Here is a 57,142-nt window from a genome sequence, read left to right as displayed (position 1 = left end):
GACTACGCCACCCACATGGCGCGCACGCTCGACGTCGCCGGCCGCCCCTGGCTGGTCGAAGTAAGCATGAAGCCGCGCTCGTTCGCGGCCGACCACCTGGCCTCGCTGGCAATGCTGGCGGGCGGCATCCTGCTGACCCTGATGACGACGGCCTGGGTGCAGGCGTCCGGCGCTAGAGCCCGGCGCGTGCAGCAGCTGGTGAGGAAGCGCACGGCGGACCTGAAGCGCACCAACCGGCGCCTGGTCGAGGACATGGTCGCGCGCGAGCGCACCGAAAAGGCGCTGCAGCAGAGCGAGCAGCGCTTCCGCCAGCTGGTGTCGATGTCCTCGGACTGGTACTGGGAACAGGACAGCCAGTTCCGCTTCACGATGGTCACCGGCGGCTTCACCGAAAAAGCCGGCGTGATGGTCGACCATGTGCTGGGCAAGACGCGCTGGGAATACCTGCCGGCCCTGGGCGACACCGACTACGGCCGCGCGCACATCGAACTCGTGCGCGGCTACCAGCCCTTCGCCGATTTCGAATACCAGGTGCTGGACGACATCGGCCAGACCCGCTGGTTCCTGGTCAACGGCCAGCCCGTGTTTGACGAGGGCGGCCAGTTCGCCGGCTACCGCGGCACCGGCAGCGACATCACCGAACGCAAGCTCACCGAACAGCGCGTGCATCACGTGGCCCAGCACGATGCCCTGACCGGCCTGCCCAACCGCTCGCTGCTGCAGGATCGCCTGGGCCAGGCGGTGGCCTATGCGACGCGCTCGGGCAACCCGGTGTGGGTGATGCTGATCGACCTCGACCGCTTCAAGTTCGTCAACGACAGCATGGGCCACAAGGCCGGCGACGTGCTCCTGATGACGGTGGCGGCGCGCCTGCGCTCCTCGCTGCGCGACGCCGACACGGTGGCGCGCCTGTCGGGCGACGAATTCGTCGTGATCGTCTCGGAAAGCGGCGATCAGCAGCTCACGCCCGGCATCGTGGCGCGCGTGATGAACGCGGTTGCCCAGCCGGTCATGCTCGGCACCAAGGAATTCTTCGTCACCTGCAGTATCGGCGTGGCCGTGTATCCGAGCGAGAGCACCGACGCCGACACCCTGATCGAACATGCCGACATCGCCATGTACCGCGCCAAGAAACTGGGCCGCAACAACTTCCAGTTCTATACGCCGGCCATGAACGAGGAATCGCTGGAACGGGTGCGCATCGAGAGCGCGCTGCGCAATGCCGTCGAGCGCAACGAGTTCGTGCTGCATTACCAGCCCCAGCTCGACATGAAGACCGGCAAGGTGTGCGGCATGGAAGCGCTGATTCGCTGGCACTCGCCGGAACTGGGCATGGTGCCGCCGAGCCGCTTCATCAGCATCGCCGAGGAAACCGGCATGATCGTGGCGATCGGCGCCTGGGTGCTGCGCACCGCCTGCGCGCAGAACAAGGCCTGGCAGGACGCCGGCTTCGACAAGCTGCGCGTGGCCGTCAACCTGTCGGCGCGCCAGTTCGGCGCGGCCGACCTGATCGAGAACCTGGCCAGCGTGCTCGCGGAGACCGGGCTGGAACCGAAATACCTGGAGATCGAGCTCACCGAGAGCCTGTTCATGAGCGACATCACGCCGGCCGTCGAGCTGCTGCACAAGATCAAGGCGCTGGGCGTGAACCTGTCGATCGACGACTTCGGCACCGGCTATTCGAGCCTGTCTTACCTGTCGCGCTTCCCGATCGACGTGCTGAAGATCGACCGTTCGTTTGTCGCCGACATCACGCGCGACGCCAACGACGAGGCGATCGTCACTTCGATCATCGCGCTCGCGCACAACCTGAAGCTGGCGGTGATCGCCGAGGGCGTGGAGACGGGCGAGCAGCTCGACTACCTGCGCCGCCACGGCTGCGATGAAATGCAGGGCTACTATTTCAGCAAGCCGCTCCCGGCAGGGGAATTCGAGCAGTTACTGGTCGAGGGACGGGGCCTGGCGCCGGACGAGATCATCGCGCCGGAGGCCGCTGCAACGAACGCTTAAACACGATTTGAAGGATTATTCCTACAAGAATGTGGCATTTTGCATATCGTTGCTCTACAATAGTCGTGTCTCTATTGCAATTCTCAGGAACACGACGATGATGGAAGAAGTGCAAACGCGCCAAACGGCCAACCCGCGCGTGGTAAGAACCGACCTGCGTACGCGCGACCTGGTGAACCAGGCCGTGGCTTCGGTACCGACGCTGGGCCTGCAGCGCGCGGCCGAGTTTCTGGCGGCAATGAACGTGCCGGCGGAGATCGCCGTGCGCACGCTGGTGTACCCAACCCGCCGCCGCCGCGGGTGAGCACCTGACAAAACCCGCATAGCGGCGTTGCAGCGTCTTGCCGTACTAGCGTACTGTCTTCGACGCCGCGCCTCCCTCTGCGGGATTTCTCAGGCGTTCACGAACTTCGCAAAGATCAGGATTACTTCTTCGGTTCCTGTGCCTGGATATCGGCCAGCGACGCCAGGCCGCGCGCCGTGACCTCGAAGCCGCCTTCCTCGCGTGGTGCGATGTGCGACTTGCGGATCAGGAATTGCGCGACATCGCCGTCGATGGCCGCCTGCGGATCTTGCGCCAGGCTTGTCAAGGCCTCGATGCAGGCGCGCAGGAACAGCACCTGCTGGCCTTTTTCGGTCAGGTCGACCCGGCCGTCGCGGGCATAGGAAATCATCTTCAAGCCGGACAGGCGCTTCGCATTGCGCCCGACGCAGGCATTGACCCGGTCGGTGCGCGCACCGCGCCGGATGAATTCGAGCGCGTTGTACTCGTCTGTCGTCAGTTTTTCGTTCTTCATTACCGCTCATTCAATCTGCTGGGCCGCCATGGTAACCGCCGTGACGCGCGGCGGCAACCAATGAACGCGGCCAGCGGCCCGAGATTCGGCGCAGCTCAGCGCAAGGTGCGCAGTGCAATCCACAGCAAACCGGCGCCGACGATGGCGCCGACGGCGAGTATGCCCTGGAAGCGGCGCGATGCGAAGCCCCGGCTCCGGCCCAGGTAAATCTTGTTATGCAGCGAATTGCCCATCTGGTTCTCCATCGTTTTTGGTGTCGTCCGTGAACAGATATTATAAAAAAACCCATACTTTGAGAACGTTCGGCACCGAACATAATTGTAACTTTGTGTGTGATTCAGCAAGATCGCCACAGTGTCGTACTGCGCGCCGATGGCACGAAACGACTGTTAGGATTGTTCCAACATCGATTCAGGAGGAAGCACCATGAACCAATCGCGACAACCGGCCGATCCTGCTGCCAAAGGCGGGGCCATCCTGCACGAGGACGACATCGGCAGCGGCGAAAAAACGCCCGCGGAAAAGGAAACCGAAGAGATGATCAAGGAAATCCCGCCGCTCAAGGGCACCAATGGCAGCGAGGGCCAGCAATCGGGAAGCTGAGCACGGCGGCGAGGACACGCGCCATCGCTGGAAGGACAAACGCCACCTGAGCGTGGCGTTTTGTTGTGTACCGCAGCTAATCCGGGCTCAGGCGGCGCGGATCGGCGGCTCGGGAATGACCGGTTCCTCGACCGGGGCGTGCGCCGGATCGGGCACGTCGTCGGGAACAGGAATGGTCGGCGGCGCCTGGTCGGGTTCGGGCGTCGAATGCGCACGCAGCGCGCCGCGGCCAGCGTCCTGCGGATCGGTGGTCTTCATCGGCAAAATCTCTTCAAAAAATCAGGTCGGAAAACGGCGCGGCCGCGAGGGCACGCGCCGCACGGACATGGGCGGCGCACGCCAGGCGTGCGCCCGCGTCATCAGTGGTTCTGCTTCTGCTTGGCGCCGCCGCCGGCGCCTTCCCCGGTGCTGGCGCGCTCGCGCGACATGTGGTCGTGGCTGCTCTTGTCCTGCTTGCCGGCGCGCTGCTTGGCCAGATCTTCTTCCGACATGCGGTCGGACTGCTTGCTCTGCGTGTCGTTGGCTTTCGATTCATTCATGATGGTTCTCCCATGGTGGTTGAAAACATTGACGTTTTGCGCAGACTAGCATGGAAGAACCCGGAAAGTTTTCAATCGTGCGCATCCTGAAAACTTGCGTATAGTTCATGTTTTCAATCTCTTTTCCACTCATGAAAATCCGACGCCTGCTGCTGTCCGCGCTGTTGCCTACGTTCTTCTGTGCGCTCGTGTCGGCCGCCCCGATGAAACTCGACGACTACATGGCCCTGAGCGGCCCCGCCCCCACCGTGCGCCTGGCCTATGGCCCCGCACCTTCCCAATTCGCCGAGCTGTTCCTGCCGCAGGGCGCCGGCCCCTTCCCGGTCGCGGTGCTGGTGCACGGCGGCTGCTGGACGGAGCGCTTCGGCGGCATCAAGCAGCTGCGCAACATGGCCGGCGCCCTGCGCGAGCGCGGCATCGCGGTCTGGAACGTCGAGTACCGCCGCGTCGACGAAGCGGGCGGCGGCTATCCCGGCATGTACGAAGACATGCATGCCGCGCTCGACCTGCTGGCGTCGCAGGGCCGCGCCCAGGGACTCGACCTGGAGCGGGTGGTCGCGGTCGGCCACTCGGCCGGCGGCCAGCTGGTGCAATGGATCGCCGGACGCGCACGCATTCCCGCGAGCAGCCCGCTGCACCGCGCGCGCATGCTGCCGGTGCGCGCCGTGGTCAGCCTGGGCGGCCTGGCCGACCTGCGCCGCGAACGCGAACTGATCAAGACCAGCTGCGGGCGCGACACGCCCGAGCTGGCCGGCCTGCCGAGCGCCGCGCGGCCCGACGTCTACAGCGACACCAACGCCGCCGAGCTGATGCCCAACGGCAGCCACACCATCCTCGTCACCGGCGAACTCGACACCATTTCGCCGCCGCGCGTGGCCCATGATTACGCGGCACTGGCGCACAAGGCCGGCGACGGCGCCGAGGTGCTGATCCTGCCGGGCGCCAGCCATTACGACGAAGTCGCCGCGAGCTCGGCGTCCTGGCCGCTGGTACTGGGTGCGATCGAACGGGCCTTGGCCCATACTGCGAAAGGGACGTCTACACCCGCCGCTTCGCCAGCGGCGCGCTGACGACGAGATCCGACGTGGCCACGGCCACGCAGGGCAGCAGGTAGTTGTCGCGTTTTTCCTCGATCGACAGGCCCGGCCATTCGACGAGATAGCGCACGGTGCCGGACTGCAGCCGGCACAGGCAGGTGCGGCAGGTGCCGTTGCGGCAGGAACTGGGCAGATCCAGGCCGGCCGCCTCGGCCGCCTGCAGCACCGTGCCGGCGCCCGCGGGAAAGCGCGCGCCGAGAGGGGCGAGGGTGATGGTGGGGACAGGAGGTTCGTCGTGCATGCGGCGATTGTAGCGTCGATGCTAGCGCCCGAGCCTGAGTTCGTTCGCGCACAGACCGCTGAGTGTGGCACGCCTACGCTGAGGTTTCCCTTAGTAAGTATTGCAGGTGCCATATGAAAAAAATCGTCGCTCCCCTCTTCCTCGCCGTGCTCGCTGGCGCCCTTCCCTTTGCCGCCAGTGCGGCCCAGCCGGCGCAGCCGGCCGCGCCCCAGCAAGCCGCCGCGCCGGGAGCACCCGTGCAGCCGGGCCAGCCAGGCGCCGCCGATCCGGCCGCGCAGGAGCGCGCCGAGTTCGAACGCCTGCTGCGCGCCCAGGTACTGCTCGACCGCCTGCATTTTTCACCAGGTGAAATCGATGGCGCCTACGGCTCCAACATGCGCCAGGCCTTGAGCGCTTTCCAGAAGTCGCGCAACCTCGAGGCAACCGGCAAGCTCGACGACGCCACCTGGAACGCACTGAACCAGGATACGACCCCGACGCTCACCAACTACGTGATCGCCAACGAGGACGTGGCCGGCCCCTTCCAGCCGATTCCCGAAGACATGATGGAAAAGGCCAAGCTGCCCAAGCTCGGCTACGCCAGCCCGGCCGAAGGCCTGGGCGAAAAATTCCACGCCAGCCCCGACCTGATCGCCCGCCTGAACCCGGGCAAGAACCTGGCGCGCGCCGGCGAACAGATCGTCGTGCCGAGCGTGCACGGCGGCCCGGCCCTGCCCCAGGCGGCCAAGGTCGTCGTCAGCGACGGCCGCAAGGTGCTGATGCTGTTCGACGCATCCGAGCGCATGATCGCCCAGTACCCGGCTTCGACCGGGAGCGACAACGACCCGCTGCCGATCGGCACCTGGAAGATCGAAGGCGTGCACCCGAACCCGACCTATTACTACAACCCGAAACTGTTCTGGGATGCGGAACCGGGCGACAAGAAGGCAAAGATCGCACCGGGCCCGAACAATCCGGTCGGCGTGGCCTGGATCGACCTGTCCAAGCCGCACTACGGCATCCACGGAACGCCGGTGCCGAAGTTCATCGGCAAGACCGAATCGCACGGCTGCATCCGCCTGACCAACTGGAGCGCCGCGGAAGTGGCGGCGGTGGTCGCGGCGGGAACGCAGGTCGTGCTGCAGGAGTAATCAACCTAGTCATCGAGGAGGGGTTTGCACATGAGATCGCTGGTCATGTTCTTGCTGGGCGTCGTGGTCGGCGCCGGTGGATTGTTCGTCGGGCTGCGCGAGTTCGCCGACGCGCCCAATCCGATCATTACGGACGGTGGCGCCGCAGTTGGAGCTCCAGTATCGGCACCGCCGCGCGAGGTGCCCGCCGGCGCCGCGCCGACTGCAGCCCCTCCTGGCGGCGCCCAGGGCGACCGGGTCGTGCAAACGGATCTGCACGAAGCCAGCCTGCCGATCCGCCCCGCCCCGCAATCAACCACGGCGACGAGCGCCACGCCGGCACTGACGGCTGGCGGCAGCATGCCCGCCAAGCTGCTGGTGCCGGTCGAGGGCGTGCCCTACGCCCAGCTGACCGACACCTTCGACCAGCCGCGCGGCCAGGAGCGGCACCACGAGGCGCTCGACATCATGGCGCCGAAAGGCACGCCGGTGCGCGCCGCGGCCGACGGCAAGGTCGTCAAGCTGTTCGACAGCAAACCCGGCGGCCTGACCCTCTACCAGTTCGATCCCGCCGAGCAGCACGCCTATTACTACGCCCACCTCGACCGCTATGCCGACGGCGTCAAGGAAGGCATGCAGGTCAAGCGCGGCGACCTGCTCGGCTATGTCGGCGTGACCGGCAATGCCGACCCGAACGCGCCGCACCTGCACTTCGCCGTCGTCGCCCTGACGCCCGAGAAGCAGTGGTGGAAAGGGACGCCGGTCAATCCGTATCCGCTGCTGGGCGATTGAGCAACGGCGTCACGGGGCGGCGCTGGCCATCGCCGGCTCCGCCGGCTCCGCCGGCGGCGCCTCGGTGACGGTCTCATCGACGTCCGCCCCCACATTGATCGCCGCATACGCCCGCTGCACCGCAATCGCTTCACGGCTGCCGGCGCCATACAATTCCTGCGCCGCCTCGACCATCTTGGCGCGCGCATCGGCGTAATTGGTGCTGGACGTGAACTTCGTCGTGTTCGCCTTGAACCAGATCTTGAAGGCCTTGTCGATGCCGATGCCGGTCATCGCCGCCGGCGATTTCACCAGGTATTTGCTGTAGTAGTCGCCCGTCTTGTCTTCCTTTGACCCCTGCGACAGGAAGTAGAACATGCGGTTGTTCGGGCCGCTGCTGTAATGCACGTCGAGGCGGCGCAGCGCTGTGCTCCAGGCGTCCGGGCTGCTGCCGTCCTTGCTGGGGCGGTACATCCAGCGCAGCGGCGTGTTGTCGCGGCTGATCTCGGTGCCCAGCATCCAGTCGTTGCCGGTCGAAGGAATCGCCTCGACCTTGCCGCCGGCGCGCGCATAGGCTTCCACCACCTCGCCGCCGATGTCCGAACTCGATTCATTGAGGCCGCCCGACTCGCCCGAGTACACGAGATCGGAGGTGGCGGCGGTCACCCCGTGGCCCATCTCGTGGCCGATCACGTCGATCGAGCCGAGGCTGTTGAAGCTCGAGCCGTCGCCGATGAACATGCAGCGGCAGGTGTCGCTGTAGTAGGCGTTGTCGTAGGCGGTGTTCACGTGGACGGCGATGTAGGTCGACGTGTTCTTGCCGTCGAGCGACTGCCAGCCGAGCACGTTCTTCAGGGCGTCATAGGTATTCATCAGGCCCCACATGGCGTTCACGGCGGCGGTCTGGCCGTTCGCGTCCGTCGTGCTGCCGCCGCGGATATACTGCTTGCCGTCGCCCCAGGTGTTGCTGCTGTGGGTGTACATGTTGCCGGCCTTGCTGCCGCCGTCGGCGTTCGTGATCGCCATCGCGCCATAGGTGCCGCCGGTGCCGCGCTCGGGGTCGAGCATGCGGTACAGGCCGTCGCTGAAGGTGGTGCTGATCGGCACCTCGCCGTTGTACTGGCTCTTGCCGACGCCGATCACCGTTTGCAGCGCGCTCCAGCGGTCGAGGATGCGGCCATCCCTGGCGCTGACGACCGTGTCGTAGTAGTGCGGATGGGCGCCGCGCAGCATGCGCGTGCGCACCAGGTAGGCCAGTTCGTAGCGGTCGACGACTTCCTGCATGTCCAGGGCGTTCAGTTCGCCTTCGAGCTTGCCTGCCGCACCGGGTACGCGCTCCATTTTCATGACCGGATAGATCAGCAGCTCGGCCGTCGGCGGCGCCACGTGGGTGGCATCCTGGCCGGCGGCGGCCAGGGTCGCACCGACGGCCGCGTCGATGGCGGCCCTGGATGGCGTCAGCGGCCTGACGCTGAAGTCGCGCGTCGTTGCGCCCAGGCGGTTGGCGGCGCCGCGCCCGAGGTGCAGGCGGCGGTCGGAGGCCGATTCGGAGACGATGGCGCCCGCCGCGTCGACCACCACCACCGACTCCGAACCGAAGACGCGCAGGCCTTTATAGGTGTGGGCGGCGCGCACCACCTGCGTGCCCTGCACGCCCGGATGCTGCTGGGCGACGGCGAAGCCATGGTTGTTGTCGAGGCCAAGCGTGGCGCGCGCCCCGCTCAGCTTGGCGACGAGCGCGGCGGTGGCTGCCACGGACTGCACTTTTGGGGCGCTCATCAGTGGGGTTGGAACCGCGGCCACAGTGGAGCTGGCGATCAGGACGCCCAGAGGCGCCAACAGCAGGCGGGAAGGAAGCTTCATCATGTCTCCAGTTGAAGTTTCCCGGCCGTAAAATTCGGCCGGACATCAAGGGAGTGTGGACGAGCCTCAAGAAATGGACTTGCTTAAACGCAAGAAGCCCCGCACGCTGCGCAGGCGCGCAACGGCGGGGCCGTTCAGCCGGGGGCGATCAAACGAGCACCCCGCTGATTCGCTCAGTAGCGGCTGTCGTAGCGGTCATTCGGATAACGATCCGGGTAACGATCCGACTCGCGATCCGAGTCGCGATCCTTCAGCAGGAAGTAAGCGGCCGCGCCGACGGCGCCGGCGATGGCCACTTTCTTGGCCAGGCCCGCCTTGTTGTGCTGCCATTCCGACTTGATGCCCATCTCGCCCAGGATATTCGGCACATGGCCTTGGGCCAGATCCTCGACGATACCTTCGACCACGTTGATGCGGTCGGCGCCGAGCAGGATCAGCCAGTGGCGGATGTCGTTCTCGGAGAACTTGAAGGCGGCGCGCCGCAGCAGGCCCGACAGGCCCGACGGCGGCTGCACCGTGCCGTGCAGCTGGGTGATGCCGGGACGCTCGTTCGAGACCAGCACCTCGACGCGCTGCTCCTGGGCCTGCGGCTCGGGCATGTTGGCCGGGGTGTAGCGCGGCGGGGTGCGCTCCATCGGCACGGCGGGACGGTTCTTGTGGTCGAGGTCGGCGCCCCAGCCCTTGATGTGCCCCATTTCCTCGCGGGTCTTGCGGTGCTGGCGCAGTTGCGGCTGCACCGGATGGTGCTCGTGGCCGGCATGATCATGGTCGTGATCGTGCTGGTGCTCGTTGTCGTGGCCGATATGGACGGTCATGTCGCGGTTATCCATGCGTGTGCCTCCTTATTTCGAAACGCTGGCCGCCACGGCGCGCACTTCGTGGGCGCGCGGCGGGATCAGGATCGGCTTGATGCAGTTGTCGAGTTTGCTCGAGAAGATGTGGTAAGCATCGGCCACCTCTTCCAGCGGGATGCGGTGGGTGATGATCTGCTTCGGATCGATGTGACCGGCGCGGATGTGCTCGATCAGGCGCGGCAGGTGGCGCTTGACGCTGGCCTGGTTCATGCGCATCGTGATGCCCTTGTTGAGCGCGTTGCCGATCGGGACGGCGTTGAAGGTCGGGCCGTAGACGCCGACGATCGAGACGTTGCCGCCCTTCCTCACCGAGTTGATGCACCAGTGCAGCACGGTGGCCGCGCCGGCCTGCATCTTCATCAGGCGCCCGGTGACGGTCTGGGCCACGCTGCCGGCCGCGTCGCCGCCGACGGCGTCGATGCAGACGTCCGCGCCCAGCCAGTCGGTCATCTTCTTGATGTGCAGCGCCATGTCGCCGACGTCCTTGAAGTTGACCACCTCGCACTGCGCGTAGTTCTTGACGAATTCGAGGCGGTAGTCGACCTCGTCGACCACGATCACGCGGCCCGCGCCGAACAGCCAGGCCGACTTGGCGGCGAAGATACCGACCGGGCCGGCGCCGAACACGACGACGGTGTCGCCTTCCTTGATGTCGCCCATCTCGGCGGCCTGGTAGCCGGTCGGCAGCGCGTCGGTCAGCAGCACGGCGTCGTCGTCGACGATGTCGTCCGGGATCTTGATCGGGCCGACGTCGGCCATCGGCACGCGCACATATTCGGCCTGGCCGCCGTCATAGCCGCCCGCCGTGTGCGAATAGCCGTAGATGGCGCCGACGGCCGTTGCCTGGGCGTTGGTGTTGTGGCAGTTACCGTAAAGTTCTTTCTGGCAGAAGAAACAGGAGCCGCAGAAGATGTTGAAGGGCACCAGCACGCGGTCGCCCACCTTCAGGGTTTCCACCTGGGAGCCGACTTCCTCGATGATGCCGATGAACTCGTGGCCGAAGGTATGGCCGACCCGGGTATCCGGCACCATGCCGTGATACAGGTGCAGGTCGGAACCGCAGATGCACGAGCGCGTTACGCGCACGATGGCATCGCCCGGATGTTCGATCACGGGATCCGACTTGTGGGTGGCGCGGACACGGTAAGGCCCCCGATAGTTCATTGCCAGCATAAATTCCTCCTCGAAAGTTTGCGGTGCTCATCCTTGGTAAAACCTTGATGATGAGCGCGTAGAACCTAAACTTATGTCAAAACGCTATCGAATGCGATATGCGCACGGAAAGGAACCCATGTTTTTTAGCGCTTTTTAGCACCATGTTCGGGTTCCGTTCGCAGCAGGAAACGAGAAGTTCCTGTTGGCAGCGCAATGATGGCTGCCAGCCTTAAAGCTGGCGCGCCTCGAAGGTATTGCATTGCTGGATATCGCCGCCCTCGAAGCCGCGCTTGAACCAGCGTACCCGCTGCGCCGAACTGCCGTGCGTGAACGAATCCGGCACCACTGTGCCGCGCGACTGGCGCTGCAGGGCATCGTCGCCGATCGCCGAGGCCGTGGCCAGCGCGCTTTCGATATCGCCCTGCTCGAGGAAGGCTTCCTTCTGCTGGGTGCGGTTGGCCCAGACGCCGGCGAAACAGTCGGCCTGCAATTCCAGGCGCACGGACAGCGCATTCGCCTCGGTCTCCGAAGCTTGCGCCTGGGCCCGGTTGACCTGATCCGACACGCCGACCAGCTTCTGCACGTGGTGGCCGACTTCGTGGGCGATCACATAGGCTTGCGCGAACTCGCCGCCGACCTTGAAGCGCTCTTCCATCAGGCGGAAGAAACTCAGGTCGATGTACACCTTCTGGTCGGCCGGGCAGTAGAACGGGCCGGTGGCCGCGTTGCCGGCGCCGCAGGCCGTTTGCGTGCGGCCTTCGAACAACTGCAGCGTCGGCGCCCGGTAGGTGCCGCCCTGGGACGCGAAGATCGGCGTCCAGGCGTCCTCGGTATAGGCCAGCACGGTGCGCACGAAGCGCGACTCGCGGTCGTCCGCCTGGGGTGCGTTCGGATTGCGCGGCTGCTGCACCTGGGGCGCCGGCCCGCCGCCGCCCATCATCCCGATCACCGTGCCGGGGTCGACGCCGAAGAAGAGCGAGGCGACGAGGGCGATCGCCACCGTCCCCAGGCCGATCCCGCGGCCGCCGATCGAAAAACCTCCACCGCCGCCACCGCCGCCGCGGTTGTCTTCGACGTTACTGCTCTCGCGGTCGCCTTCCCATTTCATCGCGGCCTCCGCAGGTTGGACGAGTTCGAGCTTTCGCGGGCATCCTTGAGACGGAATTCGTCGTCCGCCCCCAGGCCGGCGCGGGCTTCGTCGTGAAGGATGCGTTCACGCCGTTCGCGTTCGACCTCGCGGTCGACGCGCACGTGTTCCTGATCCGGAAGTAATGGCTTCATGCTGATCCTTGTGCTGTGGTTGCGCTGGCACCGTTGCCAACTTGAACGTGGATGCAGTATGGACGCGGCGTTTCGAACGGTATGTTCGGGCATTCACATAAGGGCCAACCCTGTCCGCTCGCCCGCTTTGTACGCCAGCGTACGGAAGAGCAGCCTGGCTGCGCGCATGCTGCCCTTATGAGCGCCAATCACATCGATACCGACGCCCTGCTCGCGCTGGGACAGGCCCTGCTGCGCGCAGGCTACCAATTCACGACCGTCACCCCGGCCACCCACCGCCGCGTCAACGGCCGCCCTGAAAACGCCTGGGCGCGCGACCTGCGCGGCGTGTTCGGCTGGAGCCGGCCGTTCCGCGCCGACGCCATCGCGCCCGAGATCGTCGACCTGATGCGGCGCGCCGGCGTGCTCGACGAACGCGAAGACAGGCTGTGCGCGCGCGTACGCGCCTCGACCATCGGCACGCGCCTGTATTTTCATTCGGCCTTCCCGACTCATGAGGAGGACGCGGTCTTCTTCGGGCCCGACACCTATCGCTATGTCGCAGCCCTGAAGCGCGAGATGGACACGCTGGCGCCGCCGCGCCGCGCCGTCGACATCGGCGCCGGCGGGGGGCCGGGCGCGATCGAGGTGGCGGCGCGCTTTCCCGACGCCGAGACGATCGCCGCCGACATCAACGAGCGCGCCCTGCTGCTCGCCGGCGTCAACGCACGCCTGGCCGGCACCGCGAACGTCAGCGCGCGCCACAGCGACCTGTTGAAGGATCTCGACGGCGAATTCGACCTCGTGCTGTCGAACCCGCCCTTCATCCTCGACCCCGACAAGCTGCGCTACCGTCACGGCGGCGACATGCGCGGCGCGGGCTTGTCCTTGCAGATCGTCGAGGCGGCGCTCGAACGCTTGCGTCCGGGCGGCACACTGCTGCTCTACACGGGCATCGCGATCGTCGACGGGTGCGACGAATTCCTTGCGGCGATACGGCCACGCCTGGAGGCGGCCTGCAGTCAGTGGCGGTACGAAGAGCTCGATCCCGACATCTTCGGCGGACAGCTCGACTGCGAAGGCTATGAAGAGGTCGACCGGATCGCGGCGGTGTGGCTGCGCGCGACCAAACGTTCTTAGAGCTGGGCGAGCCTGGGCGCGACTTCGTACAGGCTGGCCGCTTCGCAGCTCGGCCTCGCCTGCGAATCGTTCACCAGGCGGCCGGGATTGAACCAGCAGCTGTCGATGCCGAAGCGGTTGGCGCCGAGGATGTCGGCGTCGAGCCGGTCGCCGACGATGACCGTCTCCCCTTTCGCGAAGCGGCGCGCCATGCGCGTGCTGTAGTCGAAGAAGCGGCTGTCCGGCTTGGCGTGGCCGCAGGCCTCCGAGGTGGCGACAAACGAGACGTATTGGCCCAGGCCTGAAGCGGCGATGCGCTGGTGCTGGATGCTGTCGACGCCATTGGTGATGATGCCGATCTCGCCGATCGCGGCCAGGGTCTCGCACAGCCGGCGCGCCCCATCGATCAGCACCACGCTCTCCGACAGGGACTCGAGGTAGAGCGCGCTCGCCGCTTCAGGATCGAGCGCGAGGCCGTTCTGCTGAAAGGTCTGGCGGAAGCGTTCCACCTTCAATACGTCCTTGCTCACCATTCCCTCCTCGAAGCGGCGCCACAGCGCCAGGTTGATGGCCTGGTACTGCAGGAAGATACCGTCGATGTCTTCTTTCAGGCCGAGCCCCTGCATGGTGCGGACGAAGGAAAGCCGTTCTGAGGCCTTGAAGTCGAGCAGGGTGTCGTCGAGGTCGAAAAGGAATAAGCGGTGTTTCACGGGGTCGTTTAACGCTGAGTGAGCGGCTGCATGTTAGCACGGCTCTGCGCGCCGCATCGGCCGCCCGCCTGGCCGGCGAAATGGCTCCCTGCGGGAGCAGAGTACGGCGGGTGGGATTCGCCCACGTGCCGCGGGCCGCCCTCGCGCTTGCAAGCGCGAGTCTTCGAATCTTCCGCCTTGGCGACACACGGGAAGCGCGAAGGCGCTTCCCTCTTCTGCGCCACCAAATAAAAAAGGACTCCCGAGGGAGTCCTTTTTTATTTATTGGCGGGAACCCACGGTACGATTTAACGTACGCCTGATTTCGAGTCAGGTACATTCGACCACTCTGCCACCTCTCCTAAATCGGTGTTGCGGTCGCTGCAAGAGGCTCGCATTATAGCGAGCGATCCGATGGTGCGCAAGGGAATGATGTAGGGTGGGCATGCCCACGCGTACGTGCCGATGCGTCACGCACCATTTGCCAACATCTCCATGCTCGCATTTCGTGGTGCTTATGTGCTGTGCGGCGCACGAGGGCTCGTACGCGTGGGCATGCCCACCCTACGGTGCACAACCGTCTCGAAATGAAAAAGGGCTCCCGTTTGGGAGCGAACCCACGGTACGATTTAACGTACGCCTGATTTCGAGTCAGGTACATTCGACCACTCTGCCACCTCTCCTAAATCGGTGTTGCGGTCGCTGCAAGAGACCAACATTATAGCCAGCCTCCGGGCAAAACGGAAGAGCTATTTGCGGTGTGCGCTCAGGCCGCTGGCAACAAGCGCTCCAGCCCGCCCATATACCCGCGCAGCACTTCCGGAATCACCACGCTGCCGTCAAGCTGCTGGTAGTTCTCCAGCACCGCCACCAGCGTGCGGCCCACCGCCAGGCCGGAGCCGTTCAGGGTGTGCAGCAGTTCCGGCTTACCCTGGGCGTTGCGGAAGCGGGCGCCCATGCGGCGGGCCTGGAAGGCTTCGCAATTCGACAGCGAGGAGATCTCGCGGTAGGTGTTCTGGGCCGGCAGCCAGACTTCCAGGTCGTAGGTCTTGGCAGCGCCGAAGCCCATGTCGCCGGTGCAGAGCGACATCACGCGGTACGGCAGGCCGAGCGACTGCAGGATGGTCTCGGCGTGGCCGACCATCTCTTCCAGCGCCGCGTACGACTGCTCCGGATGCACGACCTGCACCATCTCGACCTTGTCGAACTGGTGCTGGCGGATCATGCCGCGGGTGTCGCGGCCGTAGCTGCCGGCTTCCGAGCGGAAGCATGGGGTGTGCGCCGTCATCTTCAGCGGCAGCGTATCGAGCGGCACGATCTCGTCGCGCACGATGTTGGTCAGCGAGACTTCCGACGTCGGGATCAGGTAGAAGGTTTCGCCCTCGCCTTCCGCGCCGCCCTTCTTCACCGAGAACAGGTCTTCCTCGAACTTCGGCAATTGGCCGGTGCCGCGCAGCGAATCGGCATTCACCATGTAGGGCGTGTAGCACTCGGTATAGCCGTGCTTGTCGGTGTGGGTGTCGAGCATGTACTGGGCCAGCGCGCGGTGCAGGCGCGCGATGCCGCCCTTCATGACCGAGAAGCGCGAGCCGGTCAGCTTGGTCGCGGTATCGAAGTCCAGGCCCAGCTTTTCGCCGATGTCGACGTGATCCTTGACCTCGAAGTCGAACGACGGCGGCGTGCCGATCTTGCGCACTTCGACGTTGCCGGTTTCGTCGACGCCCTGTGGCACCGATTCGTGCGGCAGGTTCGGGATCGCGGCCATGAAGTCGGCCATCTTTCGCTGCACCTCGCCCAGGGCCGCCTCATTGGCTTTCAGCTCATCGCCCAGGCCCGCCACTTCCGCCATCACGCCGGCCGTGTCCTCGCCCTTGCCCTTGAGGATGCCGATCTGCTTCGACAGCGAGTTGCGCTTGCCCTGCAGTTCTTCGGTGCGGGTCTGCAGCGCCTTGCGCTCGGCTTCGATCGCATTGAAGCCAGCCACGTCGAGCTGGAACTTGCGCGCGGCCAGGCGGGCGGCGACGGTGTCGATGTCTTTGCGGAGGAGTTGGATGTCTATCATTGTCGGGCTATCGTAGTAGGGGTCGGGACAGCGGACTGTCGCGCAGTTTGTCTAATCTGCAATTGTACCAAGGAGGCAGCGTTTCTTGAGGCGCGGATTATGAGGTTCCCGCATCCTCGTCCAGTTGGCGCAGGAAGGCCAGTTTTTCCGCCACTTTCGCCTCCACCCCGCGCGGCACCGGCTGGTACCAGCGCGGTTCCGGCATGCCCTCGGGCAGGTAGGTTTCGCCGGCCGCATAGGCGTTCGGCTCGTCGTGGGCGTAGCGGTATTCGTGGCCGTAGCCGAGTTCCTTCATCAGCTTGGTCGGCGCGTTACGCAAGTGCACCGGCACTTCGCGCGACTTGTCCTTGCGGACAAAGGCCATGGCCGCATTGAAGGCGTTGTAGCCGGCATTGCTCTTGGCCGCAACCGCCAGGTAGACGACGGCCTGGCCGAGGGCCAGCTCGCCTTCCGGGGAGCCGAGACGCTCGTAGGTGGTCGCGGCGTCGTTGGCGATCTGCAGCGCGCGCGGGTCGGCCAGGCCGATGTCTTCCCAGGCCATGCGCACGATCCGGCGCGACAGGTATTTGGCATCCGCCCCGCCATCGAGCATGCGGCACAGCCAGTACAGGGCCGCGTCCGGATGCGAGCCGCGCACCGACTTGTGCAGGGCCGAGATCTGGTCGTAGAAATTGTCGCCGCCCTTGTCGAAGCGGCGCGAATTCAGGGTCAGCGCGTTGTCGACGAACTCGCCGGTGATCGTCGTGATGCCGCTCGTCTCGGCCGAAGTCTTGGTCTGCTCGAGCAGATTCAGGAAGCGGCGCGCGTCGCCGTCGGCATAGCCGATCAGGGTGGAAATCGCGATCTCGTCGAACTTCAGGTGCGCCAGCACGCGCTGCTGCGCGCGCGCCAGCAATTGGCGCATCTCGTCGTCGCTCAGGGCTTTCAGCACATACACCTGCGAGCGCGACAGCAGCGCCGAGTTGACCTCGAACGAGGGGTTCTCGGTGGTGGCGCCGATCAGCGTGACCAGTCCCGACTCGACGAAGGGCAGCAAGGCGTCCTGCTGCGATTTGTTAAAGCGGTGGATCTCGTCGATGAACAGGATCGTGTGCTTGCCGCGCGCCAGGTACTGCTCGGCCTGTTCGACCGAGGCGCGGATGTCCTTCACGCCCGACAGCACGGCCGACAAGGCGATGAACTCGCAGTCGAAGGCATAGGCCGTCAGGCGCGCCAGCGTGGTCTTGCCGACGCCGGGCGGCCCCCACAGGATCATCGAGTGCGGCTTGCCCGATTTGAAGACCAGGTTCAGCGGCTTGCCCGGGCCGAGCAGGTGGCTCTGGCCGATGACTTCGTCGATGGTGCGCGGGCGCAGGGCTTCGGCCAGCGGGGCGGCCGGTTCGTTCTTGAACAGGTCATCCATGGCGGCCTCCGGCAACGCATGGGATCGGGACGATGAGCAAAAAGTTATGCATGCGGCTAGTGTAGCCGATGCGCCCGTGCCCCGCGAATGCACACGCGGCCCGTCACAAACAATTGTTTTAACCTTATAAACAAATGTTTACTGGTTGTTGACCTCGGCGCCCTTCGGCATCTCGAACTTGAACTGCTGCGCGCCCAGCGCCGGGTTGCGCTGGAAGCTGGTGAACTTCAGCACCGAGGTCTGGCCGAAGGTGTCCTTCAGTTCCATCGCTTCGGGCGTGCCGTTCTTCAGGCCGATGCTGATCTGTTCGAAGGTCGTGTCCTTCGCCTTCGGGACGGCGTTCAGCCATTCGAGGCCGTCGCGGGTGCCCGCTTCCGAAAGGGTGAAGTTCTTTTCCAGGTCGTTGCTGCCGAACAGGATGGCGGCCGGCGAAGAGCCGAGGGCGTTGCCGAGCTTCTTGACGGTGACCTGGTTCAGATCCTTGTCGTAGATGTAGAGCGAGTCGCCGTCGGCCTGCAGCAGCTGGTCGTAGGGCTTGGTGTAGTTCCAGATGAACTTGCCGGGACGGGCGAAGACGAAGCTGCCGCTGGAAACCGGGGAGATCTTGCCGGTCTGGGACTTGCGTTGCTGTTGCTGGGTGAATTCGCCCTTGGCCGACTTGGTGGTGGCGACGAAGGATTTGAACTGGTCGAGGGCGGTCGCGTGGGCGGTGCCGGACAGGGCCAGGGTCAGGGTAGCGATCAGGGCGATTTTGTTCTTAGCGATCATTGGGATCCTTTTCAGTGTGCGGTGTGCATGCGCACGTAACGCGTGGGCTCAGGAGCCCACCCTACGTTACGCGGCGGAATCGGTCGGTGCGGAAGCCAACAACCGCACCGAAAACCATTTACTCCGCCTGGGTGGCCGGCACGAGGATGTCGCGGTTGCCGTTGCTTTGCATCGGCGAGACGACGCCGCTTTGCTCCATCTGTTCGAGCAGGCGCGCGGCGCGGTTGTAGCCGATGCGCAGGTGGCGCTGCACGAGCGAGATCGAGGCGCGGCGGTTCTTCAGCACCACGGCCACGGCCTGGTCGTACATGGCGTCGGACTCGCCGCCGCATTCGCCTGCCGTTTCGCCGCCGGCGCTGGCGCCACCCTCTTCCAGCGTGCCGCCTTCCAGGATGCCTTCAATGTAATTCGGCTCGCCCAGCGACTGAAGATGTTTTACAACTCGATGCACTTCGTCGTCCGAGACAAACGCGCCGTGCACGCGCACCGGCAGGCCGGTACCCGGCGGCATGTAGAGCATGTCGCCCATGCCCAGCAGCGCCTCTGCGCCCATCTGGTCGAGAATGGTGCGCGAGTCGATCTTCGAGCTCACCTGGAACGCGATGCGGGTCGGGATGTTCGCCTTGATCAGGCCCGTAATCACGTCCACCGACGGACGCTGGGTCGCCAGGATCAAGTGGATGCCGGCCGCACGCGCCTTTTGCGCGATGCGGGCGATCAGCTCTTCCACCTTTTTACCGACCACCATCATCAGGTCGGCCAATTCATCGATGATGATGACGATCGTCGGCAGCTTTTCCAGCGGCTCGGGATTGTCCGGCATGATCGAGAACGGATTCGGGATGTGCTCCTCGCGCTTGGCGGCATCGAGGATCTTGGCGTTGTAGCCGGCCAGGTTACGCACGCCGAGCTTCGACATCAGCTTGTAGCGGCGCTCCATCTCGTTCACCGCCCAGTTCAGCGCGTGGCCGGCCTGGCGCATGTCGGTCACGACCGGCGCCAGTAGGTGCGGAATGCCTTCGTAGACCGACATCTCCAGCATCTTCGGATCGATCAGGATCAGGCGCACGTCCGCCGGATCGGATTTGTAGAGCAGCGACAGGATCGTCGCGTTGATGCCGACCGACTTACCGGAACCGGTGGTACCCGCCACCAGCAGGTGCGGCATCTTGGCCAGATCGGCCACCACCGGCTTGCCGGCGATGTCCTTGCCCAGCGCGACCGTCAGGTTCGAGGGGCTGTCGTTATAGACTTTCGAGCCGACGATCTCCGTCAGACGCACGATCTGGCGCTTCGGGTTCGGCAGTTCCAGCGCCATGTAATTCTTGCCGGGGATGGTTTCCACGACACGGATCGAGGTCAGCGACAGCGAACGCGCCAGGTCGCGCGCCAGGTTGACGATCTGGCTGCCCTTCACGCCGGTGGCCGGCTCGATTTCGTAGCGGGTGACGACCGGGCCCGGGAAGGCGGCCACGACTTTCGCTTCGACGCCGAAGTCGGACAACTTCTTCTCGATCAGACGGCTGGTGAATTCGAGGGTGTCGACGGCCACGGTTTCCTGCACCGGCGGCGGTTCGTCCAGCAGCGACAGCGGCGGCAGCGGCGAGTCGCCCGGCAGGTCGCGGAAGAGCGGCGTCTGCTGCTCCTTGACGGCGCGCTCGCCCTTCGGCACCGACATCATCTGCGGTTCGACCCGGATCGGGGCAGGTTCGGCAGGCACAGTCTGGGCGGCGGTGGCGATGGACGTGCCTGGCGCCGGCGCGGCCAGCGAAGGCGCGACGCGCACCGGCGCCGGCACGTGGGCAGGTATCGAAGCGGGCTCATCGCCGTCATCGAACTGCGGCTCGGCGCGCGCCGGCGTCCGCAGCGGCGGCGCCGGCTTGTCGAGGTGCTTGGCCCGTTCGCTCACGACGGCTTCGTCGCGCTGCACGGCCGCGGCTTCGCCCTGGCGCCGGTCTTCGCGGTCTTCCACGCGCAGGCGGAACCAGTCCATGGTGCGCTCGAACAGTTCGCCGATGCGCTCGGCCACGGCCAGCCAGGAGACCTGGAAGAACAGCGAAAAGCCCAGGCCGAACAGCAGCAGGAGCAGCAGGGTCGCGCCGGTGAAACCGAAAGCGACCTGCGAGGAGTGGCCCAGCAGCTGGCCCAGCACGCCGCCCGGGGCGCGCGGCAGTTCCACATCCCAGGACCACATGCGCAGGTACTCGAGGCCGACGCTGCCGGCGAACATCAGGGCGAAGCCGATCCAGCGGACGATGAATTCGTCCTGGTGTTCCGGTTCCGCGGGCGTCGGCAGCTTGTTGGTCAGGCGGCGCCAGCCGCGCCAGACGGCGCGCAGGAAGAGCGCGCCCCACCACCAGGCGGAAAAGCCGAAGATATACAGCAGCAGGTCAGCCAGCCAGGCGCCGGCCTTGCCGCCCAGGTTGGTAATCACGGGCACCACGTTTTCGTGCGACCAGCCCGGATCGGCCTTGTTGTAGCTCAGCAGAATCAGCACGAAGTACAGGAACACGACGGCCATGGCGATCCAGCGCGCCTCCAGCAGGAGACGGGCGAGACGGCGCGGCATCGGCGATCGCGGGGACGGATGACGGGGTGGAATCGGGGGTTGGGCGGGACTCTTCTTGCTCATGCTGCTGGATGCTGATCTGTTCGCTTTGGCGGAATCCAGCCATTCTAAGGCATATATTGCCGGACGGCCCGTCATTCATGCTCGTGCGCATCATCGTCTATAATCCATGCTGCATCTGGGTGGCTTGATTTGTGTTCCCTTCGCCCCCAGTTTCCCATTTCTTACCCTCACTACCTTGCACCCCATGACCACTAAGAAACACGCCAAAGTCCTGATCCTCGGTTCCGGTCCCGCCGGCTACAGCGCCGCCGTCTACGCCGCGCGCGCCAACTTGAGCCCGATGCTGGTCACCGGCGTCGAACAGGGCGGCCAGCTGATGACGACGACCGATGTCGAGAACTGGCCGGGCGATCCGCTGGGCGTGCAGGGCCCGGAACTGATGGCGCGCCTGCTGCAGCACGCCGAGCGCTTCAATACCGAGATCGTGTTCGACCACATCCACACGACCTACCTGAACGAAAAGCCGATCCGCCTGGTCGGCGACTCGCACGAATTCACCTGCGACGCCCTGATCATCGCCACCGGCGCCTCGGCCCAGTACCTCGGCCTGGAATCGGAACAGGCCTTCATGGGCCGCGGCGTCTCGGCCTGCGCCACCTGCGACGGCTTCTTCTACCGTAACCAGGAAGTGGCGGTCATCGGCGGCGGCAATACCGCGGTCGAAGAAGCCCTGTACCTGGCCGGCATCGCCTCGAAAGTCACGCTGATCCACCGCCGCGACAAGTTCCGCGCCGAGCCGATCCTGGTCGACCGCCTGATGCACAAGGTCAAGGAAGGCAAGATCGTGCTCGAACTGAACCACACGCTGGACGAGGTCGTGGGCGACAACAGCGGCGTGACCGGCCTGAAACTGCGCTCGACGTCGGGCGAGGCGACCAAGGAACTGACCGTGCACGGCCTGTTCGTGGCGATCGGCCACAAGCCGAACACGATGATCTTCGAAGGCCAGCTCGAGATGCACAACGGCTATATCAAGACCCGCAGCGGCACCGAGGGCATGGCCACCGCCACCAGCGTGCCGGGCGTGTTCGCGGCCGGCGACGTGCAGGATCACATCTACCGCCAGGCGATCACCAGCTCGGGCACCGGCTGCATGGCCGCGCTCGACGCCCAGCGCTACCTGGAAGCCCTGGAAGACGACCAGAAATAAAGGAAGCAGAAACACGATGGCGGGCATGAAGGACTTTGCCGATCTGAAGGGCTTGCGCGACCAGCTCCAGGAAGACGCACGCGTGCGCGCCATCGAAGCGGCCGAACGCGAGAAACGCGAGCGCATCGCGCGCGAGCGGGCGATCGAGTTCCGTAGCGCCATGGACGGCGTCAAGAAGATGCCCGAGTCGAACCGCTACGTCTACCGCCCGGTGCAGGAAGCGCTGCTGCGCGAGCAGCCGCAGCGCCGCGTCCTGTCGCAAGAAGAGGATGACGCCCTGGTGCTGCAGCAGTCGCTGTCCGACATGTTCGACGTCGACGGCCTGCTCGACGACGATCCGACCCTCAGCTACGCCAAGGACGGCGTCGGGCCCGACGTCGTCAAGAAGCTGCGCAAGCGCCACTGGCCCGTGCAGGACGAGCTCGACCTGCACGGCATGACGCGCGATATCGCGCGCGGCCAGGTCGGCGATTTCGTGCGGCGTTCGGTACGGCGCGGGGTGCGCTGCGTGCGCATCATCCACGGCGTCGGCTATGGCTCGCCCAACGGCGAACCGGTACTGCGCTCGGTCGTGCACAGCTGGCTGGTGCAGCTGGACGAGGTCGTCGCATTCTGCGTGGCCAACCGTGCCGATGGCGGCCATGGCGCCCTGGTCGTGCTGCTGAAACCCGCGCTCGACCGGTAATCTGTTGTTGACAACCAACTAGCGCGCCGTAAATGCAAGGGTGCGTTGTAGAATTCGGCGTGGCTGCGTGCCGTGGTTACTTTCATAAGGACATTCTTTGAATCCAGTTCCGGCCGAGCCGATGCCCGCCCCCAGCCAGGTCGACCTGGCATCCTGCGCCGATGAGCCGATTCATACCCCCGGATCGATCCAGCCGCACGGCTTCCTGCTCTTCATGGACGGTGAAGGCCGGCTTGAAGGCTGGAGCACGAACGCGCCCGCCTCCCTCCTTCCCGTCCTGCAGCTGGGCCGCCCCTATGCCGAACTGCCGCTCCCGGCCGCCAGTCTCGAGCTGATCGCCGAGTGCGCCGGCGCGCTGACCGAGGGCGAATGCCCGCCCGCGATGGCGGCGGTGGCACTCGACGGCCGCGACTATGACGCGATCGTGCACGCCACTGCCGGACGCATCGTCGCCGAATTCGAAACGCGCATGGTGCCGGCCGACGAGGTCGCGCTGTTCGCGGTCAAGGCGCACAGCTCGATCGAGCGTGTGCGGCGCCAGCGCAGCATCGACGCGCTGCTGGAGTCCGCCGTGCGCCAGGTACGCGAGTTCACCGGTTTCGACCGCGTCATGGCCTACCGTTTCCGTCCGGACGACAGCGGCGACGTCGTCGCCGAAGCGCGGCGCGAGGATCTGCCGGCCTTTCGCGGCCAACGCTATCCGGCCGGCGACATCCCGGCCCAGGCGCGCCGCCTGTATGTATTGAACACCCTGCGCATGATCGCCGACATCGGCTACGCGCCGGTGCCGCTGCTGGGCGCGCGCGGCGCGCCGGCGCTGGACATGAGTTTCGGCGTGCTGCGCAGCGTCTCGCCGATCCACGTCGAATACCTGCAGAACATGGGTGTGCAGGCCTCGATGAGCGTCTCGATCGTGATCAACGGGCGCCTCTGGGGCCTGCTCGCCTGCCACCACATGACGCCGAAGGCCGTGCCCTATGCGATCCGCATGGCGGCCGACGTGCTGGCCCAGGTGCTGGCCTCGACGGTGCAGAGCATCGAGGCGCGCCTGGATGCCGAACTGGTCGAACGCGCCGCGCGCGTGCGCACCGACCTGGTCGAATCGCTGCTGGTCGACGAGGAGCCGCTCGACGCCCTGGCCCGCCACGCCGACGCCCTGCTCGAGGCCACCGGCGCCCAGGCCATGGTCTGCCTGCACAACGGCAAGGTGTTGCAGCATGGGCCGATCGAGCGCGACGTCGCCGAAACCATCGCCCATGCGCTGCCGGCCGACGCCACCGAGATGCTGGTGCGCCAGGACGTGAAGGAGTGGCCGCAGGAGAGCCAGCCTCTGCTCGGCAAATGGGTCGGCCTGCTCGGCCTGCCCTTCGATCCGCCCGGCGGCGGCTGGTGCCTGCTGCTGCGTACCGAACAGATCGAGCACGTGTCCTGGGCCGGACGCCCGGAAAAGTCGATCGGCTACGGCCCGCTGGGCGCGCGCCTGACCCCGCGCGGCTCCTTCGATGCCTGGCACGAAACCGTGCTGGGCCTGGCGCATCCGTGGGAGCCGGCGGTGCTGGCCAATGCGCGCCTGATGCTGTCGGAACTGCTGCGCGCCTCGAACGCGCGCCGTGCCCAGACCGAGTCCACCCGCGCCCAGTTGCTGGCCATGCTCGGCCACGACCTGCGCGACCCGCTCAATTCGATCAACATGGCCGGCACCCTGCTCGAACGCGGCAGCGGCGGCGGCAACCAGCCGACCCTGGGCAAGCGCATCCAGTCCTCGAGCAACCGCATGCAGCGCCTGATCGGGCAAGTGCTCGACATGAGCCGCATCGACGGCGGCCTGGGCCTGGGCATGCTGCTCGAACCGCTCGACCTGGGCGTGCTGGTCGACGACATGGTCGACGAGATGCGTCTGGCCTATCCGACCATCCGCTACGAGTATGTCAATCCCGGCGTCACCATGGTGCGCGCCGATGCCGGGCGCATGTCGCAGGTGTTGTCGAACTTGCTGAGCAACGCGCGCCACCACGGCCAGGTCGGCCATCCGATCCGTGTCGCACTGAAGTCCGAGCCGGGCTGGGCCACGCTGGAAGTGGCCAACAACGGCGCCCCGATCGCCGAGGACCTGGCCGCCAACCTGTTCAACCCGTTCAAGCGCAGTTCGCTGCACAACCCGCTCAACCGCAGCGGCATGGGGCTGGGACTGTATATCGTCGCTACCATCGTGCGCGAGCACGAGGGCGAGATCGCGTATCGGCATGAAGGTGGGCAGGTGGTGTTCAGCGTACGCCTGCCGCTGGCGGAGATGGAGCGGGCCGGCCCGACCTGATTCGCGTAGGGTGGACTCGAGAGCCCACCCTACAATACGCACCAATCGCCACTGGACTCTGCGGCATGTTAGGCTAGCAACATGCCAACTGAATAGTCCGCTGCATGACCCTCATCAAGTTCATCGAAATCATGGCGATCCTGGTCGGCGCGTTTTCCGGCTTCATCGAAGCGCGCCGCAAGCGCATGGATCTGGTGGGGGTGTTCACGGTCGCCTTCATCGCTGCCTTCGGCGGCGGCACCCTGCGCGACATCCTGCTGGATCGCCGGCCGCTGTTCTGGGTCACCCACCAGGAATACGCGATCGCCATCTTCGTGCTGGCACTGATCGCCTCTCCCCTTATCCGCACCCTGCGCCACATCGTTTCCGAACGCCTGATCGTGATCGCCGACGCCGTCGGCCTGGGCCTGTTCTCGATCGCCGGCACCTCGGCGGCGCTGGACGCCAACATGCCGCTGTTTATCGCCTCGATGATGGGCGTGATCACGGGGATCTTCGGCGGCGTGCTGCGCGACATCGTCTGCAACGAAGTGCCGATGGTGTTCAGGGATGGCAAGCCCTACGCGCTGTGCGCCTTCCTCGGGAACTGGATGTTCCTGCTGCTGGGGCTGTACACGAATGCGTCGCACGATTTCGCGTTGTGGACGAGCGCCCTGTCCATCAGTGTGATGCGGCTCGCGTCATGGAAGTTCGACATTCAGATGGGCCGTTAAATGTCCGATCGGCCCGAAGGCTCGATGTAGGGTGGACGGCTCTGCCGTCCACGCTGTGATCGTTGGCAGCGAGATCAACCGGCACCATATCGGAGCCCCTGCCTATCACCGCGTGGACGGGAGACCCGTCCACCCTACGGTCGGCGTCCCCTTTGTTCGTGATTACACCGCGTCTGCGCCGGTCTCGCCGGTACGGATGCGAATCACCTGCTGCACGTCCTGCACGAAAATCTTGCCGTCGCCGATCTTGCCGGTGCGGGCGGCCTTGATGATGGCGTCGACCACCTGATCCACGATGGCGTCGTCGACCACGACTTCGATCTTCACCTTCGGCAGGAAGTCGACCACGTATTCGGCGCCGCGATACAGCTCGGTATGGCCCTTCTGGCGGCCGAAGCCCTTCACTTCGGTGACCGTCAGGCCGGTCACGTTGACGTCGGCCAGCGCCTCGCGCACTTCGTCGAGTTTGAAAGGCTTGATCACGCAGGTAATCTGTTTCATGTCTGCTCCTGTCTTGAATGGTTGATTGTTATTGTGTGTCCGGGATGTTGGCCAGGTCGTCGAGCCAGACCGTCGCTTCCGAATCGCTCGGGGCGCGCCAGTCGCCGCGCGGCGAGAGCGAGCCGCCGTTGCCGACCTTCGGGCCGTTCGGCACGCAGCTGCGCTTGAACTGGCTGGTCTTGAAGAAGCGCCAGAGGAAGATCGCCAAGACCCGCTTGATCGCGGCCAGGTCGTATTCGTTGCGCGCGCCATGCTCGTCCGGCCAGCGGCCCTCGTTCTTCGCGCGCCAGGCCGAATACGAGAGGAAGGCGACCTTCGAGGGCGTGAAGCCGTAGCGCAGGATGTAGTACAGGTTGAAGTCCTGCAGCTCGTAGGGGCCGATCACGTTTTCGGTGATCTGCGCGGGCTTGTCGTCGCCCTCCTTGCCGGGCACGAGCTCGGGGCTGATCTCGGTGTTCAGGACGTTGAGCAGCACCTCGCCGCCGCCCTTGACCACCGCGCCGGTCTCGGCCACCCAGCGCACCAGGTGCGCGATCAGGGTCTTGGGCACGCTGGCGTTCACGTTGTAGTGCGACATGTGGTCGCCCACGCCATAGGTGCACCAGCCCAGCGCCAGCTCGGACAAGTCGCCGGTGCCGATCACGATGGCGTTCAGGTGGTTCGCGAGACGGAACAGGTGATTGGTGCGCTCGCCCGCCTGCACGTTCTCGAAGGTGACGTCGTACTGCTCCTTCCCTTCCGCGAACGGATGGTTCAGATCTTTTAGCATCTGCAGGCAGCTCGGGCGGATGTCGATCTCGCGCGCCGTGCAGCCGACCACCTCCATCAGCGCATGCGCCTGCTGCAGCGTGCGCCCGCTGGTGGCAAAGCCGGGCATGGTATAGGCCAGGATGTTGGTGCGCGGCAGGCCGAGGCGATCCATGGCGGCGGCGCAGACCAGCAGCGCGTGGGTCGAGTCGAGCCCGCCCGACACGCCGATCACCACCTTCTGGATGCCGCTCGAAGACAGGCGTTGGATCAGGGCCTGCACCTGGATGTTGTAGACCTCGGTGCAGCGCTCGTCGCGCAGGGCGCGGTCGGCCGGCACGTAAGGAAAACGTTCGATCTCGCGGCTCAAAGGCAGCGTCGCCTCGAACGGCAGCGCGAGTTTCACACGCTGGACGCGGAAGCGGGCAACTTCGTCCGCATGGCGCCGCGCCGACTGGGCGAAGGTGGTGGCGCGCATGCGTTCCTGCGACAGGCGCTCCAGATCGACGTCGGCGTAGATGATGTGCGACTCGTCGAGGAAGCGCGCCGACTCGGCCAGCATCTCGCCCTTCTCGTAGATGATGGACTGGCCGTCCCAGGCCATGTCGGTGGTCGATTCGCCGCGGCCGGCCGAGGTGTACAGATAGGCTGCCATGCAGCGCGCCGACTGCTGGCTGACGAGCTGGTGGCGGTAGGTGCTCTTGCCGACCAGGACGTTCGAAGCCGACAAATTCACCAGCACGGTGGCGCCGGCCATGGCCGCAAAGGAGGATGGCGGCACCGGCACCCAGACGTCTTCGCAGATCTCGACGTGGAAGCGCAGCAGCGGCAGGTTCTCCACCTCGAACACCTGATCCGGGCCGAAGGGCACGATCTCGCCGAACAGCTCGACGCAATCGACGGCGGCGCTTTCGGCGGCCGAGAACTGGCGCGATTCGTAGAACTCGCCATAATTAGGCAGGAAGCTCTTGGGCACCAGGCCGAGCACGCGCCCGTTCGCGACCACGGCCGCACAATTGAACAGCTGGTGATTGACCCGCAGGGGCAGGCCCACTACCATCGCCAGAGGCAGGGTGCTCGATGCCTCAACGATCGCGCGCAGGCCGTCCTCGCAAGCGTCGAGCAAGGCCTTCTGGTGGAACAGGTCGTCGCAGCTGTAGGCGGACAGGCCCAGCTCCGGAAAGGCGACCAGGGCCGCGCCCTCGGCCGCCGCCTGGCGCGCCAGCGTGAGGGTCTGCTCGACGTTGTACGCCGGGTCGGCGATGCGGCAGCGGGGAATGGCCACCGCCACGCGCGCGAATCCGTGGGAATACAGATTGAAGAATCGGTTGTTCATTCTGATGTCTTTCGCAGGCGGGAAGTGCGGAGCGCCAGCTTGCCGCGCCGGTCTCCGGAACCACTTCTTTTAGGTGTAAAGGCAATTTTGAATTATCGCACGCATATCGTTTCATCCTTGTCCGAGATCGGGCAATCCGCCTGGGATGGCTTGCTGGCACAGCAGGAAGAAGCCAACCCGTTTCTTTCCTACGCCTTCCTGCACGCCCTGCACGAATCCGGCAGCGCCGCGCCCGAGACCGGCTGGCAGCCGCAGTACATCGCGCTCTACGACGGCGACACGTTCGCCGCCGCCCTGCCCCTGTACGTGAAAGGCCATTCCTACGGCGAATACGTGTTCGACTGGGCCTGGGCCGACGCTTACCAGCGCCACGGACTCGCGTACTACCCGAAGCTGCTGGCGGCGATCCCGTTCACGCCGGTGGCGGGCCCGCGTCTCCTGGCCGTCGACGAGGCGGCGCGCGCGGCCTTGATCGACGTGCTGCAGGCGACCCAGCGCGCCACCGAGGTGTCCTCGACCCACATCCTGTTCCCGCCCGAGGCGCACGCGCGCCAGCTGCAGGAGGCCGGCTTCCTGCTGCGCAGCGGCGTGCAGTTCCATTGGCTGAACCCCGGCTATGCCAGCTTCGACGAGTTCCTGGCCACGCTGGAGCAGAAGAAGCGCAAGAACATCCGCGCCGAGCGGCGCAAGGTGCGGGAAGCCGGCGTCGTCATGCGCCGCGTGCGCGGCGCCGACGTCACGGACGCCGACTGGAAGCTGTTCAACCGCTGCTACCGCCACACCTATGCCGCGCATTATTCGACGCCCTACCTGAACCTGGATTTCTTCCGCCGCATCGGCCGCACCATGCCCGAGAACATCCTGCTCGTGATCGCCGAGCGCGACGGCCGCCCGATCGCCGCCTCGCTCGTGATCCATACGGCCGACACGCTCTACGGCCGCTACTGGGGCGAACTGGAACACGTACCCTGCCTGCATTTCGAGGCGGCTTACTACCAGCCGCTCGAGTTCTGCATCGAACAGGGCATCAAGACCTTCGAGGGCGGCGCCCAGGGTGAACACAAGATGGCGCGCGGCTTCCTGCCGACCCGCACCTTCTCGGCGCACTGGCTGGCGCATCCCTCGTTCGCCGACGCGATCGAACGCTTCCTCGAACGCGAGGCGGGTGGGATCGACGAGTACATGAGCGAATTGAACGAGCGGAATCCGTTCAAGGGGTGAGTCTTGGGGGTCGTAGGGTGGGCTCTCCGAAGAAAAGCCGTCATGGCGGCTATTGGCCTCCATGACCCCACGCGGTACAGGGTTGGATCGGGGTTACGGCAAGCGATGCCGTGGTGGTATGCAAACGCACGAACGCGTGGGCATGCCCACCCTACGTCAGGAGCACCAGCGCTGCGCCGATTCCCGCTGCCGGCAACACATAGCGACCGTAAGGAACCCCGCGAATCGGCGCCAGCTCGCAATCCCACCGGAACCCGATCCGCAGGTACATCCGCAGCGCAGATTCCATCACGGGACTCGTATGCAGCCCCACGGTAGGCGCCCCCGCGTCGCGCGCACTCTCCAGGCAGGCTGCGACCAGCCGCCGCCCGACACCGTGCCCGCGCGCGGCGGGATCGACCACCAGCATCCGGATCACCGACCATGCATCGGGAAAGATCGCGCTGCGCGGCCGCCCCGGCCCCACATGCACTACCGCGCCCAGGATCGCGCCGCCGGATTCGGCCACGAACAGATCCCCGCCCGCGGCCAGCTCCGCCATCCGCCCGATGCCCTCGATGAAGCTCGGCCAGTCTTCATACTGTCCTTCGTACTGGGCAAAAGCGGCGCGCGCGACGGCGTTGACCCGATCCGCATCGGCCGGCATGAAAGGCCTGACCACGACCGCGCTCATACGAACAGCGAAGGCTGGCTGTCGGCGTAATCGCGCAGCAGGTTCCACACCACTTTCACGCGGCGCAGGCGATACAGATCGGTGGGCGCGGCCAGCCAGAACGAGCGCTCGGCGAAGAAGCCGGGCAGCACCGGCACCAGGCTGCCGTCCGGCGGGATCGCATACGGCGGCGCCATCATCAGGCCCATGCCGAGTGCGGCGGCTTCGATCTGCGCCGTCATGCCGGAGCAGCACAGGCGCCGGCGCGGCGTGAAACCGAGTTCGTCGAGATAGGACAGCTCGCGGCTGGCCAGGCGATCCTGCACGTAGTCGACGAAATAGTGCTGCGACAGATCCGACAGGTGGCGGATCGGCGGATGGCGCGCGAGATAGCCTGGCGAGGCGTACAGGTAGAAGCGGAACGAGGCCAGGCGCGTGACCATGTAGCGGCCGGTGGTCGGCGGGTCGAGCATCACGCCCAGATCCGCTTCGCGGTTGGCCAGGTTGGCAAAGCTCGGCAGCGCCAGCAGGTCGATTGTCAGGTCGGGGTTCGCATCGAGCAGGCCGACCAGCAGCGGCGCCACCACTTTCACCCCGAACACCTCCGGCACCCCCAGGCGCACCACGCCGTGCGCCGCCACTTCCGCCCCGCCCAGCTGCTCGGCCGCGGCCAGGGCCGCGCCTTCCATCGCTTCGGCATGGGGCAGCAGCGCCAGGCCCATCTCGGTGAGCTCGTAGCCTTCGCGCGAGCGGTCGAACAAGGTGGTGCCGAGTTCCTTTTCCAGGCGGTCGATGCGGCGCGCCACCGTCGTGTGCTCGACGTCGAGCCGGCGCGAGGCGCCCGAGAGCGTGCCCGCGCGCGCCAGTTCGAGGAAGAATCGCAGGTCGGTCCACTCGGGCAGGGTATTCATCGGCGCACTGTTCGTTATCGATACAGCGTATTGTGCACCAGTGCACATTCCTCCCGCAATCAATTCCCATATGCATGCTTCAGGGCGCCAAAATTGTGCACTTGCAGCATTCCTCCTGCATACACCATGCCCCCTTACAGTGCAGCGGCCTGTGCAATTACGCACAAGGGGTGGGCGCGTTGTTATCTTTTCAGCCAGACAGAAGCGGAGCACACTGTTTTGCGTGCGATTCCAAGCATGCCCCTAGAGCCTAACCCAGCAGAAGGAGTCGCTGCCGGGATAGGTTCTTTCCAAAAATTAGGAGACAACGATGCACCTGACAACACAAAAAAAGAAACTGGTCACCCATTGCGCCGCCGCCCTGCTGGCCCTGTCCAGCGGTGCCATGGGCGCCGCCCATGCCCAGCAATCCTCGGGCGCGCCCGCCCTTGACGGCGAGAGCGCATCCGACGTCCAGAAAGTCGTCGTCACCGCGCGCCGCCGCGAGGAAACCCTGCAGGACGTGCCGGTGTCCGTCACCGCGTTTTCCGCCGACCAGCTCTCCAAGCAGGGCGTGCCCGACGTGACCGCCCTCGCCCTGGCGCTGCCGAACACCACCCTGAAAGCCTCGCGCGCCACCAACTCGACGCTGACCGCCTTCATCCGCGGCGTCGGCCAGGCCGACCCGCTGGCAGGCTTCGAATCGGGCGTCGGCATCTACATCGACGACATCTACCTGGCCCGTCCGCAAGCCGCCGTGGCCGACATCTACGACGTCGAGCGCATCGAGGTGCTGCGCGGCCCGCAGGGCACCCTGTACGGCCGCAACACCATCGGCGGCGCCGTCAAGTACGTCACCCGGAAACTCGGGCCGAAGACCGACATCCGCCTGCGCGGCACGGTCGGCAACTACGGCCAGAAGGACGCCGTGGTCACCCTCGGCACCCCGGTCTCCGACACCCTGCGCATCGGCGCCACCGCCGCCCGCTTCAAGCGCGACGGCTTCGGCAAGAACCTCTACACCGGCGCCGAGAACTACGACAAGGACGTGCACGCGCTGCGCCTGTCGGCCGAATTCACGCCGACGCCCGATCTCTTCATCCGCGTCGCCGCCGACGGCACGCAAGACGATTCGAGCCCGAAGAACGGCCACCGCCTGACCGTCGGCCGCACCAGCGGCGCGCCGATCCTCGGTAACGAATTCGACACCCGCGCCAGCCTGACCCGCGCCCAGGGCCACGAGCAGGAAGTCACCGCGCACGGCGTCTCGGCGCTGATCGAATACCGCCTCAACGACCAGTTCTCGTTCAAGTCGATCACGGCCAGCCGCAAGGACAAGTCCTGGGCGCCGATCGACTTCGACGCCCTGCCGGTCGTCGACATGGAAGTGCCGGCCCTGTACAAGAACGAGCAGTTCAGCCAGGAATTCAACGCAACCTATACGGGCGACCGTATCCAGGGCGTGGCCGGCGTGTACTACATCGACGCCCAGGCCTACAACAAGTTCGACACCATCCTGGCCGGCGCATTCCCGTCCTCGACCTTCACCAGCGGCGACGTCGGCACCAAGGCCTGGGCCGCCTACATCGACGGCAGCTACAACTTCACCGATGCCCTGAGCCTGTCGCTGGGCGGCCGCTACACGGTCGACAAGCGCAGCGCCGACATCTACCGCCAGATCTTCCTCGGCCTGAACGGCTCGCCGGGACTGGGCAACCCGAACGCCATCCCGTTCCGCGTCGACACCGACATGCGCGGCCTGGAGCGCGAAGACAAGAAGTTCACCCCGCGCGTGGCCGTCAACTACAAGTTCAACGCCGACCACAACGTCTACGCGTCGTACTCGGAAGGCTTCAAGGGCGGCGGCTTCGATCCGCGCATTAACATCGCCGGCTTGCGCCTGCCGGTGGCGGAAGCGCGCCGCGGCTACAGCCCGGAAACCATCGAGACGGTCGAACTCGGCCTGAAGTCGGCCTTCAACGGTGGGCGCATCACGACCAACACCGCCCTGTTCTTCAGCGACTACCAGGACGTGCAGATTCCGGGTTCGGTGGCGATCGACACCAACGGCGACGGCCGCGACGACAGCTTCGCCGGCGTGACCACGAATGCCGGCAAGGCCAAGATCCGCGGCTTCGAGTTCGAAGCGGTGGCCAACCTGACGCGCGACTTCACCCTGGCCGGCATGTACAGCTACATCGACGCCGAGTACCGCGAATACATCATCAACAACGTGAACGTCGCCAGCCAGCGCGTGTTCCAGAACACACCGCGCAACTCGGGCAACCTGCGCGCCAACTACGACATCGCGCTGCCGCTCATGGGCCACAACGGCAAGATCTCGCTGATCGGCAGCGTCTCGTACAAGGGCGCCACCAACCAGTTCGAAACCGTGTCCCTGCTCGACCAGGATTCGTACAAACTGTACGATGCCAGCATCATCTGGACGCGCGCCGACGGCAAGATCCGCGCCGGCATCCACGGCAAGAACCTGAGCGACGAGCGCTACAAGACGGCCGGCTACCTGTTCCCGACCCTGGGCAACGAGGGCACGCTGACCGCCTTCTACGGCAATCCGCGCACGGTGTCGGCGACGGTCGAGTACCGCTTCTGATCCGTCGGGCGTAAGGAGCAGCAGTAGCCATTCCTCCACGCCGCCGCAAGCGGCGTGGACGGGCCCTCCTTCGCCCGCCATCCCCTCACAAGAACAACAGGATCTGCCAGCGTGTCCACCTTCACACCCATCAGCTACCAGAGCACCGACGGCCTGGACTTGTATGCGCGCGACTACGCGGCCCAGGTGCCGGCGGATGCGGCGGCACTGCCGGCCCGCTTGCCAGTCATTTGCCTGCACGGCCTGACACGCAATTCGGGCGACTTCGACGAGCTGGCGCCGCGCATCGCCGCCCTCGGACGGCGCGTCCTGGCGCTCGACGTGCGCGGCCGCGGCCACTCGGCGCGCGATCCGGATCCGGCGAACTACAACCCGGTCGTCTACGCCGGCGACGTCGTCAAGCTGCTGCACGATCTGGGCATCGCGCGCGCCGTCTTCATCGGCACCTCGATGGGCGGCCTGATCACCATGACCCTGGCAGTGCGCCACATCGAACTCATCGCAGGCGCCGTCATCAACGACGTCGGCCCGGTGCTCTCCGTCAAGGGCCTGGCGCGCATCGCCGGCTACGCGGGACGCTGCAGCACGCTCGCCTCCTGGGAGGATGCCGCCGCCTATCTGAAGGAGATCAACGCCTGCGCCTTTCCCGACGCCCCCAATGAAGAATGGGGCAAGTGGGCGCGGCGCGCTTTCGCCCCCGACGCATCGGGCCAGCTGGCAGTGCGCTACGACCCCAGTATTGCGATAGCATTGCAGACAGGTAAACTGCGCCCGACCTCGCTGGCCGGACGCCTCGCCTTCAAGCGGCTCGCGCACAAGCGCCCGACGCTGCTGGTGCGCGGCGCCCTGTCGGATCTGGTCGAACCCGAACAGGCGGCGTGGATGCGGCGCGCCGCGCCCACGATGCAGTACACCGAAGTGCCGAACGTCGGCCACGCGCCGATGCTCACCGAACCCGAAGCCTGGGAAGCGATCCGCCAGTTCCTGATGTCGCTACCCTGAATCGGCTTCCTTAAAATAAGTTACAGGAGACTCCATGCACCATCTCGTCAAGCCCCTCAGCGCCGCGGTTCTGCTTGCCTTTGCCGCCACCGCCGCGCCCCATGCCCTGGCCGCCGACCTGAAGATCGCGCTCATCGCCGGCAAGACCGGCCCGCTCGAAGCCTATGCCAAGGAAACCGAGACCGGCTTTATGATGGGGCTGGAATACCTCACCGGCGGCAAGATGGAAATCGCCGGCCGCAAGCTGAAAGTCATCGTCAAGGACGACCAGAGCAAGCCCGATCTCGGCCGCACCCTGCTGGCCGAAGCCTATGGCGACGACAAGGTCGACATCGCCGTCGGCACCTCCTCCTCGGGTTCGGCGATCGCCATGCTGCCGGTGGCGAAGGAATACAAGAAGGTGCTGATCGTCGAGCCGGCCGTGGCCGATGCCATCACCGGCGACAAGTGGAACAAGTACATCTTCCGCACCGCGCGCAGCTCGATGCAGGACGCCCTGGCCGCGGCCAGCACCCTGAAAGGCGGCAGCGTCGGCTTCCTGACCCAGGACTATGCCTTCGGCCGCGACGCCATCAAGGCCGGCAAGGAAGCCCTGGCGGCGACCGGCAGCAAGGCCAAGGTGGTGCACGAAGAATACGCGCCGATGACCACCACCGATTTCACCGCCTCGACCCAGCGCCTGTTCGACGCGCTGAAGGACAAGCCGCAGCCGCGCGTGCTGCAGATCGTCTGGGCCGGCCCCAACCCGATGAACAAGATCGCCGACATGAAGCCGGAGCGCCACGGCATCATGCTGGCGCCGGGCGGGAACATCCTGCCGGTGATGAAGACCTGGAAGAACTACGCCGGCACCGAAGGCACCATCTACTATTACTACGCCTTCCCGAAGAACAAGATGAACGACTGGCTGGTGGCCGAACATACCAAGCGCTTCAAGGCCCCGCCCGACATGTTCACGGCCGGCGGTTTCGCCGCGGCCAGCGCTGTCTTCACCGCGCTCTCGAAAGTCCCCAGCGGGAATTCCGAGCAGCTGGTCGCCGCCATGGAAGGCATGAAGTTCGACACGCCGAAAGGTCCGATGAGCTTCCGCAAGGAAGACCACCAGGCGCTGCAGTCGATGTACCACTTCCGCATCAAGAAGAACCAGACCAACGAATGGGATCTGCTGGAGCTGGTGCGCGAAATCCCGACCGCCGAGCTGCCGCTGCCGGTCAAGAACAAGCGCTGACATGGTCGTAATGAACAACGCCCAGACAAACGCACGGCAGCCGTCCTTGTCGACGCGCGACCTGACCATCCGCTTCGGCGGGCACGTCGCGGTGAATGCGGTGACGGCCGATTTTTATCCGGGCACGCTGACCGTGATCGTCGGCCCGAACGGGGCCGGCAAGACGACCTACTTCAACCTGGTCTCGGGCCAGCTGCCGGCGACCTCCGGCAGCGTGCTGATGAAAGGCGCCGACGTCACCCGCCATGGCGCCGCGCGCCGCACCCGGCTCGGCATCGGGCGCGCCTTCCAGCTCACGAACCTGTTCCCGAACCTGACCGTGATGGAAAACGTGCGCCTGGCCGTGCAGAGCCGCGCCGGCGTCGGCCTGAACATGTTTTCGGTCTGGTTCGGCCACAAGGCCCTGATCGAGCGCGCCGAGCATTACCTGGAACGCGTGGCGATGCTGGCCAAGCGCGACATGATCGTCGGCGCCCTCTCGCACGGCGACCAGCGCAAGCTGGAAGTGGCGATCCTGCTCGCGCTGGAACCGGCCATCCTGATGTTCGACGAACCGACCGCCGGCATGAGCGTGGACGAGGTGCCGGTCGTGCTCGACCTGATCCACGCGGTCAAGCGCGAGGCCAACAAGACCGTGCTGCTGGTCGAGCACAAGATGGACGTGGTGCGCCAGCTGGCCGACCGTATCATCGTGCTGCACAACGGCATCCTGGTCGCCGACGGTAATCCCGGCGAAGTCATGCAATCGAAGATCGTACAGGAAGCCTATCTTGGAACACCGGAAGCCGAACATGCCTGAAGCCTTGCTCACTCTGTCGGGGGTGCATACCCACATCGGTCAGTACCACATCCTGCAAGGCGTGGATCTGGTGGTACCGCGCGGCGGCCTGTCGGTGCTCCTCGGCCGCAACGGCGCCGGCAAGACCACGACCCTGCGCACCATCATGGGCCTGTGGCAGGCCAGCGCCGGCAGCATCGTCTTCGACGGCCACGACATCACCAAGATGGCCACGCCCGACATCGCGCGCCTGGGCATCGCCTATGTCCCGGAAAGCATGGCCGTCTTCTCCAAGCTGACGGTGCGCGAGAACCTGCACCTGGCGGCGCGCAACGGGCCGATGGATCAGGCGCGGGTCGAGTGGATCTTCGGCTTCTTCCCGGCCCTGAAGAAATTCTGGAACTACCCGGCCGGTAACCTCTCGGGCGGCCAGAAGCAGATGGTGGCGATCGCACGCGCGATCGTCGAGCCGAGAAAACTGCTGCTGGTCGACGAGCCGACCAAGGGCCTGGCCCCGGCCATCGTGCAAAGCCTGATCGCGGCCTTCCGCGAACTGAAGGAACACGAGACCACGATCCTGCTGGTCGAGCAGAATTTCAACTTCGTGCGTTCGCTTGGCGACACCGTCAGCGTGATGGACGACGGCCGCGTGGCCCATGCCGGCACCATGGCGGCGCTGGCCAACGACGACGAGCTGCAGCAGCGCCTGCTGGGCCTGTCGCTCGACTCCCACCAATAGGATTCATGATGAGTGCAACCCTTCCCCACACGAGCGCCGGGTCGAATGCCGAGCTCAAGGCGGACACGCCGCTGCCGAACGCGCCGCGCGACATCGCGCCGCTCCTGCTGATTCCCGTGCTGGCCCTGGTGATGCTGCCCCTGATCGGCAGCTTCCCGACCTGGGTCACGCTGACCGTCGCCGGCCTCGCCATGGGCATGATGATCTTCATTATGGCCAGCGGCCTGACCCTGGTCTTCGGCCTGATGGACGTGCTCAACTTCGGCCACGGCGCCTTCGTCTCGGTGGGCGCCTTTACCGCCACCCTGGTGCTGCTGCCGATGCGCTGGGCGATGGAGGCCGACTCGCTGCTGCTCAACCTCGGCGTGCTGGGCCTGGCGGTGACGGTGGCGATGGTGGTGACGGCCCTCCTCGGCTGGGCCTTCGAGCGCGTCATCATCATGCCGGTGTATGGCCAGCACCTGAAGCAGATCCTGATCACCATGGGCGGCATGATCGTGGCCGAACAGCTGATCAACGTGATCTGGGGCGCGGAAACCATCCCGCTGCCGCTGCCCACGTCGCTGCGCGGGGCCATCTTCCTGGGCGACGCCGCCATCGAAAAATACCGCCTGCTGGCGGTGGTGGTCGGCCTGGTCGTGTTCGCGCTGCTGTTCCTGACCCTGAACCGCACCAAGATCGGCTTGCTCATCCGCGCCGGCGTGGAAAACCGCGACATGGTCGAGAGCCTGGGCTACCGCATCCGGCGCCTGTTCGTGGCCGTGTTCGCAGCCGGTTCGGCGCTGGCCGGCCTGGGCGGCGTGATGTGGGGCCTGTACAAGGAAACCCTGTCGGCCGCGATGGGGGGCGAGACCATCGTCATGATCTTCATCGTCATCATCATCGGCGGCCTCGGTTCCGTCGGCGGCTGCTTCATCGGCTCGATCCTGATGGCGCTGGTGGCCAATTACGCCGGCTTCCTGACGCCGAAATTCGCGCTGGTCTCGAACATCGCCCTGATGATCGCGGTGCTGATGTGGCGTCCGGCCGGTCTTTACTCCAACGCACGGGGCTGATCCATGAACCGACTCCTATCCGGCGACCTGCCGCGCAGCCGCATGCTCAGCCTCGTGCTGCTGCTGGTCTTCCTGGGACTGGCGCTGGCGCCCTTCCTCACCAGTGGCGCGCGCCCGCTCAACACGGCGGCCACGATCTGCGTCTACATCGTGCTGGTGGCCTCCTACGACCTGCTGCTCGGTTATACCGGCATCGTCTCGTTTGCGCACACGATGTTCTACGGGATCGGCGCCTACGGCATCGGCCTGGGGCTGGCTTCCGTCGACGAGCCGACCTGGTCGGCGGCGCTGACGGGCCTGGGCCTGGCGCTGCTGCTGGCGCTCGGTTTGGCGCTCGTGGTCGGCCTGTTCGCCCTGCGCGTACGCGCCATCTTCTACGCCATGATCACGCTGGCGGTCGCTTCTTCCTTCGCCGTGCTGGCCTCGCAATTGTCGGACTTCACCGGCGGCGAGGACGGCAAGACCTTCAGCGTGCCCGAGGTGCTCTCGCCCGGCTTCACGCTGATGGAGAACGAGGTGTTCGGCCGCGCCATCGACGGCAAGCTGCTGACCTACTACCTGGTGTTCTTCGGCTGCCTGCTGCTCTTCCTGTTCCTGCTGCGCCTGGTGAATTCGCCCTTCGGCCGGGTGCTGCAGGCAATCCGCGAGAACGAGTTCCGCGCCGAGGCGCTGGGCTACCGCACGGTGGTCTACCGCATCTGGGCCAACTGCCTGGCGGCGCTGGTGGCCGCGCTGGCCGGCGCGCTGATGGCGCTGTGGCTGCGCTATGTCGGCCCCAAGACCTCGCTCGGCTTCGAGGTGATGACCGACATCCTGCTGATCGTGGTGATCGGCGGCATGGGCACGATGTACGGCGCGGTGGTCGGCGCCGCCCTCTTCATCCTGGCCCAGAACTACCTGAAGGAACTGATGGCGCACGGTTCGGCCGCGATGGAAGGCGTGCCGCTGCTGGCGGCTGCCCTGCACCCGGATCGCTGGATGCTGTGGCTGGGCGTGCTGTTCGTGCTGTCGATCTACTTCTTCCCGATCGGTATCGTCGGCAAGCTGCGCCTGCGCAGCTATCTGGCCCGGCGCTGACCGATCCCGCGCGGCCGGGCTTCCACCGGCCGCGCTTCCCCTCCCCGCTGCACCATCACGGTGCAAATGCTTCCATGAAGCATCGAAATTCCTGCCTCTTGTCGCGCTACGCACATTCAAGCCAGATCAAGGTTCGTGATCGTTCAGCTCATATGATGAACCGAGCCACTCGAACCGCATCGAACCATTCCGGCTCGACACGATCCGAGTCGTAAGGGCGGTGCCCGCACCGCCGCTGTACCTTGCTGGCCCCTGGCCTGGGCGCCCGGTTGCATGCGCCGCGAGCCGTCGATCTGAAGCTTGAGCGGAGACCCACCATGTCCTGTCAAAAATTCTTAGCCCTCCTGCCGTGCGCTGTATTCTGCGCCGCGCTGTCCACGCCGGCCGCCGCGCAGACGGAATCCGGAACGCAGTCCGGCATGGTCGTCGTTCGTGACGCCCAGACCGGGCAATTGCGCGCGCCGACCGCGGCCGAAAGCCGCGCGCTGGCGCCGGCGCCCACCGCCGCGGCCTCGGCCATGCGCACCACGCCGCCGGCCCTGACCACCCATCCGAGCGGAAGCCGCCAGGTGCGTCTGGGCGAACGCGCGCTGGTGTATTCGGTCGTCACCCGCGGCCCCGACGGCAAGCTCGTCGAGCAGTGCGTGCAGGGCGCGGCGGCGGCCGAGAAAGCCGTCGGCGCTCCCGCGTCCACCCAGCACAAGCAGGAGCATCGCCATGACTAAATCCACGCTGTTCAGCTCGCTCCGCACCATTTCCGCCCTCATCCTGTCCTGTGCCGCCTTCGCCAGCACGGGCGCCGGCGCGGCCACGATCACCATCGTCAACCAGAACGAACCAAACGTCGGCTTCAACGATCCGACCCCGGTCGCGCCGGTCGGCGGCAACCCCGGCACCACGCTCGGCAAGCAGCGCCTGATCGCCTTCCAGCACGCGGCCGACATCTGGGGCGCGACCCTCACCAGCAATGTTCCGATCCGCATCGGCGCCTCCTTCGTGCCGCTGTCCTGCACGGAAAACAGCGCCGTGCTCGGTTCGGCCGGCGCGAATGAGATCTGGTCGGACTTCACCAACGCCCCGCGCGCCGGCACCTGGTATTCGAGCGCGCTGGCGAGCAAGCTGGCCGGCACCGACGTCTCCACGCCGGGCGAACCGCACATCATCTCGCGCTTCAACTCCCGCCTCGGCCTGTTCCCGGACTGCCTGCCCGGCCCCGGCTTCTACCTCGGCCTCGACAACAACGCCGGCGCCGCCATCGACCTCGTCACCGTGCTGCTGCACGAAATGGCGCATGGCCTCGGATTCCAGACCTTCACCGACGACGAGTCCGGCGCCGAGATCCTCGACGTGCCTTCCATCTGGGATCACTTCCTGGTCGACAACCGCACCGAGCAGGCCTGGGTCAACATGACGCCGGAGCAGCGCGTCGCCTCGGCCATCAGCGTCAACGGCCTGTCCTGGAACGGCGCCAACGTCACCGCAGCGGTGCCTGCCGTGCTCGATCCGCGCTCGCGCCTGAGCGTCTTCGGCAAGGCCGCCGGCCACTACCCGGTCGGCGACGCCTCCTTCGGCCCGCCACTCGGCCGCAAGCCCGTCAAGGGGCACCTGATGCCGGTCATCGACCAGCCCGACGGCACGGGCCTGGCCTGCGCCCCGCTCAGCAAGCGCAACGCCTGGACCGTTCGCGGCAACATCGCCCTGGTGTCGCGCGGCGAATGCGCCTTTGTCGACAAGGCCCGCAACGTGCAGGCGGCCGGAGCGATCGGCATGGTCGTGGCCGACAATGCGCCGGGCGAGCCGACCGGCATGAGCGGCAGCGATCCGACGATCAGGATTCCGTCGGTGCGCGTCACGCAGGAAGCCGGCATCAGGCTACGCGCGGCCTTGCAATCGCGCTCGCGCCACCGCTCCAACGTCATCGCCAGCCTCGGCGTCGATCCGAAGCGCCTGGCCGGCACCGACGAGCGCCGCCGCATCCTGATGTACACGCCGAACCCGAACCAGCCGGGCTCCTCGGTATCGCACTACACCACGGACGCCAAGCCGAACCAGTTGATGGAGCCATCGATCAATTCGGATCTGTCACACACGGTGACGCCGCCGCGTGATCTCACTTATCCATTACTCCGGGATATCGGATGGTAGGAGCTCCCGAGAAAACGCCCAGGGCGGCGTTGCATCGTCTCGCCGTACTTGCCTACTGTCTTCGACGACACGCCTTGCCCAAAGCGTTTTTCGGAAGCTCCAATAGCTCCGAGCAATAAAAAGGCCCGGCCACCACGAAGGTGCCGGGCCTTTCCACGACCGCAGTCGAATTTATTGCTGCTGTTCTTTTGCCTTGAATGCGGCGACGCCGTTGACGATCTCGGCTTTCGCTTCATCCGGGCCGGCCCAGCCTTCGACCTTGACCCACTTGCCTTTTTCGAGATCCTTGTAGTGCTCGAAGAAGTGCTGGATCTGCTGCAGGCGCAGGTCTTGCAGGTCTTCCGGCTTTTGCCAGTGGCTGTAGATCGGCAGGATCTTGTCGACAGGCACGGCCAGGATCTTGGCATCGCCGCCGGCTTCGTCGGTCATCTTCAGCACGCCGATCGCGCGGCAACGCACGACCACGCCAGGGATCAGCGGGAACGGGGTGATGACCAGCACGTCGCATGGGTCGCCGTCGTCCGACAGGGTTTGCGGCACATAGCCGTAGTTGCACGGATAGTGCATCGCGGTGCCCATGAAACGGTCGACGAAGATCGCGCCGGTATCCTTGTCCACTTCGTACTTGATCGGATCGGCGTTCATCGGGATTTCGATGATGACGTTGAAGTCATTCGGCACATCACGGCCGGCTGGGACGTTGTTGAGGCTCATGGGTTAATCCTTGGTTGCTGAAGTTTCAATAAAGGGGAGCATTATATCGAATAGGCATGAGCTTGTGCGGCGCGTAGGGTGGGCATGCCCACGCTTAAGGCCTGCACGGTGTTAGCCGGGTCTTTCCGGAAACAAAGCCGACACTGTTCGACGTTCACGCGCGGGCATGCCCGCCCTACGGTGCGCTACTGTCTCGACTGACATCGTCGGCCGTCACGTAACGTAGGGCGGGCATAGAGAATCCGTAACCAAGGCCATTGGCCTTGGTTACCCCGAGTAACACAGCACGCATGTCGAAACCCGTAGCGAAGCCGCAACCCGAAACACACTACATCACAACATCGTCGCCAGCGCACTCTGCCGATAATGATTCGCCGCCGACCCCTCCTGCCCCAGCGCCTCGTGCAGCTGCGCCAGCTTCAGGTGGATGTCGCGCACCATGCTCGACTGGGTGGCATCCGACAGTGCCTGTTCCAGGTAGCGCTGGGCCTTGCCCCAGAGTTTCTGGCGCAGGCACAGCGAACCGAGCGCGAGCGCCAGTTCCGGATCGTTCGGGCGTTCGCGCAGCCAGGCTTCGCAGTGTTCGATCTGGGCCAGCAAGGTCGGCGAACCGGCCGGGCCGGCGGCGTCGCGGTAGGCGCGCACGACGCGCTCGTCCCAACCGGCCTTGAGCGCTTCCTCGGCGACCACGCGCGCCTCGTCCGGCAGGCCGCTGGCGTTGAAGGCGGCGGCGGCGCGCGCGGCGATGTAGGGTTTGGTGCGATCCTGCGCCGGCACGCTTGCCCAGACGCGGCGGATCGCTTCCGGATCGCGTCCCTCTTCCGACAGCAGTGCCTCGTAGGCCATCTCGCGCAGGCGGCTGGCCAGGGCCGGGTGCAAGGCCTTGCGCTTGTCCAGGATGCGCACCAGGCGCAGCACTTCGGGCCAGTTGCGCGCCTGCTGGTTGGCCTTCATCGACCATTGCAGGGCGTGGATGTGGCGCTGGCCGCTGGCGTTGAGTTCATCCACGGCCGCCAGGGCCGCTTCCGGCTGGTGGTCGTCGACCAGCAGCTCGATGACCGTCATCAGGCGCGCGGTTTTCAGGGCATTGTCGTGGGCGACGCCGGCCAGCCAGGCGTCGCGCCGCGCCGGTTCGCGCATGCGGTGCGCCGCGCGCGCGCCGATCAGGGCGGCCAGGCCGGCGTTTTCGGGCAGCTCGGCGGCGCGCATGGCGGCCTTTTCGGCGTGGCCGAAGCGGCCTTCGAACAGGGCTTTCAGCGCGTCGCGCAAACCCTTGTTGCCTTCACGCTCGCGCTTGCGCTGGCGGTAAGCGGCCACGCGCTGCGGCATGCGCAGGGTCGAGACGATCGCGCGCGCCAGGCCGTACAGGGCCAGGAACAGCAGCCCCATCAGCACCACGAACAGGTTGAGCGACATGTCGATCCGGTGCGGCGGATAGAAGAACACCACGTTGCCCGGATTGAAGCGCGCCGTCACGGCGATGCCGATGGCGGTGGCCATCAGGGCGACTAACCAGAGAAGTAGACGCATAAACTGTTAAGGCTTCTTGTAGTTGCGCACGGCGTTCAGGCTGTCGGCCAGCGTCGGCATCTCGATCGCGAGATTGTTCGCCTGCACCTGGCGCAGCGCCGACTGGGCTTGCTGCGTCGTGCGGGCGCGCGTGTCGAAATACTTGGCCAGCGTGTCCTGGGCGGCGGCCAGGTCGCCGGCGAAGGTCGTCTCGTCGCGCGAGAGCAGGGCCAGGCGGGCGTTCAGCAGGCGCAGCTTGAGATTTTCGCGCACGAAATAATTCTGGTCGGGCGAGAGCATCAGGGCTTCTGGCGTGTTGACGCTGCGCACCCGGATCAGCTGGCGCACGTCGTCCCACATCTCTTCGCTCCAGTTGCGCCAGGTGGCCAGCATGCGTTCGCCGATGCCGAGCGGCGCGGCCGGCGCGGCCGTGCTGCCCTGCTGGGCGCGCTGGGTGCGCACGGGCGCCGCCGGCAGCAGCGGCTTCTCGTCCGACAGCAGCGGCAGCGTGTCGACCTGGGCGATGACGCTGTCCAGGCGCAGGGCCACGCCGGCCAGGTCGACGGCCGGGGTGGCCTTCAGTTTCTCCAGGTCGGACGCGATCGCGCGGCGCACGATGATGAATTGCGGCTTGTCCGAACGCGCCAGCGAACGGTCGGCGTTCTGCAGCGCGATCAGGGCGCCCTGCACGTTGCCGGCCAGTTGCAATTGCTGGCTGGCGGTCGACAGCACCTGCTCCACTTCCGACAGCGCCCATTCGTCGCGGCTCTTCGACAGATCCGAATACAGCTGTTCCAGCGCCAGTTGCTGGCTCTGGTTTTCCAGCTGGCGGCTCTCGAGCACGCCCACTTTCAGCTGCAGGGCTTTGGACTGCTCGGCGATGTCGCGCGCGAGCGAGGCGGTCTCGGCTGCGGTCTCGTTGCCTTTTTGCAAGCTGCGCGCCATTTCATGGCGCAGCGTGTTGATGCGGCTGTGGCTCGACCAGGTCTGCGCCGCCAGCAACACGCCCAGCGCCAGCACGGCCAGCGGCAGCGGACGCATCAGCTGCTCGGACAGCGGCGGGCCGGCCCGGCGTTCGGGTGCACGCGGACGATACGATTCGGGTGCCGGCGCAGGGGCTGCGGCGGGCGGCTGCGTCGATGGCAGCTCTGGATGATTCGGCAGTTCGTTCATTTTTGAGATTGTATCGCGGCAAGCAAACGCTCGTCGCCCGAGCCGGTAAGCGTCACCCGCGCCAGCCCGAGTGCCTGCGCGGTGGCGGCAATCCGGGCGTGCGGCACGATGACGTGCTGCTGTTGCATCTGCTTCAACTGGGTCTCGCCCAGCGCGCGCAGCAGGGAAAATAGCCCCCGCAGCGCTTCCGAGCTCGTGATTATCCAGTCGTTCGGCGTGTCCAGCAAGGCGCGCAGCGTCGCGGCCAGTTCCGGTGTGAGGCTTGGCACGCTGCGGCGGTAAGCCGCCACCACGCTGACCTCGGCGCCGGCGGCGCGGAAACCGTCGGCCATCAGCTCGCGCCCGGACTCGCCGCGCACGATCAGCACCTGCTTCCCCGCCAACGCGGCCAGGTCGAGCGAGGCCAGCAAATTCTCCGAGTCGCTGCGCGTCGGGTCGAGCGGGCCGAGGATGGTGGCATTGTCCGCATCGAGCCCGTGCTTTTTCAGCGCGGCGCGGCTGCCCTCGCCCAGCACCGCCAGCGCCACCCCGCGCGGCCAGGCGGCGATGTGGGCAAAGGCGGCGTCGATCGCGTTCGGCGAGACGAAGGCGACCAGCGCGAAATCCTCGAGATCGGCGAGCACCGCCGCCAGTTGCGATTGGTCGGCCAGCGGCGCGATCTCCAGCAGCGGCAGCACGACCGGCCTGCGCCCGATCGCGGCCACGGCCTGCGCCAGGCTCGCGGCCTGGGCCAGGGGACGGGTGATGACGACCGCCGGTTTGTCAGACATCGCGCTCGACATCGCCATCAAGGCCGACCGGGCTCACGCATCGGCCGCGGCGTCCTGGCGGCAGACGGCCAGGATCGCCTGCGCGTCCTGCTGTTCCAGCAGACTGGAAACCTGCTCGCCCAGCAGCTCGGGCTGGTCGGCCGGGCCGTCCAGTTCGGCAAAGGCGCTGCGCGTGCCGTCGGGCGTGGCGACCATCGCGCGCAGGTGCATGCGTTCGCCGTCGATAGTCGCGTGCGCGGCCAGCGGGATCTGGCAGCTGCCCCCAAAGATCTTCGAGACCTTGCGCTCGGCCAGCACGGCGTGCAGCGTGTCCGCATGGTTCAGCGGCGCCAGCACGGCCTGCAGGTCGACGCCATCGGAACGCGCGCCGCTCGCCACTTCGATCGCCATCGCGCCCTGGCCGGCGGCCGGCAGGCTCAGGCTCGGATCGAGCACGCTGCGGATGCGCTGCGGCAGGCCGAGGCGGATCAAGCCGGCGGCGGCCAGGATGATGGCCGCGTACTCGCCGCGGTCGAGTTTGCCGAGACGGGTGTCGAGGTTGCCGCGCAGCGGCTTGATCACCAGATGCGGGTAGCGCGCCGCAACCAGGGCCTGGCGGCGCAGGCTGCTGGTGCCGACCACGGCGCCCGGCGGCAACGCGTCGAGGCTGGCATAGTCGTTCGAGACAAAGGCGTCGCGCGGGTCTTCGCGTTCGAGCACGGCGGCCAGGGCGAAGCCTTCCGGCAGATCCATCGGCACGTCTTTCAGCGAATGCACGGCCAGGTCGGCGCGGCCTTCGGCCATCGCGACTTCGAGTTCCTTCACGAACAGACCCTTGCCGCCGACCTTGGACAGCGTGCGGTCGAGGATCTGGTCGCCACGCGTCGTCATGCCGAGAATGCTGATTTGACAATCTGGATATAATGCGGCGAGACGATCGCGCACGTGTTCGGCCTGCCACATGGCCAGGCGGCTCTCGCGCGAGGCGATCACCAGTTGCGCTGGAAGACGGCTTCCGGCGGATTGCTCCGATCGCTGCTGCATCATGTCCTTGCTTTCAAAACGGATTCTTTCACTGTCGTTGCGCCGACCGGGCCCAGTGCCAGTAACGCCTCTTGCATAAGATCACAAATTTTAGCATGCGGCCTCCCCCTAGAACATGGTCGATGACCATGCCCTACTTGGTGTACCTGACAATAGAAAACAGTGGCCGACATGGATAAACACGTTGCACCCGAAATGAACGACAGCGCGAACAAGAGCGCAAACAACAGCGCGAACCCCGGCGCCGACAAGGACGCCCCGCTGAAGGAAGACATCCGCCTGCTCGGCCGCCTGCTCGGCGACGTGCTGCGCGACCAGGAAGGCGACGCCGTGTTCGACGTCGTCGAAACCATCCGCCAGACCGCCGTGCGCTTCCGCCGCGACGCAGACCCGGAAGCCGGCGAAGAGCTGACCACGCTGCTGCACCGGCTCACGCGCAACCAGACCATCTCCGTGGTGCGGGCCTTTTCCTATTTCTCGCACCTGGCCAACATCGCCGAAGACCAGCACCACAACCGCCGCCGCCGCGCCCACCTGCTGGCCGGTTCCCGTCCGCGCGAAGGCAGCGTCGGCCACGCGCTCGGCAAACTGCGCGGCGCCGGGGTCGACCAGCAGACGGTCGAGACTTTCCTGCGCAATGCCCTGATCGCGCCGGTACTCACGGCCCACCCGACCGAAGTGCAGCGCAAATCCATCCTCGACGCCGAGCACGACATCGCGCGCCTGCTGGCCGAGCGCGACCTGCCGTTGACACCGAAAGAGCAAGTCCGCAACCTGCAGCTTTTACAAGCCCGCATCGCCACCCTGTGGCAGACGCGCATGCTGCGCTACACGAAGCTGACGGTGGCAGACGAGATCGAGAACGCCCTCTCCTACTACCGCATCACCTTCCTGCGCGAGCTACCCTCGCTCTACGACGACATCGAGGACGAGATCGGCATGCAGTACCACGGCAGCCCGCCGCAACTGGGCGACGCCGCCTATGTGCAGATGGGCAGCTGGATCGGCGGCGACCGCGACGGCAACCCGAACGTGAACGCCGCCACCATGCGCCACGCGACGATGCGCCACGCGACCACCATCCTCGACTTCTATCTCGACGAGGTGCACGCGCTCGGCGCCGAACTGTCGACCTCGACCCTGATGGTCGACGTCACGCCCGCCATGCAGGCGCTGGCCGACCGCTCCACCGACCAGTCCGACCACCGCGCCGACGAGCCCTACCGGCGCGCCCTGATCGGCATGTACGCCCGCCTGGCCAGCACGGCGCGCGAACTCGGCGCGACCAACATCCTGCGCAAGGAAGTCGGCCACGCCGAACCCTACGCGGACGCGGCCGAATTCGCGGCGGATCTCAACATATTGGCCGAGTCGCTGAAGCTGAACCACGGCGCCATGCTGGTGGTGCCGCGCCTGGCCGGCTTGATGCGCGCCGCGCACATCTTCGGTTTCCATCTTGCCTCGCTCGACATGCGCCAGACGTCGGACGTGCACGAGCGCGTGCTGGCCGAGCTGTTCGAAAAAGCCCAGGTCGAAGCCGACTACGCGGCCCTGTCCGAAGACGAAAAAGTCAGACTCCTGCTGGGCGAGATCGCCCAGCCGCGTCTCCTGTATTCGCCCTTCGAGAGCTATACCGACGAGACCCAATCGGAGCTCGCCATCGTACGTGCCGCGCGCGAGATCCGCCAGCGCTACGGCGCGCGCGCGATCCGCAACTACATCATCTCGCACACCGAAGCCGTCTCCGACCTGCTCGAAGTGCTGCTGCTGCTGAAGGAAGCGGGCCTGGTGCGGCCACATGCCGGGGTCTCGGACGTGATGGTGATCCCGCTGTTCGAGACCATCCCCGACCTGCAGCGCGCCGGCGCCATCATGGAAGCCTGGATGGGCCTGGCGCCCGTGACGCGCATCGTCCACAACCAGGGCCGCCTGCAGGAAGTCATGCTGGGTTACTCCGACTCGAACAAGGATGGCGGTTTCCTCACCTCGAACTGGGAGCTGTACCAGACCGAGCTGAAGCTGGTCGAGGTGTTCGAGCGCGCCGGCGTCAAGCTGCGCCTGTTCCACGGCCGCGGCGGCACCGTCGGGCGCGGCGGCGGCCCGAGCTACCAGGCGATCCTGGCGCAGCCGCCGGGCACCGTCAACGGCCAGATCCGCCTGACCGAACAGGGCGAGATCATCGCCTCGAAGTTCTCGAACCCGGAAATCGGCCGCCGCAACCTGGAACTGCTGGTCGCGGCCACGCTGGAAGCGAGCCTGATGCCGCACGAGCTCGAGGGCGCGAAGGCCGAGCGCCTGGCCGTGTACGAGTCGGTGATGGCCGAACTCTCGCAGCTGGCCTACGGGGCCTACCGCGACCTGGTCTACGAGACGCCGGGCTTCACCGACTACTTCTTCGCCGCCACGCCGATCGCCGAGATCGCGGAACTGAACCTCGGTTCGCGCCCGGCCTCGCGCAAGTCGACGCGCCGCATCGAAGACCTGCGCGCCATTCCCTGGGGCTTCTCCTGGGGCCAGTGCCGCCTGCTGCTGCCGGGCTGGTACGGCTTCGGCTCGGCGGTGTCGACGTGGTTGAAGGAAGACAGCGGCGGCGAGCGCCTGGCCACCCTGCAGGAGATGTTCCGCGAGTGGCCCTTCTTCGCCACCCTGCTCTCGAACATGGACATGGTGCTGGCCAAGACCGATCTGGCCATCGCCTCGCGCTATGCGGGGCTGGTGCCGGACGTCGCGCTGCGCGAGCGCATCTTCAAGCGCATCGCGGGCGAGCATGGCGAGACCCTGCGCCAGCTGGAAGCGGTCACCGGGGCGAAGGAGCGCCTGGCCGCGAACCCGCTGCTGGCGCGCTCGATCCAGAACCGCTTCGCCTATCTCGACCCGCTGAACCACCTGCAGGTCGAGCTGATCCACCGCCACCGCGCGATGTCGCGCAAGGTGAAGGAAGGCAGCGACGGCGGCGAGATGGATCCGCGCGTCCACCGCGGCATTCACCTGTCGATCAACGGGGTCGCGGCGGGCCTGCGCAACACTGGCTGACCCGGGCGGGGGAATCGCTTCCACGGCGATTCCCCCGCCCGCTTCCCGGTTGCGCGCAACGGGGCTTGGCCGACCGGTGAAGCCGTGAGGCCATTGGCCTCGACCACCCTACGAACAGCTGCCCAGCGTTTCCCCTTTGCGGATGAACGCCTGCACCGCGCTCGGCGCCACGCAGATGGCGCCGTCATTGCCATTACCCTTGCCCGGCTTGTGGCACACCGCCACCTTGCCCTCGCCGCAGCGGGCGTCCGTCACCGCCACCGTCACGCTGGCAACGGCCGGGCAACCGTTCTCGCTGAAGGCCTGGGCCGTGAAGGTGTAGCTGCCGGCGGCGGTCGGCGTGAAGCTGGCCGTGGCGCCGTTCGCGGACAGGCCCGGCGCCGGCGTCCAGGCAAAGCGGGTTCCGCTGGCGGCATCGCTGGCGGTGAGGGTCAGGCTCTGCGCGCCGTAGCCGAGCACGATGGCGTCGGCAGCGGCATTCGTCGGCGTGGCGTCACCCCGGCTGATCGCGATCGCCGGCTGCGGCACGCGGCCCAGCACGTTCACCGTCGCCTCGGCCGCCGCGCTCAGGCCCGCCTTGTCGACGGCCGTCAGCACGACCTTGCGCGTGCCGATATCGCTGCAGCTGAAGCTTGTCTGCGAGGCCGACAGCGATTCGATGCCCCAGTTGTCGCTTGTCCCGCCATCGAGGTCGACCGGCTCGAGGCTGGCCGCGCCATCGGCCAGCGTGACGGAGGCGTCGCGTGTGCGTACGGTCGGCGCCTCGAAGTCGTTGCTGACCACGTTCGATGGCGCGCTCTCGGTGCTCAGGCGGTTCAGCGCCGTCACCGTGTAGTAATAATATTTTCCCGGTTCGGCTTCCGTATCGGCAAAGGCGTTCGCCGTGCCGTGGGTGATGCCGATCAGGTTCTGCCCCGCCGCGAGGTCGATCGCGCGTTCCGGCGCACGGTAGATTGCGAACTGGCGCACTTTCTCCAGCTCGTCGCGCGCCTCGCCTGCCGCGGCCCAGCCCAGCACGACGGCGTTCTCGCCCGCGCTGGCGGCCAGGCTCGCAGGGGCCGGCGGCGCCGTGGCGCCCTTCCACGGCATTGGCGGTATCAGGGCCGGGCGGTTGTAGACATTCTGTTGCAGGTCGGTGCGGTAGCCCAGCGGATTGGCGGCCAGGAAGGCGTGGCGGAAGTGGATCTGGCCGGCGATGTGGGTTTGCGAGCGGTTCAGCGCGATCTGGTTGGCGACCTGTTTCGGATCCGTCCAGCCGGCGGTGTTCATCTTGTAGTCGGCGATGCCGATGTACATGTGGCGCCCGAAAGCGTTCTCGTTCCACCAAGGCACCAGCAGCTTGTAGTCGGAACCCGTCTGTCCGATGTACCAGTAGACCTGGGGCGCCAGGTAGTCGACCCAGCCCTCGCGCAGCCAGGTGCGGGTATCGGCGAAGTTGGTCACATAGTGCTGCGAGGCGCCGGCGGAGGTGGGCGAGCCGACGGCCGGATCGGTGCTGCTGCGGTAGATCCCCGAGGGCGAAACGCCGAACTTGACCCAGGGCTTCGCAACCCGGATGCGCTCGTTGACGCCCGCGATCAGGAGGTTGATGTTATCGCGGCGCCAGTCGGCGCGGCCGGCCGCGGTGGCGGGAAAGCCGCGCGGATCGGCGGCATAGGCCGCGTCGTCGTTGATCGTCCCGCTGGGATAGAAATAATCGTCGAAATGGATGCCGTCGACATCGTAGCGGTTGACGATGTCCATGATCACGGTGGTGACGTGCTCGCGCACGGCGGCCAGGCCCGGGTTCAGGATCCTGACCGTGCCGAAGGTGAGCATCCATTCCGGATGGGTGCGCGAGACGTGGCTGGCCGCATACTGGCCGGGCGTGTTCTCGGTGGCGGTGTTGGCCACCGCGCGGTAGGGATTGATCCAGGCGTGGAATTCGAGGCCGCGCTTGCGCGATTCGTCGATCGCGAACTGGAGCGGATCCCAGCTCGGAGCCGGGGCGCTGCCCTGGCTGTTGGTCAGGTAATAAGACCAGGGTTCCAGGTCGCTCGGGTACATGGCGTCGGACTGGCTGCGCACCTGCAGGAAGGCCGCGTTCATGCCGGTGGCGACGTTATGGTCGAGGATCGCGGTGAGCGCGGCGCGCTGCTGCGCCGGCGTCTGGGTGCGGTTCGGCCAATCCAGGCTCAGGTGGGTGCTGATCCAGACGCCGCGCAGCTCGTGCTTCGGGGTCGGGGCATCGGTGTCGGCATGCGCCAGGGACGCCGCCAGCAGACCCGCTGCGGCGGCAAGCAAAAGTTTTTTCATGTTGTCGTTTTTTGCGAGGTTGAGTGGACGGGCCGCGCCGGTAGCCGACGTGCACGCCGGTGGCTCCGCGGCGCCTCTCCTCGCGCCGGGTGTTGCCATCCGCTCAACAGCTTACGCGCAGATCAGGCGCGGCAAATCACGCTCGCCGATGAAATTGGGTGCGTGTCGCATAACTTGAAATCATGAGGAGCGCGCAGGCTGCGCATGCGCCGGTTCACGCCGACGCCGCGCGGGCCCATGCGGCGCCGCGCGGTTGGCATCTTCCGGTAAGGCAGTCCTGCTCAGGCAGCGGCGAGCTGGAGGCGGGCCGGCCCCGCCCGCGTGCCGGAGCGCGCCGTCACGGCGCGTCCATCGCCCAGGTCGAACACGCCGACCAGTTCCGACAAGCGGTCGGTCTGGCTTTCGAGGGCGGCTGCTGCAGCGGCAGCTTCTTCCACGAGCGCTGCGTTTTGCTGGGTGGCGCCGTCGATTTCGACGATTGCCATGTTGATCTGGGCAATGCCGGCATCCTGCTCGACGCCGGCGGCGCTGATCTCGTTCACGATGTCGGTCACGCGGCGCACGCTGGCCACCACCTCATCCATCGTCGCGCCTGCTTGCTGCACGAGGCGCCCGCCCTCTTCCACGGTAATGGCCGAGGACGCGACGAGCTGGCGGATTTCCTTGGCCGCGATGTCTGAACGCTGGGCCAGCGCCCGCACTTCGGAGGCGACGACGGCAAAGCCACGGCCCTGCTCGCCCGCACGCGCGGCCTCGACGGCGGCATTGAGCGCCAGAATATTGGTCTGGAAAGCGATGCCTTCGATCGTGCCGATGATGTCCCCGATGCGGCGCGACGAAGCGTCGATCGCGCCCATGGTACCGACCACCTGCGCCACCACCTCGCCGCCGCGTCCGGCGACTTCGCTGGCCGCCATCGCCAGCGTGCTTGCCTGGCGCGCGTTCTCGGCGTTCTGGCGCACGGTCGCTGTCAGCTCTTCCATCGACGAGGCGGTTTCTTCCAGCGAGCCTGCCTGTAACTCGGTACGCTGCGACAGGTCGCTGTTGCCGGCGGCGATCTGGCCGGAAGCGGTGGCGATCGACTCGCTGCCATCCCGCACTTCGCCGACGATCCGGTGGAGGCTGGCGCGCATCCGGGCCAGCGAGCTCGTCAGGCGTCCGGTCTCGGTGCGGTCGGCTTCGTCGGCAACGATGTCAACGCCCAGTTTGCCCGCGGCGATGGTGTCGGCCGCGCGCACGGCGGCGTCGAGCGGACGGATGATCGAGCGCGCCATGAACAGGCCGCCAATCAGCGTGACGAGCATCGCCAGCAGGGCCACGCCGGCGATGCGTCCGCTGGACTGGACGACGACGGCATCACCGCGCTCGCGCGCGGCAAGCGAGTCCTGTTCGATCAGTTCGCTCAATTCGCCCATGCTCTTTTCGAGCGCGCGGAAGCGATTCATGAACTCGGGCATGGCGGCCTGAGCCGCTGCCTGATCCTTGGCCGCCAGCGCCACGACCGCGTTGGCGCGCTCGAGGTAGGCTTCGGCATCCGGGCGTACCCTGGCCATCGCCGTCTTCAGCGGGCCCTCGTTGCCATGCGCTTGCATTTCATCGAGCAGGTGGCGGAACCGTTCCGTGTGGCTGGCGGCGTCTTTCGCAACATCCTCGTGCTGGCCGGGCCCCGCCAGCAGCGCGGCGAGCACATCGGCGCGCAGCGCGTCGTGCATCTGGTCGGCCTGCAGTTGATCCTTGATGGCTTCGCCATTGGTCGCGATCGCGTCCATCGACGTGTCGAGCGCATGAACGGCCTGGTAACCGATCAGGCCGACGATGCCGACGAACAGCAAGGTGGCAAGGTTGGACAGGCGCAGGCGGGTCTTGATGGTGAGTTTCATGGTGTCGTCGCGAGGCGCAGTCAGTATTTGAAGGACAGGCCGATCGTCCAGGCCAGGTCGGGCGTGCGGCGGTTCAGGCCGCGCGCCAGCATGGTGTCGAGCTGTACGCTGTCCGACAGCAGCCAGGCCACGCCCACGTCGAGGGTGGCTTCGGTACCGCCGTCGCGAACGCGCGCGATCTTCGGCAGGGCGAGCTCGGCGAAGCCGCGCAGGTTCTCGCCCAGCTCCTTGCCCACCACCAGGCCGAGGATGCCGTAGCGATAACGGCGCCCATCCTCGTTACGCTCGACACCGACGCCGGGCATCACGCCGAGCGAATAACCGCCATCGAATTCCCATTCGCCGACTACGCGCAGCGAGGGACGCACCCCCTGCCCGCGCACCGCTTGCGAGCCGCTCGCCAGATCCGCATGCAGCAGCACGCCGACCGAGGGCGCGACGCCGCCGCCATCGGCCGCATGCCATTTGAGACCGACGGCGGTGTCGTTCCACGCCGCCTGCGTGCTGCGCTGCCCGCTCGCGTCGCGCGCATGGGCGATCCCGCGGCCATCAGTCTCGACGCGCAGTTCGAAGGCGTCGCCAGCGCCGATGCGCAGCAGGGTCGGCATCGACAGCACGCGGCTGCGCGCACCGCCGCTGCCACTGCCGTCGCGTTCGAGCAGCGCGCTGGTCTCGACCTGGATGCGGCTGCGCCCGACGACATTGCTCGATTCGACGAAATCGGGACGGTCGGTGGCGATTGCCTCGTCCCCGGCGGCGAAAGCAGCGGACGCCGCGAAACTCAGGGCAGCGAGCAGACCCGCCTGCTGTGCGGTGAAACGGAACATCTGATCTCCTTGATGTGGGATGCCGTTACTGACATGCCAACTGAATAACCGATTTTACTGAATTTCCTTTGAGCATCTTCTGTCGAATACCCCTGCTCGGTCAACGCCTTTCTTCTTGCAGCTGACAAATCGACCAATAAATGTTGCGAATGTTAATCAGATAACCGGAGAGACGAAAAAAAATGCCGTCCAGTCAAAGACTGAACGGCATTTCTGTTGCCGGCGCTGCGGGCGCCGTTGCGTGCTTATTTGTCGTGCAGGAAGGTCTTGAGCTTGTCCGAGCGCGAAGGCTGGCGCAGCTTGCTCATGGCCTTGGCTTCGATCTGGCGGATACGCTCGCGCGTCACGTCGAACTGCTTGCCCACTTCTTCCAGCGTGTGGTCGTTCGACATTTCGACGCCGTAGCGCATGCGCAGCACTTTTGCTTCGCGCGGGGTCAGCGAGTCCAGCACTTCCTTGATCACGTTGCGCATCGAGGCGTGCAGCGCGGCGTCCAGCGGGGCCAGCGTGGTGTTGTCCTCGATGAAGTCGCCCAGCTGCGAATCGCCGTCCTCGCCCATCGGGGTTTCCATCGAAATCGGCTCTTTTGCGATCTTCATGATCTCGCGAACCTTGTTCTCCGGCATTTCCATCTTGGCGGCCAGGGTCGGCAGATCCGGCTCGCTGCCGGTTTCCTGCATGATCTGGCGCGAGATGCGGTTCATCTTGTTGATCGTCTCGATCATGTGCACCGGCACGCGGATGGTGCGGGCCATGTCCGCGATCGAACGCGTGATCGCCTGGCGGATCCACCAGGTGGCGTAGGTCGAGAATTTGTAACCGCGGCGGTATTCGAACTTGTCGACCGCTTTCAGCAGGCCGATATTGCCTTCCTGGATCAGATCCAGGAATTGCAGGCCACGGTTGATATATTTTTTAGCAATAGAGATCACCAAACGCAAATTCGCGACCGTCATCTCGCGCTTCGCGGTGCGGGCGCGCTTCTCGCCGGCCGCCATCTGCTTGTTGATCTTGCGCAGGTCGGCCAGCGGCAGCGCCACGCGCGCCTGCAGGTCGATCATGCGCTGCTGCAGTTCCTTGATCGCCGGCAGGTTACGGCCCAGCACGGCGCTGTACGGATAGGCGCAGTCGACTTCGCGGTCGCCCCAGGCCAGGTCGGTCTCGTTGCCCGGGAAGACCTTGATGAAGTGGGCGCGCGGCATGCCGCAGCGGTTCACGCAGATGTCGAGCACGGCGCGCTCGATGGCGCGCACTTCGTCCATTTGATGGCGCAGGGTGTCGCACAGCTTCTCAACCACTTTCGCGGTGAAGCGGATGCCCAGCAGCTCGTTCGAGATGATTTCCTGCGCCTTCTCATACGCCGCCGAACCGTAGCCGGTGGTCTTGAAGGCGTGGCCCATGCGGTCGAACTGTTCTTCGATGAGGGCGAACTTTTCCAGCGCGCCCTTGCGCAGCTGCGCCAGCTGCTCGGTCGAGTAGCCGGCCGCGCCGCCGGCGGCGTCGCCGTCTTCTTCCTCTTCGACTTCCTCTTCTTCCTCTTCCTCGTCGTCCGAGGCGGCGCTCTTGCTTGGGGCCGCGACAGGCGCCGGCGCGTTGTCGTTATGGTCGACGAAACCGTCGACGACTTCGTCGATCTTCATTTCGTCGGCCGCGATCTTGTGCGACAGCGCGATGATTTCCGAAATCGTGGTCGGGCAGGCGGAAATCGCCTGCACCATGTCCTTCAGGCCTTCTTCGATGCGCTTGGCGATCTCGATCTCGCCTTCGCGCGTCAGCAGCGACACGGCGCCCATCTCGCGCATGTACATGCGCACCGGGTCGGTCGTGCGGCCGAAGTCGGAGTCGACGGTCGACAGCGCGGTCGCGGCGGCCGCTTCCACTTCGTCTTCGCTGGTCGGGGTGACGGCGTTGTCCGACAGCAGCATCATTTCGGCTTCAGGGGCGCGCTCGTAGACGGCGATGCCCATGTCGTTGAAGGTCGCGATGATGCCTTCGATCGCTTCCGGATCAATGATGTTTTCCGGCAGGTGGTCGTTGATCTCCGCATGGGTCAGGTAGCCGCGCTCCTTGCCCATGTTGATCAGGTTGCGCAGCTGGGTG

50 protein-coding genes and 1 tRNA gene (2 of these 51 only partly in view) are annotated in these 57,142 nt (G+C 66.0%); 22 read left to right on the top strand and 29 right to left on the bottom strand.

Annotated features, from left to right (window positions below; translation table 11 throughout):
* Together ASF77_RS12945 and ASF77_RS12940 are read left to right on the top strand one after the other, a co-directional pair.
* A protein-coding gene (locus tag ASF77_RS12945; RefSeq protein ID WP_056339776.1) for an EAL domain-containing protein crosses the window boundary here: on the top strand, positions 1-2,010 show its 3' portion. It extends 840 nt beyond the left edge of the window; only the last 2,010 of its 2,850 coding nucleotides appear in the window; the start codon falls outside the window, past its left edge; its stop codon occupies positions 2,008-2,010.
* Between the two features lie 97 nt (positions 2,011-2,107).
* Positions 2,108-2,314: a hypothetical protein gene (locus ASF77_RS12940; RefSeq protein WP_056339773.1), complete on the top strand. Its 207-nt coding sequence runs from the start codon at positions 2,108-2,110 to the stop codon at positions 2,312-2,314.
* A gap of 121 nt (positions 2,315-2,435) precedes the next feature.
* Here ASF77_RS12940 and ASF77_RS12935 read toward each other — a convergent pair whose 3' ends face one another.
* Positions 2,436-2,807, bottom strand: coding sequence for a hypothetical protein (locus ASF77_RS12935; RefSeq protein WP_056339770.1), 372 nt, complete (start codon positions 2,805-2,807; stop codon positions 2,436-2,438).
* A 95-nt stretch (positions 2,808-2,902) separates the two neighbouring features.
* Positions 2,903-3,040, bottom strand: a complete 138-nt coding sequence (locus tag ASF77_RS24665; protein ID WP_200934174.1) for a hypothetical protein — start codon at positions 3,038-3,040, stop codon at positions 2,903-2,905.
* Between the two features lie 193 nt (positions 3,041-3,233).
* Here ASF77_RS24665 and ASF77_RS24305 point away from each other — a divergent pair, with 193 nt between their 5' ends.
* Positions 3,234-3,410, top strand: a complete 177-nt coding sequence (locus ASF77_RS24305) for a hypothetical protein (protein ID WP_156648874.1) — start codon at positions 3,234-3,236, stop codon at positions 3,408-3,410.
* Positions 3,411-3,497: 87 nt separating this feature from the next.
* On the opposite strand, the gene ASF77_RS24660 is transcribed toward ASF77_RS24305, so the two are convergent.
* Together ASF77_RS24660 and ASF77_RS12930 are read right to left on the bottom strand one after the other, a co-directional pair.
* Positions 3,498-3,668: a hypothetical protein gene (locus ASF77_RS24660; RefSeq protein ID WP_200934173.1), complete on the bottom strand. Its 171-nt coding sequence runs from the start codon at positions 3,666-3,668 to the stop codon at positions 3,498-3,500.
* Positions 3,669-3,769: 101 nt separating this feature from the next.
* On the bottom strand, positions 3,770-3,949 hold the full coding sequence (locus ASF77_RS12930; RefSeq protein ID WP_056339768.1) for a hypothetical protein: 180 nt from the start codon (positions 3,947-3,949) through the stop codon (positions 3,770-3,772).
* A 131-nt stretch (positions 3,950-4,080) separates the two neighbouring features.
* Here ASF77_RS12930 and ASF77_RS12925 point away from each other — a divergent pair, with 131 nt between their 5' ends.
* Positions 4,081-5,019, top strand: coding sequence for an alpha/beta hydrolase (locus ASF77_RS12925; protein WP_056339765.1), 939 nt, complete (start codon positions 4,081-4,083; stop codon positions 5,017-5,019).
* Here ASF77_RS12925 and ASF77_RS12920 read toward each other — a convergent pair.
* Complete coding sequence (locus tag ASF77_RS12920) at positions 4,988-5,287, bottom strand: 2Fe-2S iron-sulfur cluster binding domain-containing protein (RefSeq protein ID WP_056339762.1); 300 nt, start codon at positions 5,285-5,287, stop codon at positions 4,988-4,990. The genes ASF77_RS12925 and ASF77_RS12920 overlap by 32 nt on opposite strands.
* 113 nt (positions 5,288-5,400) lie before the next feature.
* Between ASF77_RS12920 and ASF77_RS12915 the strand changes: the two genes are divergently transcribed.
* Both ASF77_RS12915 and ASF77_RS12910 read left to right on the top strand, forming a co-directional pair.
* On the top strand, positions 5,401-6,417 hold the full coding sequence (locus ASF77_RS12915; protein WP_056339760.1) for a L,D-transpeptidase: 1,017 nt from the start codon (positions 5,401-5,403) through the stop codon (positions 6,415-6,417).
* Between the two features lie 30 nt (positions 6,418-6,447).
* Entirely contained in the window at positions 6,448-7,188 is a 741-nt protein-coding gene (locus tag ASF77_RS12910) for a M23 family metallopeptidase (protein WP_056339756.1), read from the top strand.
* A 9-nt stretch (positions 7,189-7,197) separates the two neighbouring features.
* On the opposite strand, the gene ASF77_RS12905 is transcribed toward ASF77_RS12910, so the two are convergent.
* The 5 genes from ASF77_RS12905 to ASF77_RS24655 form a co-directional block, all read right to left on the bottom strand.
* The gene (locus tag ASF77_RS12905; protein ID WP_056340406.1) at positions 7,198-9,030 is read right to left on the bottom strand and encodes a M4 family metallopeptidase; all 1,833 of its coding nucleotides are present in this window, start codon (positions 9,028-9,030) and stop codon (positions 7,198-7,200) included.
* 173 nt (positions 9,031-9,203) lie between these two features.
* Positions 9,204-9,860, bottom strand: coding sequence for a hypothetical protein (locus ASF77_RS12900; protein WP_200934172.1), 657 nt, complete (start codon positions 9,858-9,860; stop codon positions 9,204-9,206).
* A 12-nt stretch (positions 9,861-9,872) separates the two neighbouring features.
* The gene (locus ASF77_RS12895; RefSeq protein WP_056339753.1) at positions 9,873-11,057 is read right to left on the bottom strand and encodes a zinc-dependent alcohol dehydrogenase; all 1,185 of its coding nucleotides are present in this window, start codon (positions 11,055-11,057) and stop codon (positions 9,873-9,875) included.
* Positions 11,058-11,268: 211 nt separating this feature from the next.
* Entirely contained in the window at positions 11,269-12,147 is an 879-nt protein-coding gene (locus tag ASF77_RS12890) for a neutral zinc metallopeptidase (protein WP_056339750.1), read from the bottom strand.
* On the bottom strand, positions 12,144-12,320 hold the full coding sequence (locus tag ASF77_RS24655; protein ID WP_200934171.1) for a hypothetical protein: 177 nt from the start codon (positions 12,318-12,320) through the stop codon (positions 12,144-12,146). Before ASF77_RS24655 ends, ASF77_RS12890 begins: the two co-directional genes overlap by 4 nt.
* A 177-nt stretch (positions 12,321-12,497) precedes the next feature.
* Here ASF77_RS24655 and ASF77_RS12885 point away from each other — a divergent pair, with 177 nt between their 5' ends.
* Positions 12,498-13,439 carry a methyltransferase gene (locus ASF77_RS12885; protein ID WP_056339747.1) on the top strand — a complete coding sequence of 314 codons (942 nt, stop codon included), beginning with the start codon at positions 12,498-12,500 and terminating at the stop codon, positions 13,437-13,439.
* On the opposite strand, the gene ASF77_RS12880 is transcribed toward ASF77_RS12885, so the two are convergent.
* From ASF77_RS12880 to ASF77_RS12860, 6 genes are all read right to left on the bottom strand, one after another.
* On the bottom strand, positions 13,436-14,128 hold the full coding sequence (locus ASF77_RS12880) for a YjjG family noncanonical pyrimidine nucleotidase (RefSeq protein WP_056339745.1): 693 nt from the start codon (positions 14,126-14,128) through the stop codon (positions 13,436-13,438). The genes ASF77_RS12885 and ASF77_RS12880 overlap by 4 nt on opposite strands.
* A gap of 104 nt (positions 14,129-14,232) precedes the next feature.
* Positions 14,233-14,469, bottom strand: a tRNA-Ser gene (locus ASF77_RS24300).
* 404 nt (positions 14,470-14,873) lie between these two features.
* On the bottom strand, positions 14,874-16,169 hold the full coding sequence (gene serS / locus ASF77_RS12875) for a serine--tRNA ligase (protein WP_056339736.1): 1,296 nt from the start codon (positions 16,167-16,169) through the stop codon (positions 14,874-14,876).
* A gap of 97 nt (positions 16,170-16,266) precedes the next feature.
* A complete protein-coding gene (locus ASF77_RS12870) occupies positions 16,267-17,571 on the bottom strand; it encodes a replication-associated recombination protein A (protein WP_056339734.1) in 1,305 nt (434 codons plus the stop codon).
* 138 nt (positions 17,572-17,709) lie between these two features.
* On the bottom strand, positions 17,710-18,339 hold the full coding sequence (gene lolA, locus ASF77_RS12865) for an outer membrane lipoprotein chaperone LolA (protein ID WP_056339732.1): 630 nt from the start codon (positions 18,337-18,339) through the stop codon (positions 17,710-17,712).
* A gap of 118 nt (positions 18,340-18,457) precedes the next feature.
* Positions 18,458-20,971, bottom strand: coding sequence for a DNA translocase FtsK (locus ASF77_RS12860; RefSeq protein WP_056339729.1), 2,514 nt, complete (start codon positions 20,969-20,971; stop codon positions 18,458-18,460).
* Between the two features lie 184 nt (positions 20,972-21,155).
* Here ASF77_RS12860 and trxB point away from each other — a divergent pair, with 184 nt between their 5' ends.
* From trxB to ASF77_RS12840, 4 genes are all read left to right on the top strand, one after another.
* Positions 21,156-22,121: a thioredoxin-disulfide reductase gene (gene trxB / locus ASF77_RS12855; RefSeq protein ID WP_056339728.1), complete on the top strand. Its 966-nt coding sequence runs from the start codon at positions 21,156-21,158 to the stop codon at positions 22,119-22,121.
* Positions 22,122-22,137: 16 nt separating this feature from the next.
* Positions 22,138-22,806 (top strand): Smr/MutS family protein, encoded by a 669-nt coding sequence (locus tag ASF77_RS12850; protein ID WP_056339725.1) that lies wholly within the window; start codon positions 22,138-22,140, stop codon positions 22,804-22,806.
* Between the two features lie 97 nt (positions 22,807-22,903).
* Positions 22,904-25,120 carry an ATP-binding protein gene (locus ASF77_RS12845; RefSeq protein ID WP_229445419.1) on the top strand — a complete coding sequence of 739 codons (2,217 nt, stop codon included), beginning with the start codon at positions 22,904-22,906 and terminating at the stop codon, positions 25,118-25,120.
* 104 nt (positions 25,121-25,224) lie between these two features.
* Entirely contained in the window at positions 25,225-25,833 is a 609-nt protein-coding gene (locus tag ASF77_RS12840; RefSeq protein WP_056339719.1) for a trimeric intracellular cation channel family protein, read from the top strand.
* Between the two features lie 162 nt (positions 25,834-25,995).
* Here ASF77_RS12840 and ASF77_RS12835 read toward each other — a convergent pair whose 3' ends face one another.
* Both ASF77_RS12835 and ASF77_RS12830 read right to left on the bottom strand, forming a co-directional pair.
* Positions 25,996-26,334, bottom strand: a complete 339-nt coding sequence (locus tag ASF77_RS12835) for a P-II family nitrogen regulator (RefSeq protein ID WP_056339716.1) — start codon at positions 26,332-26,334, stop codon at positions 25,996-25,998.
* Positions 26,335-26,362: 28 nt separating this feature from the next.
* Positions 26,363-28,417, bottom strand: coding sequence for an NAD(+) synthase (locus ASF77_RS12830; RefSeq protein ID WP_056339713.1), 2,055 nt, complete (start codon positions 28,415-28,417; stop codon positions 26,363-26,365).
* 87 nt (positions 28,418-28,504) lie between these two features.
* Between ASF77_RS12830 and ASF77_RS12825 the strand changes: the two genes are divergently transcribed.
* Positions 28,505-29,638 carry a GNAT family N-acetyltransferase gene (locus ASF77_RS12825; protein ID WP_056339709.1) on the top strand — a complete coding sequence of 378 codons (1,134 nt, stop codon included), beginning with the start codon at positions 28,505-28,507 and terminating at the stop codon, positions 29,636-29,638.
* A gap of 151 nt (positions 29,639-29,789) precedes the next feature.
* Here the strand turns inward: ASF77_RS12825 and ASF77_RS12820 are convergent, their stop codons facing one another.
* Both ASF77_RS12820 and ASF77_RS12815 read right to left on the bottom strand, forming a co-directional pair.
* Entirely contained in the window at positions 29,790-30,311 is a 522-nt protein-coding gene (locus tag ASF77_RS12820; protein ID WP_056339707.1) for a GNAT family N-acetyltransferase, read from the bottom strand.
* Positions 30,308-31,201 (bottom strand): LysR family transcriptional regulator, encoded by an 894-nt coding sequence (locus tag ASF77_RS12815; RefSeq protein ID WP_056339703.1) that lies wholly within the window; start codon positions 31,199-31,201, stop codon positions 30,308-30,310. The genes ASF77_RS12820 and ASF77_RS12815 overlap by 4 nt, the downstream gene beginning before the upstream one ends.
* Before the next feature lie 310 nt (positions 31,202-31,511).
* Here ASF77_RS12815 and ASF77_RS12810 point away from each other — a divergent pair, with 310 nt between their 5' ends.
* From ASF77_RS12810 to ASF77_RS12770, 9 genes are all read left to right on the top strand, one after another.
* Positions 31,512-33,794, top strand: coding sequence for a TonB-dependent receptor (locus tag ASF77_RS12810; RefSeq protein ID WP_056339701.1), 2,283 nt, complete (start codon positions 31,512-31,514; stop codon positions 33,792-33,794).
* A 111-nt stretch (positions 33,795-33,905) separates the two neighbouring features.
* Positions 33,906-34,796 (top strand): alpha/beta fold hydrolase, encoded by an 891-nt coding sequence (locus ASF77_RS12805; protein WP_056339698.1) that lies wholly within the window; start codon positions 33,906-33,908, stop codon positions 34,794-34,796.
* A 34-nt stretch (positions 34,797-34,830) separates the two neighbouring features.
* The gene (locus ASF77_RS12800) at positions 34,831-36,024 is read left to right on the top strand and encodes a substrate-binding domain-containing protein (RefSeq protein WP_056339695.1); all 1,194 of its coding nucleotides are present in this window, start codon (positions 34,831-34,833) and stop codon (positions 36,022-36,024) included.
* Between the two features lie 10 nt (positions 36,025-36,034).
* On the top strand, positions 36,035-36,823 hold the full coding sequence (locus ASF77_RS12795) for an ABC transporter ATP-binding protein (protein WP_056340404.1): 789 nt from the start codon (positions 36,035-36,037) through the stop codon (positions 36,821-36,823).
* Positions 36,816-37,541: an ABC transporter ATP-binding protein gene (locus ASF77_RS12790; protein WP_056339692.1), complete on the top strand. Its 726-nt coding sequence runs from the start codon at positions 36,816-36,818 to the stop codon at positions 37,539-37,541. Before ASF77_RS12795 ends, ASF77_RS12790 begins: the two co-directional genes overlap by 8 nt.
* An 8-nt stretch (positions 37,542-37,549) precedes the next feature.
* Positions 37,550-38,596 (top strand): branched-chain amino acid ABC transporter permease, encoded by a 1,047-nt coding sequence (locus ASF77_RS12785; protein ID WP_056339689.1) that lies wholly within the window; start codon positions 37,550-37,552, stop codon positions 38,594-38,596.
* A 3-nt stretch (positions 38,597-38,599) separates the two neighbouring features.
* The gene (locus tag ASF77_RS12780) at positions 38,600-39,673 is read left to right on the top strand and encodes a branched-chain amino acid ABC transporter permease (RefSeq protein WP_056339685.1); all 1,074 of its coding nucleotides are present in this window, start codon (positions 38,600-38,602) and stop codon (positions 39,671-39,673) included.
* Between the two features lie 419 nt (positions 39,674-40,092).
* A complete protein-coding gene (locus tag ASF77_RS12775) occupies positions 40,093-40,398 on the top strand; it encodes a post-PEP-CTERM-1 domain-containing protein (RefSeq protein ID WP_156648873.1) in 306 nt (101 codons plus the stop codon).
* Positions 40,391-41,818 (top strand): PA domain-containing protein, encoded by a 1,428-nt coding sequence (locus ASF77_RS12770; protein ID WP_056339680.1) that lies wholly within the window; start codon positions 40,391-40,393, stop codon positions 41,816-41,818. Before ASF77_RS12775 ends, ASF77_RS12770 begins: the two co-directional genes overlap by 8 nt.
* A gap of 171 nt (positions 41,819-41,989) precedes the next feature.
* Here the strand turns inward: ASF77_RS12770 and ppa are convergent, their stop codons facing one another.
* The 5 genes from ppa to hemC all read right to left on the bottom strand — a co-directional run bounded on the left by ppa (position 41,990) and on the right by hemC (position 47,007).
* Entirely contained in the window at positions 41,990-42,532 is a 543-nt protein-coding gene (gene ppa, locus ASF77_RS12765) for an inorganic diphosphatase (protein WP_056339677.1), read from the bottom strand.
* Positions 42,533-42,865: 333 nt separating this feature from the next.
* Positions 42,866-44,062, bottom strand: coding sequence for a heme biosynthesis protein HemY (locus ASF77_RS12760; protein WP_082493746.1), 1,197 nt, complete (start codon positions 44,060-44,062; stop codon positions 42,866-42,868).
* Positions 44,063-44,068: 6 nt separating this feature from the next.
* Positions 44,069-45,214, bottom strand: a complete 1,146-nt coding sequence (locus ASF77_RS12755) for a uroporphyrinogen-III C-methyltransferase (protein WP_056339671.1) — start codon at positions 45,212-45,214, stop codon at positions 44,069-44,071.
* Entirely contained in the window at positions 45,211-45,984 is a 774-nt protein-coding gene (locus ASF77_RS12750; RefSeq protein ID WP_056340401.1) for a uroporphyrinogen-III synthase, read from the bottom strand. The genes ASF77_RS12755 and ASF77_RS12750 overlap by 4 nt, the downstream gene beginning before the upstream one ends.
* 33 nt (positions 45,985-46,017) lie before the next feature.
* Positions 46,018-47,007, bottom strand: coding sequence for a hydroxymethylbilane synthase (hemC, locus tag ASF77_RS12745; RefSeq protein ID WP_056340399.1), 990 nt, complete (start codon positions 47,005-47,007; stop codon positions 46,018-46,020).
* Positions 47,008-47,178: 171 nt separating this feature from the next.
* Here hemC and ppc point away from each other — a divergent pair, with 171 nt between their 5' ends.
* The gene (gene ppc / locus ASF77_RS12740) at positions 47,179-50,040 is read left to right on the top strand and encodes a phosphoenolpyruvate carboxylase (RefSeq protein ID WP_082493745.1); all 2,862 of its coding nucleotides are present in this window, start codon (positions 47,179-47,181) and stop codon (positions 50,038-50,040) included.
* 108 nt (positions 50,041-50,148) lie between these two features.
* Here the strand turns inward: ppc and ASF77_RS12735 are convergent, their stop codons facing one another.
* The 4 genes from ASF77_RS12735 to rpoD all read right to left on the bottom strand — a co-directional run.
* The gene (locus tag ASF77_RS12735; RefSeq protein WP_162244852.1) at positions 50,149-52,335 is read right to left on the bottom strand and encodes a family 10 glycosylhydrolase; all 2,187 of its coding nucleotides are present in this window, start codon (positions 52,333-52,335) and stop codon (positions 50,149-50,151) included.
* A gap of 281 nt (positions 52,336-52,616) precedes the next feature.
* Complete coding sequence (locus ASF77_RS12730; RefSeq protein WP_056339664.1) at positions 52,617-54,215, bottom strand: methyl-accepting chemotaxis protein; 1,599 nt, start codon at positions 54,213-54,215, stop codon at positions 52,617-52,619.
* A 20-nt stretch (positions 54,216-54,235) separates the two neighbouring features.
* A complete protein-coding gene (locus ASF77_RS12725) occupies positions 54,236-55,042 on the bottom strand; it encodes a transporter (RefSeq protein ID WP_056339660.1) in 807 nt (268 codons plus the stop codon).
* A gap of 245 nt (positions 55,043-55,287) precedes the next feature.
* On the bottom strand, positions 55,288-57,142 hold the 3' portion of the coding sequence (rpoD, locus tag ASF77_RS12720; RefSeq protein WP_200934170.1) for an RNA polymerase sigma factor RpoD. The gene runs 854 nt beyond the window's last position; the window shows 1,855 of its 2,709 coding nt (coding positions 855-2,709); the start codon falls outside the window, past its right edge — the gene reads right to left on this strand; its stop codon occupies positions 55,288-55,290.

It is taken from the genome of Massilia sp. Leaf139 (genome assembly GCF_001424165.1).
Classification (GTDB): Bacteria; Pseudomonadota; Gammaproteobacteria; order Burkholderiales; family Burkholderiaceae_D; genus Telluria.
This window is presented reverse-complemented; position numbering and strand designations above follow the sequence as displayed.

Coding starts and splice junctions, on each gene's coding strand:
- ASF77_RS12940 (WP_056339773.1), top strand. CDS start 2,108: ATGATGGAAGAAGTGCAAACGCGCCAAACGGCCAACCCGCGCGTGGTA.
- ASF77_RS12935 (WP_056339770.1), bottom strand. CDS start 2,807: ATGAAGAACGAAAAACTGACGACAGACGAGTACAACGCGCTCGAATTC.
- ASF77_RS24665 (WP_200934174.1), bottom strand. CDS start 3,040: ATGGGCAATTCGCTGCATAACAAGATTTACCTGGGCCGGAGCCGGGGC.
- ASF77_RS24305 (WP_156648874.1), top strand. CDS start 3,234: ATGAACCAATCGCGACAACCGGCCGATCCTGCTGCCAAAGGCGGGGCC.
- ASF77_RS24660 (WP_200934173.1), bottom strand. CDS start 3,668: ATGAAGACCACCGATCCGCAGGACGCTGGCCGCGGCGCGCTGCGTGCG.
- ASF77_RS12930 (WP_056339768.1), bottom strand. CDS start 3,949: ATGAATGAATCGAAAGCCAACGACACGCAGAGCAAGCAGTCCGACCGC.
- ASF77_RS12925 (WP_056339765.1), top strand. CDS start 4,081: ATGAAAATCCGACGCCTGCTGCTGTCCGCGCTGTTGCCTACGTTCTTC.
- ASF77_RS12920 (WP_056339762.1), bottom strand. CDS start 5,287: ATGCACGACGAACCTCCTGTCCCCACCATCACCCTCGCCCCTCTCGGC.
- ASF77_RS12915 (WP_056339760.1), top strand. CDS start 5,401: ATGAAAAAAATCGTCGCTCCCCTCTTCCTCGCCGTGCTCGCTGGCGCC.
- ASF77_RS12910 (WP_056339756.1), top strand. CDS start 6,448: ATGAGATCGCTGGTCATGTTCTTGCTGGGCGTCGTGGTCGGCGCCGGT.
- ASF77_RS12905 (WP_056340406.1), bottom strand. CDS start 9,030: ATGAAGCTTCCTTCCCGCCTGCTGTTGGCGCCTCTGGGCGTCCTGATC.
- ASF77_RS12900 (WP_200934172.1), bottom strand. CDS start 9,860: ATGGATAACCGCGACATGACCGTCCATATCGGCCACGACAACGAGCAC.
- ASF77_RS12895 (WP_056339753.1), bottom strand. CDS start 11,057: ATGCTGGCAATGAACTATCGGGGGCCTTACCGTGTCCGCGCCACCCAC.
- ASF77_RS12890 (WP_056339750.1), bottom strand. CDS start 12,147: ATGAAATGGGAAGGCGACCGCGAGAGCAGTAACGTCGAAGACAACCGC.
- ASF77_RS24655 (WP_200934171.1), bottom strand. CDS start 12,320: ATGAAGCCATTACTTCCGGATCAGGAACACGTGCGCGTCGACCGCGAG.
- ASF77_RS12885 (WP_056339747.1), top strand. CDS start 12,498: ATGAGCGCCAATCACATCGATACCGACGCCCTGCTCGCGCTGGGACAG.
- serS (WP_056339736.1), bottom strand. CDS start 16,169: ATGATAGACATCCAACTCCTCCGCAAAGACATCGACACCGTCGCCGCC.
- ASF77_RS12870 (WP_056339734.1), bottom strand. CDS start 17,571: ATGGATGACCTGTTCAAGAACGAACCGGCCGCCCCGCTGGCCGAAGCC.
- lolA (WP_056339732.1), bottom strand. CDS start 18,339: ATGATCGCTAAGAACAAAATCGCCCTGATCGCTACCCTGACCCTGGCC.
- ASF77_RS12860 (WP_056339729.1), bottom strand. CDS start 20,971: ATGAGCAAGAAGAGTCCCGCCCAACCCCCGATTCCACCCCGTCATCCG.
- trxB (WP_056339728.1), top strand. CDS start 21,156: ATGACCACTAAGAAACACGCCAAAGTCCTGATCCTCGGTTCCGGTCCC.
- ASF77_RS12850 (WP_056339725.1), top strand. CDS start 22,138: ATGGCGGGCATGAAGGACTTTGCCGATCTGAAGGGCTTGCGCGACCAG.
- ASF77_RS12840 (WP_056339719.1), top strand. CDS start 25,225: ATGACCCTCATCAAGTTCATCGAAATCATGGCGATCCTGGTCGGCGCG.
- ASF77_RS12835 (WP_056339716.1), bottom strand. CDS start 26,334: ATGAAACAGATTACCTGCGTGATCAAGCCTTTCAAACTCGACGAAGTG.
- ASF77_RS12830 (WP_056339713.1), bottom strand. CDS start 28,417: ATGAACAACCGATTCTTCAATCTGTATTCCCACGGATTCGCGCGCGTG.
- ASF77_RS12820 (WP_056339707.1), bottom strand. CDS start 30,311: ATGAGCGCGGTCGTGGTCAGGCCTTTCATGCCGGCCGATGCGGATCGG.
- ASF77_RS12815 (WP_056339703.1), bottom strand. CDS start 31,201: ATGAATACCCTGCCCGAGTGGACCGACCTGCGATTCTTCCTCGAACTG.
- ASF77_RS12810 (WP_056339701.1), top strand. CDS start 31,512: ATGCACCTGACAACACAAAAAAAGAAACTGGTCACCCATTGCGCCGCC.
- ASF77_RS12800 (WP_056339695.1), top strand. CDS start 34,831: ATGCACCATCTCGTCAAGCCCCTCAGCGCCGCGGTTCTGCTTGCCTTT.
- ASF77_RS12795 (WP_056340404.1), top strand. CDS start 36,035: ATGAACAACGCCCAGACAAACGCACGGCAGCCGTCCTTGTCGACGCGC.
- ASF77_RS12790 (WP_056339692.1), top strand. CDS start 36,816: ATGCCTGAAGCCTTGCTCACTCTGTCGGGGGTGCATACCCACATCGGT.
- ASF77_RS12785 (WP_056339689.1), top strand. CDS start 37,550: ATGAGTGCAACCCTTCCCCACACGAGCGCCGGGTCGAATGCCGAGCTC.
- ASF77_RS12780 (WP_056339685.1), top strand. CDS start 38,600: ATGAACCGACTCCTATCCGGCGACCTGCCGCGCAGCCGCATGCTCAGC.
- ASF77_RS12775 (WP_156648873.1), top strand. CDS start 40,093: ATGGTCGTCGTTCGTGACGCCCAGACCGGGCAATTGCGCGCGCCGACC.
- ASF77_RS12770 (WP_056339680.1), top strand. CDS start 40,391: ATGACTAAATCCACGCTGTTCAGCTCGCTCCGCACCATTTCCGCCCTC.
- ppa (WP_056339677.1), bottom strand. CDS start 42,532: ATGAGCCTCAACAACGTCCCAGCCGGCCGTGATGTGCCGAATGACTTC.
- ASF77_RS12760 (WP_082493746.1), bottom strand. CDS start 44,062: ATGCGTCTACTTCTCTGGTTAGTCGCCCTGATGGCCACCGCCATCGGC.
- ASF77_RS12755 (WP_056339671.1), bottom strand. CDS start 45,214: ATGAACGAACTGCCGAATCATCCAGAGCTGCCATCGACGCAGCCGCCC.
- ASF77_RS12750 (WP_056340401.1), bottom strand. CDS start 45,984: ATGTCTGACAAACCGGCGGTCGTCATCACCCGTCCCCTGGCCCAGGCC.
- hemC (WP_056340399.1), bottom strand. CDS start 47,007: ATGCAGCAGCGATCGGAGCAATCCGCCGGAAGCCGTCTTCCAGCGCAA.
- ppc (WP_082493745.1), top strand. CDS start 47,179: ATGGATAAACACGTTGCACCCGAAATGAACGACAGCGCGAACAAGAGC.
- ASF77_RS12735 (WP_162244852.1), bottom strand. CDS start 52,335: ATGAAAAAACTTTTGCTTGCCGCCGCAGCGGGTCTGCTGGCGGCGTCC.
- ASF77_RS12730 (WP_056339664.1), bottom strand. CDS start 54,215: ATGAAACTCACCATCAAGACCCGCCTGCGCCTGTCCAACCTTGCCACC.
- ASF77_RS12725 (WP_056339660.1), bottom strand. CDS start 55,042: ATGTTCCGTTTCACCGCACAGCAGGCGGGTCTGCTCGCTGCCCTGAGT.